Origin of the sequence: Streptomyces sp. NPDC101225 (genome assembly GCF_044767585.1) — a bacterium.
Lineage (GTDB): Bacteria > Actinomycetota > Actinomycetes > Streptomycetales > Streptomycetaceae > Streptomyces.
This window is the reverse complement of record NZ_JBIWOE010000020.1, coordinates 111956-167295: the sequence shown is the minus strand read 5'-3', so window position 1 is coordinate 167295 and position 55340 is coordinate 111956. Positions and strand designations below refer to the sequence as shown.

48 protein-coding genes (1 of these 48 cut by a window edge) are annotated in these 55340 nt (G+C 71.1%); 17 read left to right on the top strand and 31 right to left on the bottom strand.

The features are described 5' to 3' along the window. Positions 1 to 90: 90 nt before the first annotated feature. The 9 genes from ACIRPX_RS26615 to ACIRPX_RS26575 are packed head-to-tail and all read right to left on the bottom strand — an operon-like array spanning position 91 to position 7145. Complete coding sequence (locus ACIRPX_RS26615; protein WP_404199389.1) at positions 91 to 468, bottom strand: VOC family protein; 378 nt, start codon at positions 466 to 468, stop codon at positions 91 to 93. A 40-nt stretch (positions 469 to 508) separates the two neighbouring features. Next, the gene (locus tag ACIRPX_RS26610) at positions 509 to 841 is read right to left on the bottom strand and encodes a metal-sulfur cluster assembly factor (RefSeq protein ID WP_404199387.1); all 333 of its coding nucleotides are present in this window, start codon (positions 839 to 841) and stop codon (positions 509 to 511) included. Further along, complete coding sequence (gene sufU / locus ACIRPX_RS26605) at positions 838 to 1305, bottom strand: Fe-S cluster assembly sulfur transfer protein SufU (RefSeq protein ID WP_404199385.1); 468 nt, start codon at positions 1303 to 1305, stop codon at positions 838 to 840. The genes ACIRPX_RS26610 and sufU overlap by 4 nt, the downstream gene beginning before the upstream one ends. 21 nt (positions 1306 to 1326) lie before the next feature. Next, positions 1327 to 2598 carry a cysteine desulfurase gene (locus ACIRPX_RS26600; RefSeq protein ID WP_404199383.1) on the bottom strand — a complete coding sequence of 424 codons (1272 nt, stop codon included), beginning with the start codon at positions 2596 to 2598 and terminating at the stop codon, positions 1327 to 1329. Beyond that, positions 2595 to 3359 (bottom strand): Fe-S cluster assembly ATPase SufC, encoded by a 765-nt coding sequence (gene sufC, locus ACIRPX_RS26595; RefSeq protein WP_404199380.1) that lies wholly within the window; start codon positions 3357 to 3359, stop codon positions 2595 to 2597. The genes ACIRPX_RS26600 and sufC overlap by 4 nt, the downstream gene beginning before the upstream one ends. Before the next feature lie 7 nt (positions 3360 to 3366). Then, positions 3367 to 3696: a bifunctional 3-phenylpropionate/cinnamic acid dioxygenase ferredoxin subunit gene (locus ACIRPX_RS26590; RefSeq protein WP_404199378.1), complete on the bottom strand. Its 330-nt coding sequence runs from the start codon at positions 3694 to 3696 to the stop codon at positions 3367 to 3369. Next, positions 3693 to 4910: a Fe-S cluster assembly protein SufD gene (gene sufD, locus ACIRPX_RS26585; protein ID WP_404199409.1), complete on the bottom strand. Its 1218-nt coding sequence runs from the start codon at positions 4908 to 4910 to the stop codon at positions 3693 to 3695. Before sufD ends, ACIRPX_RS26590 begins: the two co-directional genes overlap by 4 nt. Positions 4911 to 4968: 58 nt before the next feature. After that, a complete protein-coding gene (gene sufB, locus ACIRPX_RS26580) occupies positions 4969 to 6393 on the bottom strand; it encodes a Fe-S cluster assembly protein SufB (RefSeq protein ID WP_404199375.1) in 1425 nt (474 codons plus the stop codon). Further along, a complete protein-coding gene (locus ACIRPX_RS26575; protein WP_404199373.1) occupies positions 6390 to 7145 on the bottom strand; it encodes a helix-turn-helix transcriptional regulator in 756 nt (251 codons plus the stop codon). The genes sufB and ACIRPX_RS26575 overlap by 4 nt, the downstream gene beginning before the upstream one ends. 336 nt (positions 7146 to 7481) lie before the next feature. On the opposite strand from ACIRPX_RS26575, the gene ACIRPX_RS26570 reads away from it, so the two are divergent. The 3 genes from ACIRPX_RS26570 to ACIRPX_RS26560 all read left to right on the top strand — a co-directional run bounded on the left by ACIRPX_RS26570 (position 7482) and on the right by ACIRPX_RS26560 (position 10327). Further along, positions 7482 to 8405, top strand: a complete 924-nt coding sequence (locus ACIRPX_RS26570) for an ABC transporter ATP-binding protein (RefSeq protein WP_404199371.1) — start codon at positions 7482 to 7484, stop codon at positions 8403 to 8405. 145 nt (positions 8406 to 8550) lie between these two features. After that, positions 8551 to 9267 (top strand): ABC transporter permease, encoded by a 717-nt coding sequence (locus tag ACIRPX_RS26565; protein ID WP_404199406.1) that lies wholly within the window; start codon positions 8551 to 8553, stop codon positions 9265 to 9267. 46 nt (positions 9268 to 9313) lie between these two features. Continuing rightward, positions 9314 to 10327, top strand: a complete 1014-nt coding sequence (locus ACIRPX_RS26560) for a heme A synthase (protein ID WP_404199368.1) — start codon at positions 9314 to 9316, stop codon at positions 10325 to 10327. Positions 10328 to 10448: 121 nt separating this feature from the next. On the opposite strand, the gene ACIRPX_RS26555 is transcribed toward ACIRPX_RS26560, so the two are convergent. The 3 genes from ACIRPX_RS26555 to ACIRPX_RS26545 all read right to left on the bottom strand — a co-directional run bounded on the left by ACIRPX_RS26555 (position 10449) and on the right by ACIRPX_RS26545 (position 13017). After that, the gene (locus tag ACIRPX_RS26555; protein WP_404199366.1) at positions 10449 to 11555 is read right to left on the bottom strand and encodes an amidohydrolase family protein; all 1107 of its coding nucleotides are present in this window, start codon (positions 11553 to 11555) and stop codon (positions 10449 to 10451) included. 58 nt (positions 11556 to 11613) lie between these two features. Next, positions 11614 to 11946 carry a hypothetical protein gene (locus ACIRPX_RS26550; protein ID WP_404199363.1) on the bottom strand — a complete coding sequence of 111 codons (333 nt, stop codon included), beginning with the start codon at positions 11944 to 11946 and terminating at the stop codon, positions 11614 to 11616. A gap of 117 nt (positions 11947 to 12063) precedes the next feature. Continuing rightward, positions 12064 to 13017: a heme o synthase gene (locus tag ACIRPX_RS26545; protein ID WP_404199361.1), complete on the bottom strand. Its 954-nt coding sequence runs from the start codon at positions 13015 to 13017 to the stop codon at positions 12064 to 12066. 380 nt (positions 13018 to 13397) lie between these two features. Here ACIRPX_RS26545 and tkt point away from each other — a divergent pair, with 380 nt between their 5' ends. Genes tkt through pgl form a run of 5 tightly spaced genes read left to right on the top strand, consistent with a single transcriptional unit; the run spans position 13398 to position 20059 of the window. Beyond that, positions 13398 to 15485, top strand: coding sequence for a transketolase (gene tkt, locus ACIRPX_RS26540; RefSeq protein WP_404199359.1), 2088 nt, complete (start codon positions 13398 to 13400; stop codon positions 15483 to 15485). A 33-nt stretch (positions 15486 to 15518) separates the two neighbouring features. Next, positions 15519 to 16661, top strand: a complete 1143-nt coding sequence (tal, locus tag ACIRPX_RS26535) for a transaldolase (protein WP_404199356.1) — start codon at positions 15519 to 15521, stop codon at positions 16659 to 16661. A 1-nt stretch (position 16662) separates the two neighbouring features. Further along, a complete protein-coding gene (gene zwf / locus ACIRPX_RS26530) occupies positions 16663 to 18189 on the top strand; it encodes a glucose-6-phosphate dehydrogenase (RefSeq protein ID WP_404199403.1) in 1527 nt (508 codons plus the stop codon). Continuing rightward, on the top strand, positions 18186 to 19280 hold the full coding sequence (gene opcA, locus ACIRPX_RS26525; protein ID WP_404199353.1) for a glucose-6-phosphate dehydrogenase assembly protein OpcA: 1095 nt from the start codon (positions 18186 to 18188) through the stop codon (positions 19278 to 19280). Before zwf ends, opcA begins: the two co-directional genes overlap by 4 nt. Then, entirely contained in the window at positions 19277 to 20059 is a 783-nt protein-coding gene (pgl, locus tag ACIRPX_RS26520) for a 6-phosphogluconolactonase (RefSeq protein ID WP_404199350.1), read from the top strand. Before opcA ends, pgl begins: the two co-directional genes overlap by 4 nt. A gap of 45 nt (positions 20060 to 20104) precedes the next feature. Here pgl and ACIRPX_RS26515 read toward each other — a convergent pair whose 3' ends face one another. The 5 genes from ACIRPX_RS26515 to ACIRPX_RS26495 all read right to left on the bottom strand — a co-directional run bounded on the left by ACIRPX_RS26515 (position 20105) and on the right by ACIRPX_RS26495 (position 26736). Further along, positions 20105 to 20944, bottom strand: a complete 840-nt coding sequence (locus ACIRPX_RS26515) for a carbohydrate ABC transporter permease (RefSeq protein ID WP_404199347.1) — start codon at positions 20942 to 20944, stop codon at positions 20105 to 20107. Further along, positions 20941 to 22302, bottom strand: a complete 1362-nt coding sequence (locus ACIRPX_RS26510; RefSeq protein ID WP_404199345.1) for a carbohydrate ABC transporter permease — start codon at positions 22300 to 22302, stop codon at positions 20941 to 20943. The genes ACIRPX_RS26515 and ACIRPX_RS26510 overlap by 4 nt, the downstream gene beginning before the upstream one ends. Before the next feature lie 6 nt (positions 22303 to 22308). Beyond that, a complete protein-coding gene (locus ACIRPX_RS26505) occupies positions 22309 to 23637 on the bottom strand; it encodes an ABC transporter substrate-binding protein (protein WP_404199342.1) in 1329 nt (442 codons plus the stop codon). A 68-nt stretch (positions 23638 to 23705) separates the two neighbouring features. Beyond that, positions 23706 to 25331: an alpha-amylase family glycosyl hydrolase gene (locus ACIRPX_RS26500; RefSeq protein ID WP_404199338.1), complete on the bottom strand. Its 1626-nt coding sequence runs from the start codon at positions 25329 to 25331 to the stop codon at positions 23706 to 23708. Positions 25332 to 25464: 133 nt separating this feature from the next. Beyond that, positions 25465 to 26736 carry an ABC transporter substrate-binding protein gene (locus tag ACIRPX_RS26495; RefSeq protein WP_404199335.1) on the bottom strand — a complete coding sequence of 424 codons (1272 nt, stop codon included), beginning with the start codon at positions 26734 to 26736 and terminating at the stop codon, positions 25465 to 25467. Positions 26737 to 26858: 122 nt separating this feature from the next. On the opposite strand from ACIRPX_RS26495, the gene ACIRPX_RS26490 reads away from it, so the two are divergent. From ACIRPX_RS26490 to ACIRPX_RS26480, 3 genes are read left to right on the top strand one after another with little or no spacing between them, the layout of a single operon-like run. After that, positions 26859 to 27374, top strand: coding sequence for a PadR family transcriptional regulator (locus tag ACIRPX_RS26490; RefSeq protein ID WP_404199333.1), 516 nt, complete (start codon positions 26859 to 26861; stop codon positions 27372 to 27374). Then, positions 27371 to 28120 (top strand): ABC transporter ATP-binding protein, encoded by a 750-nt coding sequence (locus ACIRPX_RS26485; RefSeq protein ID WP_404199330.1) that lies wholly within the window; start codon positions 27371 to 27373, stop codon positions 28118 to 28120. Before ACIRPX_RS26490 ends, ACIRPX_RS26485 begins: the two co-directional genes overlap by 4 nt. Positions 28121 to 28160: 40 nt before the next feature. Then, entirely contained in the window at positions 28161 to 30665 is a 2505-nt protein-coding gene (locus ACIRPX_RS26480) for an ABC transporter permease (RefSeq protein WP_404199328.1), read from the top strand. Positions 30666 to 30683: 18 nt separating this feature from the next. Here ACIRPX_RS26480 and ACIRPX_RS26475 read toward each other — a convergent pair whose 3' ends face one another. The 12 genes from ACIRPX_RS26475 to uvrC form a co-directional block, all read right to left on the bottom strand. Then, positions 30684 to 31568 (bottom strand): hypothetical protein, encoded by an 885-nt coding sequence (locus tag ACIRPX_RS26475; RefSeq protein WP_404199325.1) that lies wholly within the window; start codon positions 31566 to 31568, stop codon positions 30684 to 30686. 94 nt (positions 31569 to 31662) lie between these two features. Next, positions 31663 to 33318, bottom strand: coding sequence for a glucose-6-phosphate isomerase (gene pgi, locus ACIRPX_RS26470; RefSeq protein ID WP_404199322.1), 1656 nt, complete (start codon positions 33316 to 33318; stop codon positions 31663 to 31665). Between the two features lie 191 nt (positions 33319 to 33509). After that, positions 33510 to 33845, bottom strand: coding sequence for an RNA polymerase-binding protein RbpA (locus tag ACIRPX_RS26465; protein ID WP_003976875.1), 336 nt, complete (start codon positions 33843 to 33845; stop codon positions 33510 to 33512). Between the two features lie 213 nt (positions 33846 to 34058). After that, on the bottom strand, positions 34059 to 34289 hold the full coding sequence (secG, locus tag ACIRPX_RS26460) for a preprotein translocase subunit SecG (protein WP_404199401.1): 231 nt from the start codon (positions 34287 to 34289) through the stop codon (positions 34059 to 34061). 114 nt (positions 34290 to 34403) lie between these two features. Then, positions 34404 to 35180: a triose-phosphate isomerase gene (gene tpiA, locus ACIRPX_RS26455; RefSeq protein ID WP_404199319.1), complete on the bottom strand. Its 777-nt coding sequence runs from the start codon at positions 35178 to 35180 to the stop codon at positions 34404 to 34406. Between the two features lie 5 nt (positions 35181 to 35185). After that, the gene (locus ACIRPX_RS26450) at positions 35186 to 36397 is read right to left on the bottom strand and encodes a phosphoglycerate kinase (RefSeq protein WP_404199316.1); all 1212 of its coding nucleotides are present in this window, start codon (positions 36395 to 36397) and stop codon (positions 35186 to 35188) included. A gap of 128 nt (positions 36398 to 36525) precedes the next feature. Beyond that, entirely contained in the window at positions 36526 to 37533 is a 1008-nt protein-coding gene (gap, locus tag ACIRPX_RS26445; RefSeq protein WP_404199314.1) for a type I glyceraldehyde-3-phosphate dehydrogenase, read from the bottom strand. A 227-nt stretch (positions 37534 to 37760) separates the two neighbouring features. Further along, positions 37761 to 40715 (bottom strand): M14 family zinc carboxypeptidase, encoded by a 2955-nt coding sequence (locus tag ACIRPX_RS26440; protein ID WP_404199312.1) that lies wholly within the window; start codon positions 40713 to 40715, stop codon positions 37761 to 37763. A gap of 155 nt (positions 40716 to 40870) precedes the next feature. Next, positions 40871 to 41860 (bottom strand): DNA-binding protein WhiA, encoded by a 990-nt coding sequence (whiA, locus tag ACIRPX_RS26435; protein WP_404199309.1) that lies wholly within the window; start codon positions 41858 to 41860, stop codon positions 40871 to 40873. Further along, positions 41851 to 42927, bottom strand: coding sequence for a uridine diphosphate-N-acetylglucosamine-binding protein YvcK (yvcK, locus tag ACIRPX_RS26430; RefSeq protein WP_404199306.1), 1077 nt, complete (start codon positions 42925 to 42927; stop codon positions 41851 to 41853). Before yvcK ends, whiA begins: the two co-directional genes overlap by 10 nt. Then, on the bottom strand, positions 42924 to 43883 hold the full coding sequence (rapZ, locus tag ACIRPX_RS26425; RefSeq protein ID WP_404199303.1) for an RNase adapter RapZ: 960 nt from the start codon (positions 43881 to 43883) through the stop codon (positions 42924 to 42926). Before rapZ ends, yvcK begins: the two co-directional genes overlap by 4 nt. Then, the gene (gene uvrC / locus ACIRPX_RS26420) at positions 43880 to 45910 is read right to left on the bottom strand and encodes an excinuclease ABC subunit UvrC (protein WP_404199301.1); all 2031 of its coding nucleotides are present in this window, start codon (positions 45908 to 45910) and stop codon (positions 43880 to 43882) included. Before uvrC ends, rapZ begins: the two co-directional genes overlap by 4 nt. A 350-nt stretch (positions 45911 to 46260) precedes the next feature. Here uvrC and ACIRPX_RS26415 point away from each other — a divergent pair, with 350 nt between their 5' ends. From ACIRPX_RS26415 to ACIRPX_RS26405, 3 genes are all read left to right on the top strand, one after another. After that, positions 46261 to 47217 (top strand): hypothetical protein, encoded by a 957-nt coding sequence (locus tag ACIRPX_RS26415; RefSeq protein ID WP_404199299.1) that lies wholly within the window; start codon positions 46261 to 46263, stop codon positions 47215 to 47217. Positions 47218 to 47359: 142 nt separating this feature from the next. Further along, positions 47360 to 48727, top strand: a complete 1368-nt coding sequence (locus tag ACIRPX_RS26410) for a substrate-binding domain-containing protein (RefSeq protein WP_404199296.1) — start codon at positions 47360 to 47362, stop codon at positions 48725 to 48727. After that, entirely contained in the window at positions 48724 to 49635 is a 912-nt protein-coding gene (locus tag ACIRPX_RS26405) for a carbohydrate kinase (RefSeq protein WP_404199293.1), read from the top strand. The genes ACIRPX_RS26410 and ACIRPX_RS26405 overlap by 4 nt, the downstream gene beginning before the upstream one ends. 131 nt (positions 49636 to 49766) lie before the next feature. Here ACIRPX_RS26405 and uvrA read toward each other — a convergent pair whose 3' ends face one another. Then, positions 49767 to 52796, bottom strand: coding sequence for an excinuclease ABC subunit UvrA (uvrA, locus tag ACIRPX_RS26400; RefSeq protein WP_404199290.1), 3030 nt, complete (start codon positions 52794 to 52796; stop codon positions 49767 to 49769). Positions 52797 to 53019: 223 nt separating this feature from the next. Here uvrA and ACIRPX_RS26395 point away from each other — a divergent pair, with 223 nt between their 5' ends. After that, positions 53020 to 53706, top strand: a complete 687-nt coding sequence (locus ACIRPX_RS26395) for a maleylpyruvate isomerase family mycothiol-dependent enzyme (RefSeq protein ID WP_404199398.1) — start codon at positions 53020 to 53022, stop codon at positions 53704 to 53706. A 56-nt stretch (positions 53707 to 53762) separates the two neighbouring features. Then, complete coding sequence (locus tag ACIRPX_RS26390; protein ID WP_404199287.1) at positions 53763 to 54419, top strand: MBL fold metallo-hydrolase; 657 nt, start codon at positions 53763 to 53765, stop codon at positions 54417 to 54419. 251 nt (positions 54420 to 54670) lie between these two features. Here ACIRPX_RS26390 and aroQ read toward each other — a convergent pair whose 3' ends face one another. Further along, positions 54671 to 55144, bottom strand: a complete 474-nt coding sequence (aroQ, locus tag ACIRPX_RS26385) for a type II 3-dehydroquinate dehydratase (RefSeq protein WP_404199285.1) — start codon at positions 55142 to 55144, stop codon at positions 54671 to 54673. 101 nt (positions 55145 to 55245) lie between these two features. Between aroQ and ACIRPX_RS26380 the strand changes: the two genes are divergently transcribed. Further along, positions 55246 to 55340: the start of a S66 peptidase family protein gene (locus ACIRPX_RS26380; RefSeq protein WP_404199282.1), read on the top strand. Its footprint extends 952 nt past the window's final position; 95 of the gene's 1047 nt are visible here — the first part of the coding sequence; it begins with the start codon at positions 55246 to 55248; its stop codon lies off the right edge, out of view.

The window sequence follows — 55340 nt, the reverse complement described above, 5'->3', positions numbered from 1 at the left end:
CTCCCCGGCCCATTCCCCCATCACCACAAAACGAGTCTGGCCCCGCCGCTCACGCGGCGGGGCCAGAACCCCAAGATCTTCATGAGCCTTCTAGGCGTCGCGGAAGGCGATCAGGGACGCCTTCGGGCGCAGCACGCAGAACTCGTTGCCCTCCGGGTCGGCCAGCACCACCCAGCCGGCTCCGCTCCCCTGCCCGATGTCGACGCGCCGCGCCCCCAGGGCGAGGATGCGCTCCACCTCGGCGTCCTGGTCGTCGGGGGCGAGGTCGAAGTGCAGCCGGTTCTTGACGGTCTTCGGCTCGCTCACCGGCATGAAGCAGATGCCGGTCGCGGCGGACTCGTCCGGCCCGATGACGACTTCACGCGGCTTCTCCGAGAGGACCTGCCAGTCCAGCACCCGGCACCAGAAGCGGGCGAGCCCGGGCAGGTCGCGGGCGTCGACGACGAGGTGATGCAGCGAAACGGCCATACCCGTAAAGATATGGCCGTTCCCCTGCGTACAGCGGCACTCAGACGTTGAAGCCCAGCGCCCGGAGCTGCTCCCGACCGTCGTCGGTGATCTTGTCCGGGCCCCACGGGGGCATCCAGACCCAGTTGATGCGCAGCTCGTTGACGAGGCCGTCCGTGGCGGACTTGGCCTGGTCCTCGATGACGTCCGTGAGCGGGCAGGCCGCGGAGGTCAGGGTCATGTCGATCGTCGCGATGTTCGCGTCGTCGATGTGAATGCCGTAGATCAGCCCGAGGTTGACCACGTCGATGCCCAGCTCGGGGTCGACGACGTCGTACAGCGCCTCGCGGATCTCCTCCTCCGAGGCCGGCTTCAATTCAACGGTCTCGCTCATGCCGTCTTCCTTTCGGCGTCGGCTCCGCCCAGCACCTGGGCCGTCGCGTCCTTCCACGCCATCCAGCTCAGGAGGGCGCACTTGACCCGGGCCGGGTACTTGGAGACGCCGGCGAACGCGACCGCGTCCTCCAGCACCTCCTCCATCGCGTCGTCGGGCTCGATCTTTCCCTTGGACTGCATCAGCTCCAGGAAGGTCTCCTGGATCTTCTGCGCGTCCGTCAGGTCCTTGCCGACCAGCAGGTCGTTCAGCACCGAGGCGGAGGCCTGGCTGATGGAGCAGCCCTGGCCCTCGTACGAGACGTCCTCGATCCTCGTGCCGTCGTACTTCACGCGGAGGGTGATCTCGTCACCGCACGTCGGGTTCACGTGGTGCACCTCGGCGTCGCCGTCCCTGAGACCACGCCCGTGCGGGTTCTTGTAGTGGTCCAGGATGACTTCCTGGTACATCGAGTCCAGCTTCATGCGATCGCTCGTCCCGTCCCGTCAGCCGAAGAAGTTCCGTACGTGCTCCAGCCCGTCGACCAGCGCGTCGATCTCGGCAGGCGTGGAGTACAGATAGAACGACGCCCGGGTGGTCGCAGGAATTCCGTAGCGCAGGCAGACCGGCCGCGCGCAGTGGTGGCCGACGCGCACCGCGATGCCCTGCTCGTCCAGGACCTGGCCCACGTCGTGCGGATGGATGTCCCCGAGGGTGAAGGAGATCGCCGCGCCGCGGTCCTCGGCCGTGGCCGGCCCGATGATCCTCAGGTCGGGGACCTCGGCCAGCCGCTTCACCGCGTACTCGGTGATCGCGTGCTCATGGGCGAGGATCTTGTCCATGCCGATGGCGCTCAGGTAGTCGATCGCCGCGCCGAGGCCGACCGCCTGCGCGATCGGCGGGGTGCCCGCCTCGAACTTGTGCGGAGCCGGTGCGTACGTCGAGGAGTGCATCGACACGGTCTCGATCATCTCGCCGCCGCCGAGGAACGGAGGCAGGTCCTCCAGCAGCTCCTGGCGGCCCCACAGGACACCGATGCCGGTCGGGCCGCACATCTTGTGGCCGGTGAACGCCACGAAGTCGGCCTGCAGGGCCTGGACGTCCAGCGGCATGTGGGGCGCCGCCTGCGAGGCGTCGATGCAGACGAGGGCACCGACCTCCTGGGCGCGGCGGATTATCGTCTCGACCGGGTTGACCGTGCCCAGGATGTTGGACACCAGCACGAAGGAGACGATCTTCGTCTTCTCCGTGATGATCTCGTCGATGTTGGACAGGTCGAGGCGGCCGTCGTCGGTGAGGCCGAACCACTTCAGCTTCGCGCCCGTGCGCTGCGACAGCAGCTGCCACGGCACGATGTTGGAGTGGTGCTCCATCTCCGTGATGACGATCTCGGTCTCGGAGTCGACCCGGTAGGGCTCGTCGGCCCAGCCGAGCATGTTCGCCACGAGGTTGAGCGACTCGGAGGCGTTCTTGGTGAAGATCACCTCGTCGCGGCTCGGCGCGTTGATGAACGACGCGACCTTGTCGCGCGCGCCCTCGTACAGCGCCGTGGCCTCCTCGGCGAGCACATGCACACCGCGGTGGACGTTGGCGTTGTAGCGCTCGTAGTACTCGTTCAGGGCGTCGAGCACCTGGCGCGGCTTCTGCGAGGTCGCCGCGTTGTCCAGATACACGAGCTTCCGCCCGTCGTGGACCTGCCGGTCCAGAATGGGGAAGTCCTTGCGGATCGCCTCGCCCAGAAGACTGGACTCAGTGAGGAGGCCCGGCAGCTGTGTCACGCGGATACGCCACCCTTCGTGTATGCCTCGTAGCCCTCGGCCTCCAGCTTGTCGGCCAGCTCGGGGCCGCCGGACTCCACGATCCTGCCGCCCGCGAAGACGTGCACGTGGTCGGGCTTGATGTAGCGCAGGATGCGCGTGTAGTGCGTGATCAGCAGGGTGCCGACCTCGCCGGTCTCGCGGACGCGGTTGACGCCCTCGGAGACGACGCGCAGCGCGTCGACGTCGAGGCCGGAGTCGGTCTCGTCCAGGATCGCGATCTTCGGCTTGAGCAGCTCCAGCTGGAGGATCTCGTGGCGCTTCTTCTCACCGCCGGAGAACCCCTCGTTGACGTTGCGCTCGGCGAATGAGGAGTCCATGTTGAGGCGCTCCATGGCCTCCTTGACCTCCTTCACCCAGGTGCGCAGCTTGGGGGCCTCGCCGCGGACGGCGGTGGCGGACGTGCGCAGGAAGTTCGACACGGAGACACCCGGGACCTCGACCGGGTACTGCATCGCCAGGAACAGGCCCGCGCGGGCGCGCTCGTCGACGGACATCTCCAGGACGTCCTCGCCGTCGAGGGTGACGGTGCCGCCGGTGATCGTGTACTTCGGGTGCCCCGCGAGCGAGTAGGCGAGGGTCGACTTGCCGGAGCCGTTGGGGCCCATGATGGCGTGCGTCTCGCCCTGCTTCACGGTGAGGTCGACGCCCTTGAGGATCTCCTTCGTGGCGTTGTCGGCCTCGACGGTGACGCGCAGGTCTCGGATTTCAAGCGTTGCCATGGGTGCCTCAGGACTCCTGGTTGAGGGAGACGAGCACGTCGTCCCCTTCGATCTTTACGGGGTATACGGGGACGGGGCGCGTCGCGGGCAGGCCGGAGGGCTTGCCGGTGCGCAGGTCGAAGCTGGAGCCGTGCAGCCAGCACTCGATCTGGCAGTCCTCCACCTCGCCCTCGGAGAGCGAGACGTTCGCGTGCGAGCAGACGTCGTGGATGGCGAACACCTCCCCCTCGGTCTTCACGACCGAGACCGGCGTGCCGTCGAGTTCCACCCGCTTCGGGGTGTCCTCCTCCAGCTCGCTCAGCCCGCAGACGCGCAGGAACGTGGACGACGCTGTCATGCGACCGACGCCTCCAGCTCCTCTTCGATCTTGGCGATGAGGCGCTCCTCGATGTCCGGGACGCCGATCTGCTGGACCAGCTCGGCGAAGAAGCCGCGGACCACCAGGCGGCGGGCCTCGAACTCCGGGATGCCGCGGGCCATCAGGTAGAAGAGCTGCTCGTCGTCGAAGCGGCCGGTGGCGCTCGCGTGGCCGGCGCCGACGATCTCACCGGTCTCGATCTCCAGGTTGGGCACCGAGTCGACCCGGGCGCCGTCCGTGAGGACGAGGTTGCGGTTCATCTCGTAGGTGTCCGTGCCCTCGGCCTTGGCCTCGATGAGGACGTCGCCGATCCACACGGCGTGCGCGTCGTCGCCCTGGAGCGCGCCCTTGTAGACGACGTTCGACTTGCAGTGCGGGGTGTTGTGGTCGACCAGCAGGCGGTGCTCCTGGTGCTGGCCCCGGTCGGTGAAGTACAGGCCGAACAGCTCGGCCTCGCCGCCGGTGCCGGCGTAGGACACGCGCGGGTGCAGGCGGACGACGTCGCCGCCGAAGGTGACGACCACGGACTTGAAGCTCGCGTCCCGGCCGACGAGGGCGTTGTGCTGGGCCACGTGCACGGCCTTGTCGTCCCAGTCCTGGACCGAGACGACGGTCAGCTTGGCGCCGTCGCCGACGAGGTAGTCGACGTTGGCCGCGAGCACCGCGTCACCGGTGTGGTCGATGACGACGACGGCCTCGGCGAAGGCGCCCAGCTCGACGACCTGGTGGCCGTAGGCGGTCCCGCCCTCGCCGTGCACGGCGATACGGATGGGCTCGGTGAGGACCGTCTCCTTGGGGACGGTGACCACGCCGGCCTTCTCGAACGCGGAGTAGGCCTGGGCGGCGACGCGGTCGACCGGGGTGCCCGCCCTGCCGAGCCGCGCGTCGTCGCGCCCGACGGTCTCGACGATGACGCCCTCGGGAGCCTCCACCTCGACCTTCACGCCCTCGCCGGTGGCGGCGGTGCCGTCGTGCAGCCCGCGCAGACGCTCCAGCGGCGTGAACCGCCACTCCTCCTCACGACCGTGCGGGACCGGGAAGTCCGCCACGTCGAAGGACGGGGGCGCGCTCATGCGCGTGGCGACGGTCGACTCGGCGGCGACCGCGATCGAGCCCGCGGTGGTGGATCCCACGGGTGGCGGTCCCCCCGCGCGACCGGATGCGAGGGGGGAGGGGTTCTGGGCCTCGGCCATGGCTGTCGTCATGCTCGCTTTCTTGCGTAAGTGGCTTGATGGGAAGGGCGGTGGGCGGTCAGCCGACCGCGCCCTCCATCTGCAGCTCGATCAGCCGGTTGAGCTCCAGCGCGTACTCCATCGGCAGTTCCTTGGCGATCGGCTCGACGAAGCCGCGCACGATCATCGCCATGGCCTCGTCCTCGCTCAGACCACGGCTCATCAGATAGAAGAGCTGGTCCTCGGAGACCTTGGAGACGGTCGCCTCGTGGCCCATGGAGACGTCGTCCTCACGGACGTCGACGTACGGGTAGGTGTCCGAGCGGGAGATGGTGTCGACGAGCAGCGCGTCGCACAGCACGTTCGACTTCGAGCCCGGGGCGCCCTCGCCGATCTCGATGAGACCGCGGTAGGAGGTGCGGCCGCCGCCTCGCGCCACCGACTTGGAGACGATGTTGGAGGACGTGTTCGGGGCCATGTGGACCATCTTGGCGCCGGCGTCCTGGTGCTGGCCCTCGCCCGCGAAGGCGATGGAGAGGGTCTCGCCCTTGGCGTGCTCGCCCATCAGGTAGACGGCCGGGTACTTCATCGTCACCTTGGAGCCGATGTTGCCGTCGACCCACTCCATGGTCGCGCCCTCGTAGGCCACGGCGCGCTTGGTGACCAGGTTGTAGACGTTGTTCGACCAGTTCTGGATGGTCGTGTAGCGGCAGCGGGCGTTCTTCTTGACGATGATCTCGACGACCGCGGAGTGCAGCGAGTCCGACTTGTAGATCGGGGCGGTGCAGCCCTCGACGTAGTGCACGTAGGCACCCTCGTCGACGATGATCAGGGTCCGCTCGAACTGGCCCATGTTCTCCGTGTTGATGCGGAAGTAGGCCTGGAGCGGGATCTCGACGTGCACGCCCTTCGGCACGTAGATGAAGGAACCGCCGGACCACACGGCCGTGTTCAGCGCGGCGAACTTGTTGTCACCGGCCGGGATGACCGTGCCGAAGTACTCCTTGAAGAGCTCCGGGTGCTCCTTGAGCGCGGTGTCGGTGTCGAGGAAGATGACGCCCTGCTCCTCCAGGTCCTCGCGGATCTGGTGGTAGACGACCTCCGACTCGTACTGGGCCGCGACGCCCGCGACGAGGCGCTGCTTCTCCGCCTCCGGGATGCCGAGCTTGTCGTACGTGTTCTTGATGTCCTCGGGCAGGTCCTCCCAGGACTCCGCCTGCTTCTCCGTGGAGCGTACGAAGTACTTGATGTTGTCGAAGTCGATGCCCGACAGGTCCGAGCCCCAGTTCGGCATGGGCTTCTTCTCGAACAGCCGGAGGCCCTTGAGACGCAGCTTGGTCATCCACTCCGGCTCGGACTTCTTGCCGGAGATGTCGCGGACCACGTCCTCGTTCAGGCCGCGCTTCGCTGCGGCACCGGCCTCGTCGGAGTCCGCCCAGCCGTATTCGTACTTGCCCAGGCCTTCGAGCTCGGGGTGGGCGGTCTCCTCGATGGGGAGAGTCATGCGGGGTTCCTCCCGGCCGTGCTTGCGGATGCGTTGTGACTGTGCAGATCGGTCTGTGGGGAAATCTTGGGGATGAACGTCGTGCAGACGCCGTCACCGTGCGCGATGGTCGCCAGTCGCTGTACGTGGGTTCCCAGCAGCTGGGAGAAGATCTCGGTCTCCGCCTCGCAGAGCTGGGGGAACTTCTCCGCGACATGGGCGACGGGGCAGTGGTGCTGGCACAGCTGCTCGCCGACCGGTGCGCTGCGCGCCGTAGCAGCGTACCCGTCCGCGCTCAGCGCCTTGGCCAGGGCTTCCGTGCGCTCCTCGGGGTCGGCGGCCTCGATCGCCTCGCGGTAGGCGCCGGCCTGCTCGGCGATCCTCGCGCGCGCGAAGGCGACGATCGCCTCGTCCCCGCCGAAGCGCTCCTGGATCCAGCGCAGGGCGTCCGCGGCGAGCTTGTCGTACGACTGGTCGAAGGCGTCGCGGCCGCAGTCGGTGAGCGCGAAGACCTTCGCCGGGCGGCCTCGGCCGCGGGCTCCGTAGACCCGCTGCTCCCGGGCTTCCACGACGTCGTCGGCGACCAGTGCGTCGAGATGCCTGCGGACGGCGGCCTGGGTCAGGCCCAGCCGGCCGGCCAGCACGGCGGCGGTGGACGGCCCGTGGTCCAGGATGGAACGCGCGACCCGGTTGCGCGTCGAGCGCTCACCGGTCGCGAACTCCTCCTGAGGGGCCCCCGCGGGGGTCTCCCGAGCCTCGCCGACGTTTTTCACAACGCCATTGTTGCGTAATTCCTCAGGAGCGGGCAAGCGGCGTCCGTCCGGACGGGCGGTGCCCTACGTCACTTAGGTATACCTAATCTGACCTGCGGAAACGATCTTTGATCGATCGGGCAGGCCGTCCCGCGACGGCGCGCGCGGCGGCTCCCCGTCCCCTCCCGCACGCCCTCCGACCGGCGCTCCCGCCCCTCACGGCACAGCCGCCCCACCGCGCCGAAGCGGGGGGGCCGGGCCGGCGGAAACCCGCCGCCGGCCGCCGGTTCGCCCCGTCCGGTGGAGATCTTGCACCCACCCGACGGAACGGGGGACGCCCTCCCTAGACTCGGGCCCATGCGAAGTGAGCCCGTGGTCCAGGTTCAGGCCCTGGTGAAGCGGTACGGCACGAAAACCGCTGTGGACGGCCTCGACCTGGTGGCCCAGGCGGGCGTGACCGCCGTACTCGGCCCGAACGGCGCGGGCAAGTCGACCACCGTGGAGACCTGCGAGGGATACCGCAGGCCGGACTCCGGAACGGTGCGCGTGCTCGGCCTCGACCCGGTGCGCCAGGCCCGCCGGCTGCACCCCCGCATCGGCGTGATGCTGCAGTCCGGCGGCGTGTACTCGGGCGCGCGGGCGGACGAGATGCTGCGGCACGTGGCCAGGCTGCACGCGAGCCCGCTGGACGTCGACGCCCTGATCGAGCGGCTGGGGCTCGGCTCGTGCGGCCGTACGACCTACCGCCGGCTCTCCGGCGGGCAGCAGCAGCGGCTGGCACTCGCGATGGCCGTCGTGGGCCGCCCGGAACTGGTCTTCCTGGACGAGCCGACCGCCGGCCTCGACCCGCAGGCCCGCCGCGCGACCTGGGACCTGATCGGCGATCTGCGCGCCGACGGCGTCTCGGTCATCCTCACCACGCACTTCATGGACGAGGCCGAGCAGCTCGCCGACGACGTCGCGATCATCGACGCCGGCCGGGTCATCGCCCAGGGCTCCCCGGAGGCCCTGTGCCGCGGCGGCGCCGAGAACACGCTGCGCTTCGTCGGCCGCCCGGGGCTGGACGTCGGCTCCCTGCTCAAGGCGCTGCCCGCCGACTGCTCGGCGGCGGAACTGACGCCGGGCTCCTACCGGGTGAACGGCAAGGTCGACCCGCAGCTGCTCGCGACGGTGGCGTCCTGGTGCGCGCAGCACGGCGTGATGCCCGACAAGATCTCGGTCGAACGGCACACCCTCGAAGACGTGTTCCTGGAGCTCACGGGCAGGGAGCTGCGGTCATGACGCGGGCCCGTGCAGGCATCCGCCGGGAGTCCGGGGACCGTCCCCCGCAACGACACCGTCCCGAACCAACGGGCAAGGAGCTCCGCTCGTGACCACGGCCACCGGTACGTACACGCCGAAGCCCGGCGCCGCGCCCCTGACCCGCATGCTCGGCGCGCAGACGGCGCTCGAGACGAAGATGCTGCTGCGCAACGGCGAGCAGCTGCTGCTGACGGTCGTGATCCCGACGCTGCTGCTGGTCCTGTTCAGCTCGGTCGACATCGTGGACACCGGCGCGGGCAGCTCCGTCGACTTCCTCACCCCCGGCATCCTGGCGCTCGCGGTGATGTCGACGGCGTTCACAGGCCAGGCCATCGCCACCGGCTTCGAACGCCGCTACGCCGTCCTCAAGCGCCTCGCCTCCTCCCCCCTCCCCCGCTGGGGCCTGATGACCGCGAAGACGGCGTCGGTGCTGGTGACCGAGATCATGCAGGTGATCCTGCTGACGGTGATCGCCTTCGCGCTGGGCTGGTCGCCGCACGGCAACCCCGCGGCCGTGCTGCTCCTGCTGATCGCCGGCACGGCCGCCTTCTCCGGCCTCGGACTGCTGATGGCCGGGACCCTGAAGGCCGAGGCGACCCTGGCCGCCGCGAACCTGGTCTTCCTGCTGCTGCTCGTGGGCGGCGGCGTGATCGTCCCGATGGACAAGTTCCCGCAGGGCGCCCAGGACGTGCTCGGCCTGCTGCCCATCTCGGCGCTCTCCGACGGCCTGCGCGAGGTGCTCCAGCACGGGGCCGGCATGCCCTGGGGCGACCTGGGGATCCTGGCCGCGTGGGCCGTCGTGGGGCTGGCGGCGGCCGGAAGGTTCTTCCGCTGGGAGTAGGGGTGCCATGGACCCTCGTGAACGTGTGCACAAGCGGGCGCCTACGATGGGGCGCGTGCCAAACGTGACGCGCGCCGATGCCCTGGCGGCACTGCGCAACCCGCTCTCCTTCATCGCAGCCCGCTGGACCCCCACCCCCAGGACGGTCCGGCGCGCGGCACTCTCCGCGCTCGTCATGGCGGTGATCATCGTGGTCACCGGCGGGGCGGTGCGGCTGACCGGTTCCGGGCTCGGCTGCCCGACCTGGCCGACGTGCACGGACACCTCGCTCACCACCACCGGCGCCATGGGCATCCACGGAGCCATCGAGTTCGGCAACCGCATGCTGACCTACGTGCTGTGCGCGGCCGTCGGCTGGGCGATCGTCGCGGCCCGCTCCGAGAAGCCGCACCGGCGCGGTCTGACCCGGCTGGGCTGGGCCCAGTTCTGGATCGTGATGAGCAACGCGGTCCTGGGCGGGATCGTGGTGCTGGTCGGCCTGAACCCCTACACCGTCGCGGCGCACTTCCTGCTCTCCTCGGGCCTGATCGCGGTCGCGGCCGTGATGTGGCAGCGCACCCGCGAGGGCGACGGCGCGCCCCGTCCGCTGGTCGGCAAGCCCGTCCGGCAGCTGGTCTGGTTCCTGGTCCTCGCCTCGGTGCTGCTGATCGCGGTCGGCACGGTGGTCACCGGCGCCGGGCCGCACGCCGGCGACTCCAAGGAGGTCGACCGGATCCCGATCGACTGGGAGACGGTCGCCAAGCTGCACGCCGTGCTCGCCTGGATCGTGGTGACGCTGACCTTCGCCCTGTGGTTCATCCTCAAGGCGGTCGACGCGCCGAGGGGCCCGCTGGCCCGGACCCGTGAGCTGTTCCTGATCCTGCTGGCCCAGGGCGTCATCGGCTACGTCCAGTACTTCACGCACCTGCCCGAGGTCCTCGTCGGCCTGCACATGCTCGGCTCGGCACTGATCTGGATCTGGGTCCTGCGGGTGCTGCTGGCGCTGCGCGAGCGGCCGGAGACCACCCTGGAGATCCCGGGACCCGCGCAGTCCGGGTCCGCGGTCGGGGCCGGGGTCTGACCCGCCGTCCCGCCGCGGCGGCCAGGGCCGGCACGCGGGGCGGTCCGCAGGCAGAGGGGATGGCCCGGCCGGGCGTCCTGGGCGGGGCCGGGGCAGCCACCGGGGGGATACGCACCCCGGCTCACTCCAGTCCGTAGACCCTGCGCGCGTTGCCCGCGGCCACCAGCCCCGCCACCCGCTGGGCGTCCGACAGGGACCAGGCGCCGTCGGAGACCCAGCCGCCGAGCACGCGGCCGAGGGCCTCGCGGAAGAGGCGGGCGCCCACCACGTGCAGTTCGGGCAGGCCGTGGGCGCCGCTGGAGAAGAGGATCTTGCCGAACGGGGCGAGTTCGAGGATCTCCGCGAGGACCGTCGCCGCCCGGGCCCCGGTCCGTACGAGCGCGGCGCCCGAGTCGGCGTAGACGTGCGGGAAGACGCCGGCGAGGTGGGCGGCGTGACGGTGGTACGGGTAGCCGTGCAGCAGGATCAGATCGGTGCCGAGCCCCGCCGTCGCGCGGACGAAGTCGGTCAGCAGCACCGGATCCGTGCGGTCGATGCGCTGGCCCGGTTCGCCGAGTCCCGCGTGCAGCTGGAGCGGCAGACCGGAGGCGACCGCGATCCACAGCAGATGCCGCAGCAGGACGGGATCGGTCAGCTCGCCGCCCACGCCGCGGCCGCCCAGCCAGCGGGCCGCGGCACCGCGCACCTCCCCCGGACCGGGCGGCTCGGGCGCGAGCGCCAGCCCGTGGCGCAGACCCGCGACGGAGGTGAAGGCGACGGCGTGCACGGCGGCGCCGTGCACCGACTCGGCGAGGTTGGCGAGGAAGGACTCGACGGTGCCGGAGGTGTCGGCGACCTGTTCCGCGAGCAGTTCCAGGCGGACGATCTCGCGGGCCTCGGCGCCCCCCGAGGAGGCCATCTCGCACGGCCCGGTCAGATCGCCGGGCAGCCCGGTGTCGACCAGGTAGGTGGTGATGCCGCTGCCGCGCAGCAGTCTGCGGCCGGCCTCCGGCACGCCGAGCTCACGGCGCCGGGCGAGATAGCGGGCGGGCGGGCAGTGCGGTTCCAGGCCGAGTAACGGCGGGCACCAGCGCCGTACCGCGAACCCGGTCTGGGTGTCGAAGAGGGTGGTGCCGGGCGCGGGCGGGCCCTCGGTGCGGGCCAGCTGGGCCTCGAAGGTGCCGAGGCCCAGCTCCGTCTTCAGTACGCCGTGGCAGTACTGGTCCACGAGGGACGGCGTTTCGATCATCCGGGCTCCCCGTTCGGTGGACCTGTGCTCCTCACACGTCCTAACGGGTGAACCGGCGTCAGGTGTTGCTCGGACCGCCCAGCTGGATCCCGGCCATCCGCGTCCACTCGTACGGGCCGGTCCTCACCTTGGCCGCGAACTCGCCGTCGAAGGACTCGTGGACGGTGACGCCGGCCTTGTGCACGGCCTGCTCGGCCAGCTCGCAGGAGGGCGCCACCAGGTCGCCCCAGCCGCCGTCCTCCCCGACCAGGACGATGCGCGCGCCGCGCTCACCGATGTAGGCCACCTGGGCCTCCGCCCCGCCGTGCGCCCTGGAGAAGGCGCTGATCTGCCGGGCGAGGCGCGCCACCGTGCGCCCGGCCTTCGGGTCAACCTGCTCTGTCTCTGCCATGGCCAGGATGCTACCGACGGGTAGATCCAACGGCGACGGGCGGGGTGCGTGGCCTTGACCACGCACCCCGCCCGTCGGACGTCACGGACGCGCCGCTCCCGCGCGCGAGAGCGGCCGTCAGCGCAGGAAGGGGTCCACCGCGACCGCCACGAACAGCAGCGACACATAGGTGATGGACCAGTGGAACAGGCGCATCTCCTTCAGCTTCCCGCCGGTCACCTCGGACTTGGCGCGGTTCTGCAGCGCGTGCGCCTCCCAGAGCCACCAGCCGCCGGCCGCCAGGGCGACCGTCGTGTAGAACCAGCCGGTGTAGCCGAGGGGCGTCAGGAGCAGGGAGACCGCGACCATCACCCAGCTGTAGACGACGATCTGCTTGGCGACCACCTTGTTGGAGGCGATGACCGGGAGCATGGGCACGCCCACGCGCGCGTAGTCCTCCCTGACCTTCATGGACAGCGGCCAGTAGTGCGGCGGGGTCCAGAAGAACATGACGAGGAAGAGGACGACCGGCGCCCAGGACATCGAGTCGGTGACGGCCGACCAGCCGATGAGCACCGGCATGCAGCCCGCGATGCCGCCCCAGACGATGTTCTGCGAGGTGCGGCGCTTGAGGATCATCGTGTAGACGACCACGTAGAACAGGAGCGCTCCGAGCGACAGCCAGGCGGACAGCCAGTTGACGGTCAGCCCGAACAGCAGCGTGGAGACGACCGCCAGGGTGATGCCGAAGGCGAGGCACTCGCGCGGGCTGACCATCCCGGTGACCAGCGGACGCTGCGAGGTGCGGTCCATCAGCGCGTCGATGTCGCGGTCGATGTACATGTTGAGCGCGTTCGCGCCGCCCGCGGAGAGATAGCCGCCGAGGCAGGTGAGCAGGACCAGCGTCAGGTCCGGCACACCTCGCTGGGCGAGGAACATCACCGGCACGGTGGTGATGAGCAGGAGCTCGATGATCCGCGGCTTGGTCAGCGCCACGAACGCCTTGACACGGGCCCCGAACGGCCGGTGACTCGAGGTCCTGCTCTCGCCCAGCACTCCGGCTGGACGGGATTCGACGGCCGTCACGCACACCCCTACAGAGACATCCCAGCGAGCCCCCGCCCATGTGAAGTACCGGTAAAGGCTCGCGCGTACCACGCCACTTTAGACGTTGCCCGTACCCCGGCCTTCGCGGGGGTGGGGTCGTGTTGGCGGGGGGTCGTGCCCGGCGGGGCGCGGGCGCGCCCGGACGTCGTACTGAAGCTCGATTGAGCAGTCCGGGGAGCGGCTCCGTATTGAGTTGCCGACCACGGATCCAGGCGGTCGGGAGGCGGATCCCCGCCGGGCCCGGCAGTCTGGAATGACTCGAAAAAATGCACGTTCTCACGGGGGTAGGCTCGACAGCGGCCGGTGGGCGTCCAGTGCGCCGGCATTCGACATGCGTGACATGTGGAGAGGAGCCCTGACCCAGGGTGAGCACCAAGCCGACCACCACAGACCTCGAGTGGACCGAGTTGGACCAGCGGGCCGTGGACACCGCCCGCGTCCTGGCCGCCGACGCCGTACAGAAGGTCGGCAACGGCCATCCGGGTACGGCGATGAGCCTGGCGCCCGCCGCGTACACCCTCTTCCAGAAGGTGATGCGGCACGACCCCACCGATCCGGACTGGGTCGCCCGCGACCGCTTCGTCCTGTCCGCCGGCCACTCGTCCCTGACCCTCTACACACAGCTCTACCTGGCCGGCTTCGGCCTGGAGCTGGACGATCTGAAGGCCTTCCGCACCTGGGGCTCCAGGACCCCCGGCCACCCGGAGTACGGTCACACGACGGGCGTCGAGACCACCACCGGCCCGCTGGGCCAGGGCGTCGCCAACGCCGTGGGCATGGCGATGGCCGCCCGCTACGAGCGCGGCCTGTTCGACCCGGACACCCCGCAGGGCGAGTCCCCCTTCGACCACTTCGTCTTCTGCGTCGCCGGTGACGGCTGCCTGCAGGAGGGCATCTCCGCCGAGGCGTCCTCGATGGCCGGCCACCAGCGGCTCGGCAACCTGATCCTGCTGTGGGACGACAACCACATCTCGATCGAGGGCGACACCGAGACGGCCGTCTCCGAGGACACCGTCAAGCGGTACGAGGCCTACGGCTGGCACGTGCAGCGCATCGCCCCGAAGCCGGACGGGGACCTCGACCCGCACGCGATCTACAACGCGATCGAGGCCGCGAAGCAGGTGACGGACCGGCCGTCGTTCATCGCGATGCGCTCGATCATCGCCTGGCCCGCGCCGAACGCGCAGAACACCGAGGCCGCGCACGGCTCGGCGCTCGGCGACGACGAGGTGGCGGCCACCAAGCGCGTCCTCGGCTTCGACCCCGGCCAGACCTTCGAGGTCGCCGACGAGGTCCTCAAGCACACCCGGCAGGCGCAGGAGCGCGGCCGCGAGGCGAAGGCCGAGTGGGAGAAGTCGTTCCAGCTGTGGCGGCAGAACAACGCCGAACGCGCGGCCGACTTCGACCGCATCGCCAAGGGCGAGCTGCCGGCCGGCTGGGAGGAGAAGCTCCCGGTCTTCGAGCCGGGCAAGGGCATCGCCACCCGCGCCGCCTCCGGCAAGGTGCTGCAGGCCCTCGGTGCCGTGATCCCCGAGCTGTGGGGCGGCTCCGCCGACCTCGCGGGCTCCAACAACACCACCATCGACAAGACGAGTTCGTTCCTGCCGGCGGACAACCCGCTGCCCGGGGCGGACCCGTACGGCCGCACCATCCACTTCGGCATCCGCGAGCACTCCATGGCCGCGGAGATGAACGGCATCACCCTGCACGGCAACACCCGTGTCTACGGCGGTACGTTCCTGGTCTTCTCCGACTACATGCGCAACTCCGTGCGGCTGTCGGCCCTGATGCACCTGCCGGTGACGTACGTGTGGACGCACGACTCGATCGGTCTGGGCGAGGACGGCCCGACCCACCAGCCGGTCGAGCACCTCGCGTCGCTGCGCGCCATCCCCGGTCTCAACGTCGTGCGCCCCGCCGACGCCAACGAGACCGCGATCGCCTGGCGCGAGATCCTGCGCCGCTGGACCAAGGTCTTCGGCAAGGGCGCCCCGCACGGCCTGGCGCTCACCCGTCAGGGCGTGCCGGTGTACGAGCCCGACGAGAACGCGGTGAAGGGCGGCTACGTCCTCTTCGAGGCGTCGAACGGCAGCCCCGAGGTCGTCCTGATCGCGACCGGGTCCGAGGTGCACGTCGCCGTCGAGGCGCGCGAGCGGCTGGAGGCCGACGGGGTGCCCACCCGGGTCGTGTCCATGCCGTGCGTGGAGTGGTTCGAGGAGCAGGACCAGGGGTACCGGGACAGCGTCCTGCCGCCGAACGTGAAGGCGCGGGTCGCGGTCGAGGCCGGTATCGGACTGACCTGGCACAGGTACGTCGGGGACGCCGGCCGCATCGTTTCCCTGGAGCACTTCGGTGCTTCCGCCGACGGCAAGGTCCTCTTCCGCGAGTTCGGCTTCACTGCCGAGAACGTGGCCGCCAAGGCGCGGGAATCCATCGCCGCCGCCCAGCGCTGACGCCCATATACGACCCGTAGGAGATGTAATTCCATGACAGACGCACTGAAGCGCCTCTCCGAAGAAGGCGTCGCGATCTGGCTGGACGACCTGTCGCGCAAGCGGATCACGTCCGGCAACCTCGCCGAGCTGATCGACCAGCAGCACGTCGTGGGCGTCACCACCAACCCGACGATCTTCCAGAAGGCGATCAGCGGCGGCGACGGCTACGACCGTCAGCTGGCCGACCTCGCCGCCCGCAAGGTCACCGTCGAAGAGGCCGTCCGCATGATCACCACGGCGGACGTCCGGGACGCCGCCGACATCCTGCGCCCCGTGTTCGACGCCACCGACGGCCAGGACGGCCGGGTGTCGATCGAGGTCGACCCGCGCCTCGCGCACAACACCAGGGCCACCGTCGCCGAGGCCAAGCAGCTGGCCTGGCTGGTGGACCGGCCCAACACGCTCATCAAGATCCCGGCCACCCCGGCGGGTCTGCCGGCGATCACCGAGACGATCGGCCTCGGCATCAGTGTCAACGTCACGCTGATCTTCTCGCTGGAGCGCTACCGCGAGGTCATGGACGCCTACCTCTCCGGCCTGGAGAAGGCCAGGGAGCGCGGCCTGGACCTGTCGCAGATCCGCTCCGTGGCGTCCTTCTTCGTCTCCCGCGTGGACACCGAGATCGACAAGCGGATCGACGCGCTCGGCACCGACGAGGCCAAGGCGCTGCGCGGCAAGGCCGCCGTCGCCAACGCGCGCCTCGCCTACCAGGCGTACGAGGAGGTGTTCGGCGCCACCGACCGCTCGACGCCGCCCTCCGACCGCTGGAGCGCGCTGGAGAAGGCGGGCGCCCGCAAGCAGCGTCCGCTGTGGGCCTCCACCGGTGTGAAGGACACGGCCTACAAGCCGACCCTGTACGTCGACGACCTGGTCGCGCCGAACACGGTCAACACCATGCCGGAGGCCACCCTGGAGGCCACCGAGGAGCACGGCTCGATCACCGGCAACGCCATCGCCGGGACGTACGAGCAGGCCCGCGCCGACATCGACGCCGTCGAGAAGCTCGGGATCTCGTACAACGAGGTGGTTCAGCTCCTGGAGGACGAGGGCGTCGAGAAGTTCGCGGCGTCCTGGAACGACCTGCTCAAGTCGACCGAGGCGGAGCTGGAGCGCCTCGCCCCCTCGGAGGGCTGAGATCTTGTCGAGCAGCAACCCGCTGCGTGACCCCGCCGACCGACGGCTCCCGCGTATCGCGGGGCCGTCGGGCCTGGTCATCTTCGGCGTCACGGGCGACCTGTCACGGAAGAAGCTCATGCCCGCCGTGTACGACCTCGCCAACCGGGGTCTGCTGCCGCCGGGCTTCTCGCTGGTGGGCTTCGCCCGCCGTGAGTGGGCCCACGAGGACTTCGCCGCCGAGGTCCACGACGCCGTCAAGGAACACGCCCGCACGCCCTTCCGCGAGGAGGTCTGGCAGCAGCTCATCCAGGGGATGCGCTTCGTGCAGGGCACCTTCGACGACGACGACGCGTTCGAGCGCCTGCGTTCCACGATCGAGGAGCTCGACAAGGCACAGGGCACGGGCGGCAACTTCGCCTTCTACCTGTCCGTCCCGCCGCGCTCCTTCCCGGTGGTCATCCAGCAGCTGAAGAAGCACGGCCTGGCCGACCAGAGCTCCGGCTCCTGGCGGCGCGCGGTCATCGAGAAGCCCTTCGGCCACGACCTGAGGTCGGCCGAGGAGCTCAACAAGGTCGTGCACGAGGTCTTCGCCCCGGACCAGGTCTTCCGCATCGACCACTACCTGGGCAAGGAGACCGTCCAGAACATCCTGGCGCTGCGCTTCGCCAACACGATGTTCGAACCGATCTGGAACCGGTCCTTCGTGGACCATGTGCAGATCACCATGGCCGAGGACATCGGCATCGGCGGCCGGGCCGGCTACTACGACGGCATCGGCGCCGCCCGCGACGTCATCCAGAACCACCTCCTGCAGCTGATGGCCCTGACGGCCATGGAGGAGCCCGCCTCCTTCGACGCGGACGCGCTGGCCGCGGAGAAGACCAAGGTGCTGGGGGCCGTACGGCTGCCGAAGGACCTGGGCCGGGACACCGTGCGCGGGCAGTACGCGGCGGGCTGGCAGGGCGGCGAGAAGGCGGTCGGCTACCTCCAGGAGGAGGGCATCGACCCCAAGTCGAAGACCGACACCTACGCGGCCATCAAGGTCGAGATCGACAACCGGCGGTGGGCGGGCGTGCCGTTCTACCTGCGCACCGGCAAGCGCCTGGGCCGCCGGGTCACCGAGATCGCGGTCGTCTTCCAGCGGGCACCGCACTCCCCCTTCGACCACACCGCGACGGAGGAACTCGGCAAGAACGCGATCGTCATCCGCGTCCAGCCGGACGAGGGCGTCACGGTCCGCTTCGGCTCCAAGGTGCCGGGCACGTCGATGGAGATCCGGGACGTGTCGATGGACTTCGCCTACGGCGAGTCCTTCACCGAGTCCTCGCCCGAGGCGTACGAGCGCCTGATCCTCGACGTGCTGCTCGGCGACTCGAACCTCTTCCCGCGCACCGAGGAGGTCGAGCTGTCCTGGCAGATCCTCGACCCGATCGAGCAGTACTGGGACGCGAACGGCAGGCCCGCGCAGTACGCGTCCGGCACCTGGGGTCCCGTCGAGGCGGACGAAATGCTCGCACGAGAGGGACGGAGCTGGCGCCGGCCATGAAGATAGACCTCACGGACACCACGGCCAGCAAGATCAACAAGGCGCTGGTGCAGGGCCGGCGGGCCATCGGCACGCCGGCTGTGGGCATGGTGCTCACGCTGGTCATCGTGACGGACGAGGAGAACGCGTACGACGCCCTGAGGGCGGCGAACGACGCCTCGCGCGAGCACCCCTCGCGCACGCTCGTGGTCATCAAGCGCGTCTCGCGCACCCCCCGCGACCGCACGTCGTCCCGCCTGGACGCCGAGGTGCGGGTCGGCGCGGAGGCGGGCACGGGTGAGACGGTCGTGCTGCGCCTGTACGGCGAGGTGGTCGACCACGCCCAGTCGGTGGTCCTGCCGCTGCTGCTGCCGGACGCCCCGGTGGTGGTCTGGTGGCCGGTGAACGCGCCGCTCGACCCGGCGAACGACCCCCTCGGCGCCCTCGCCCAGCGCCGCGTCACCGACACCTACGCCGCGGAGCAGCCGGTGCGGGAGCTGACGGCCCGCGCCGACACGTACACCCCCGGCGACACCGACCTGTCCTGGACCCGCATCACGCCCTGGCGCTCGATGCTGGCCGCCGCGCTCGACCAGGTCACCTGCTCGGTGGAGGCCGTCGAGGTGGAGGGCGAGGAGTTCAACCCGAGCTGCGAGCTGCTGGCGATGTGGCTGGCGGACCGGCTGGCCGTGCCCGTCAAGCGGTCGCTGTCCAACGGCCCCGGTCTCACCGCGGTCCGCATGGCCACCGACACCGGCCGGATCGTCCTGGACCGGGCCGACGGCGCACTGGCCACGCTCTCCATCCAGGGCCAGCCGGACCGCGCGGTGGCGCTGAAGCGCCGGGAGACGGCCGAGCTGATCGCGGAGGAGCTGCGGCGGCTGGACCCGGACGACACGTACGCCTCGGCGCTGCGGTTCGGGGTGGAGCGGCTGAACGAGGCGCCGGCGCCGGTGCCCTCCCTTCCGGACCCCGCCGCCAAAGGAGAACCGGTCGCCGTCGGGACCCCTGTCGAGGACGCTGCGGAAACTCCCGCGCGGGAAGCGGCGGCGCAGGCGCCGGTGACCGTCCCGCAGGCGCCCGGCAAGGGGAGGAAGGCGGCGGCCGAGTGAGCACTCCGCAGCTGGTCGTGCACCGCGACAAGGAACTGATGGCGCAGGCCGCCGCGGCCCGTCTGATCACGAAGATCGTGGACGCGCAGGCCTCCCGGGGCCATGCCTCCGTGGTCCTCACGGGCGGCCGCAACGGCAACGGCCTGCTGGCCGCGCTGGCGGCCGCGCCGGCCCGGGACGCGATCGACTGGGGCCGGCTCGACCTGTGGTGGGGGGACGAGCGCTTCCTGCCGGAGGGCGACCCCGAGCGCAATGTGACACAGGCCCGCGAGGCCCTGCTGGACTCCGTCCCGCTGGACCCCGAGCGCGTGCACGCCATGCCCGCGTCGGACGGGCCCCACGGGGCGGACGTCGAGACGGCGGCTGCGGCGTACGCGGACGAACTGGCCCGGGCGGCCGGCCCCGAGAACCACGCCTCCGTCCCCGCCTTCGACGTCCTGATGCTGGGCGTGGGCCCGGACACGCACGTGGCCTCGCTCTTCCCCGAGCTCCCGGCGGTCCGGGAGACGGACCGCACGGTGGTCGGCGTGCACGGCGCGCCGAAGCCGCCGCCGACCCGGGTGACCCTGACCCTCCCGGCGATCCGCGCCGCCCGCGAGGTCTGGCTCCTCGCCGCCGGCGAGGACAAGGCCGAGGCCGCCGCGATCGCCCTCTCGGGCGCGGGTGAGGTCCAGGCCCCGGCGGCGGGCGCCCGGGGACGCGCGCGGACCCTGTGGCTGCTGGACGCCTCGGCCGCCTCGCAGCTGCCCCGGTCGCTCTACCCGCCGGCGTCTCCCTGAGGTCCGTGGCGGAACGCGGCGGGGGTGTGCGCCCCCGCCGCGTCCTCACTTGACCGACCCTGCCATGACCCCCTGCACGAAGTGCCGCTGGAAGGCGAAGAACACGGCCACCGGCACCACCAGTGACACGAACGCCCCGGGTGCCAGCACGTCGATGTTGCTGCCGAACTGGCGTATCTGGGACTGGAGCTGGACCGTCAGCGGCTGGGAGGAGCTGTCGGCGAACAGCAGGGCGACCAGCATGTCGTTCCACACCCACAGGAACTGGAAGATGGCCAGGGAGGCGATCGCGGGACGGCCCACCGGCAGGACCAGGCGGGTGAAGATGCGCCACTCGCTGCCGCCGTCCATCCGCGCGGCCTCCAGCATCTCCTTCGGCATCTCGGCGAAGTAGTTGCGCAGCAGGAAGACCGCGAAGGGCAGTCCGTAGGCCACGTGGAAGAGCACCACGCCCGGGATCGTGCCGAACAGGCCCAGTGCGCCGAAGAGTTTGGCCACCGGCAGCAGACCGATCTGCACGGGCACCACCAGCAGCGCCACCACGACCAGGAAGACGGCCTCCCGGCCGGGGAAGTCCAGCCAGGCGAAGGCGTATCCGGCCAGCGCCGCGAGGACGACGACCAGGGCGGTGGCCGGCACCGAGATCAGCACCGTGTTCCAGAAGGCCTGCGTCATCCCGGCGTTCTTCAGCAGGGCCGAGTAGTTGTCCAAGGACAGCTGCCCGGGACTGGAGAACACCTTCCACCAGCCGCTGCTCGCCGAGTCGCGGCTGGAGCGCAGCGAGGACAGGAACAGCCCCGCCAGCGGCGTCAGCCACACCAGGCCGATCAGGACGAGGAAGGCCTGCACCAGCCCGCTGCTCAGGCCGCGCCTGACCGCGTTCATCGCTGACTCCTTCGGAAACGGCGGACGTTGAAGACCATGGCGGGGACGACCAGCAGCAGGAGCAGCACCCCGAGCGCGCTGCCGAGCCCCTGGTTGTTGCCGCCGCCGAAGGACACCAGCCACATCTGGGTGGCCAGCACGGTGGCGTCCTCCTGCACCGGGCCCGGCGCGATGATGTAGACGAGGTCGAAGACCTTCATCACGTTGATCACGAGGGTCACGAAGACCACCGTCAGTACGGGCGCGAGCAGCGGCACCGTGATCCGCCGGAAGATCTGCCACTCGTTGGCGCCGTCCATCCGCGCCGCCTCCAGCGCGTCCCGCGGCAGCGTGGCGAGTCCCGCGCCGATCAGCACCATCGCGAAGCCCGTCCAGATCCACAGGTACGCGCCGATGATGGCCGGTGTGACGAGCGCGGGCCCGAGCCAGGAGACGCCGTCGTAGGGCTGCGCGAAGTTCGAGGCCGGCAAGGTCACGGTGTACGAGCCGGAGCCGAGGCCCTTGAACGCGAAGGAGCCGTCGGAGGCCGTCGTCGTGCTCCCGGCCGTCGTCCCGTCGGACCGCACGGCCTCGACCGTCATCCGCGGCAGCCCGCTCTCACGCCGGTCGACCTTGCCCTGCTCACCGCCCCCGCCGGGGGTGAAGTCCAGGTAGACCACCCCGCGCAGCTCGCCGGGGGCCGCCTTGCGGGCGGCGGCCGCGTAGGCCGGCCGGGCCCCCGACGGCAGGTCCTTCGGCGCCACCCCCACCAGCCCGAGGGCCACCGAGCTCCCCGGCGAGACGCTTGCGGTCGTCCGGTACGAGCCGTCCGGCCCCGCCTTGAGGCCCTGTCCCACCCGGGCCCGCGCGGTCGGATACTCCGAGGTGCCCTTGAAGGCGTCGTGCACGCCGACCACGGCCGCGTTCAGCACGCCCTTGTTCGGGTCCTGGTCGTAGGCGAGCCGGAAGATGATGCCCGCCGCGAGGAAGGACACCGCCATCGGCATGAACAGCAGCAGCTTGAAGGCGGTCGCCCAGCGGACCTTCTCCACCAGGACGGCGAGTATCAGGCCGAGTCCGGTCAGCAGCGCCGGTGCGACGACGACCCAGATGGCCGTGTTCCGCACCGCCTTGAGGGTCGCCGGGTCGCGGAACATCTCGGTGTAGTTGTCGCCGCCGACGAAGCGGGTGCCGGACGCGTCGAAGAAGCTGCGGCCGACCGAGAAGAGCACCGGGTACACCACGAGCGCGCCCAGCAGGAGCAGGGCCGGGAAGGCGAACAGCACGGCGATGACCCGGGCCCGCCGGCGCGAGCGGCGGGCCCGTTCAACGGCCCCGGTCCCGGGTGGACTTGTCTCTTTCACCAAAGTCGCGGTCATGGGACGTCAGCCCTTGTACGCCTTGGCCGCGGCGGTCTCCAGCTGCGCCGCGGTCCGCTTCGGGTCCGACGGGTCGCGCAGGAAGTCCTGGAGCAGCTTCCACTCGCCCGCGCCCTTCGTCCCGCCGAACGCCGCCGGTGCCTGGTCGGACATGTCGAAGCGGACAGAGTCCCCCGCTCCGACGAGGGACTTGGCGGTCGCGCGGGTGACGTCGTCGCCGTACGCGCCGAGGTCGAGCTTCTTGTTCGGGGACAGGAAGCCGCCGGCCTTCGCCCATACGGCCGCCGCCTCGGGCGTCGCCAGGTACTCCAGGAGCTTCATGCCGGCCTTGGAGTTCTTGCCGTCCTTCAGGACGACGGCCGCGTCACCGCCGCTGACCACCGGTGCCTTGCCCCCGTCGACCGCGGGGAAGGGGAAGAAGTCGGCGTCCTTGCCGATGGTCCGGCCGAACTGGTCGTGGGCGACCCCGGCGACGAAGTCGCCCTCGTAGACCATGCCGGCCTCGGGCTTGGGACCGAAGACCTTCTCCACCGAGCCGGGGAAGTCGGTGTTGAGGGCCTCCTTCTGCCCGCCGGCGATCAGCTGCTTGTCCTTGAAGAGCTTGCCGAGCGTGCCGAGCGCCTTGACCACCGACGCGTCGGTCCACTTCAGCTTATGGGCGGCCAGGGCGTCGTACTTCTCGGGGCCCGCCTGGGAGAGGTAGATGTTCTCGAACCAGTCGGTGAGCGTCCAGCCGTCCTGCCCGGCGACCGAGAAGGCGGCGAGTCCGGAGTCGGAGACGGTGTGCCCGGCCTTGAGCATCGCGTCGTACGTCGTCGGCGGCTTGACACCGGCCTGGTCGAGGGCGTCGGGGTTGTACCAGACGGTCGACTTGTGGGCGGCCTTGAAGTACAGCCCGTACAGCGTGCCGTCGACGCTGCCGTACTTCTTCCAGACGGACGCGAACCCGGCGTCCACCGACTTCTCGGCGGTCGCCGACAGCGGCGTCAGCCAGCCCTTCCGCGCGAACTGCTGCAACACGCCGACCTGCGGGACCATGACCACGTCGGGGGCGTTGCCGCCCTCGATCTTGCTGCCGACGACGGTGGAGACGTTGTCACCGGTGGACGTGAACTGCGTCTTGGCGCCGGTCTTCGCGGTGAAGGCGTCCAGCACCTTCTGGAAGTTCTTCTGCTCGCTGCCGGACCAGACGCCGGCCACGGTGACGGTCTGGCCGGTGAGCGCCTTGTCCCCGCCGCCGGCGGAGACCGGGTCGCTGCCTCCGCACGCGGTCGCGCCGAGCGCCAGGGCGAGGGCGGTGCAGCCGGTGAGCAGGGTCGTGCGTCGTCGCATCATCGTTGATGTCCCTTCGAGGGGTGAAAAGTTGACGAGAAATCAGGAACCGCCGCGGAGTGCGGCGGAGTTCAGAGGTCGCTGAGCCACCAGGCCGCCGTCGAACCGGGCAGCACCCCGGCCGGGCACGGGCCGCTGGACAGCAGCGGGGTGCCGGAGACGGGTGCGGGCGTGGGCGCCGTACCGAAGTTGACGGCGCAGACCAGGCCGTCGCCCCGGACGAAGCCGAGGACGCCGGGCGGGGTGTCCAGCCAGTCGAGGGTTCCCTCGCCCAACTGCGGCAGCGCGGAGCGCAGTTGGAGGCCGTCGCGGTACAGGTGCCAGAAGGAGTGGGTGTCCGCGAGGGCGCGGTCGGTGGCGTACTCGGCGAAGTACGAGGGCTGCGGCAGCCAGGGCCGCGCGCTCTCGGCGCCGGAGGTGAAGCCGAACGGCGAGGCCTGGCCCGACCAGGGCAGCGGCACCCGGCAGCCGTCGCGTATCCGGGCCCGGCTTCCGGTGCGGCGGAAGATCGGGTCGGTGAGGACGTCGTCGGGCAGGTCGACGACCTCGGGCAGCCCCAGCTCCTCGCCCTGGTAGATGTACGCGGCTCCGGGCAGCGCCAGCATCAGCAGCGCGGCGGCCCGGGCGCGGGCCGCGCCGAGACCGCTGCCCTCGGTGGCGGGTTCGCCGTAGCGGGTGACCGTGCGGACCTGGTCGTGGTTGTTGAGGACCCAGGTGACCGTGGAACCGGTGCCGGCGATGTCCTGCATGGCCTCGGAGATGACCTTGCGGAAGGCGTCGGCGTTCCAGGGGGCGCTGAGCAGGTCGAAGAAGAAGGCCTGGTGCAGCTCGTCCGGCCGTACGTAGCGGGCGTGTTCGCGGGCGCTCGGCACGGAGACCTCGCCGACCAGCAGCCGTTCGCGGCCGTCGCGCGCCGTGTACTCCTCGCACACCGCCCGCCAGCGGCGCCACACGTCGTGCACCTCGGGCTGGTTCCAGGCGAGCGGGTTGACCGAGTCGCGGGTCCGGGCGTCGGCCTCCGGGTCGTCCGAGTCGGGCAGGTCGGGGTGTTTGAACAGGCCGGCCGCGACGTCGATGCGGAAGCCGTCGATGCCCCGGTCCAGCCAGAAGCGCAGCACCCGGTCGAACTCGGCGCCGACCTCGGGGGTGCGCCAGTTCCAGTCGGGCTGCTCGGGCGCGAACATGTGCAGGTACCACTGGCCGGGGGTGCCGTCCGGCTCGGTGACCCGGCTCCAGGCCGGCCCGCCGAACATGGAGTGCCAGTTGTTGGGCGGCTCGGCGCCGTCCGGGCCGCGGCCGTCGGCGAAGTGGAAGCGGGCGCGGGCCGCGCTGCCGGGGGCCGCGGCGAGCGCCTCCCTGAACCACGGGTGCTCGCTGGAGCAGTGGTTGGGCACGACGTCCAGGAGGACCTTGACGCCGAGCCCCCCGGCGGCCGACATCAGCAGGTCGAACTCGGCGAGGTCGCCGAAGAGCGGGTCGACGCCGCAGTAGTCGGCCACGTCGTAGCCGTGGTCGTGCTGGGGCGAGGGGTAGAAGGGGCTCAGCCAGATCCCGTCCACGCCCAGCTTCTTCAGATACGGCAGTCCGGCGCGGACCCCGGCCAGATCGCCGATGCCGTCGCCGGTGCTGTCCAGGAAGCTGCGGACGTACACCTGGTAGATCACTGCGTCGCGCCACCAGCGGCACTTACTCAACATGCATGCATGTTAGGTACGCGTGTCGGAGAGGTGTCAACGAAAAGACGGAAGCTACTGAGTCGTTGGCCCTTTATATGCGCATTTAATGGCCCAGCGAGGGCGAAGAGAGACCCACGCGTTACCTAACATGTAACTAGCGACCAGGGATCGCGGCCAGCTCCCGCGCCAGTCGCCGTACGGCCGCCGCGGGCGTCTCGTGCCCGGTCATCGCATCGTGCACGACCGCCTGCACGACCAGGCTGACCTGGCCGTAGCGCGGGCTCTGCGGGCGTGGCGCGGCCGTGCGCACACTCGCGCGCAGGGTCGGCAGATAGGGGAACCGCCGTATCAGATCGGGGTCCTGGTACAGCGCGGCCCGCACGGGCGGCAGCGCGCCGCGGGTGAGGACCTGGCGCTGGACCGGCGCACTCGTCAGGTACGCGATCAGGCGCGCGGCCGAATCCGGGTGCCGGGCATGGGTGTTGACGGCCAGGTTGGAGCCGCCGAGGACGCTCCTGCCGGGTCCGTCGGGGCCCGGCAGCGGCACGGCGCCGATCTTTCCGGCGACCGGGGAGCCCTTGGCCGAGGAGACGGCGTAGGCGTAGGGCCAGTTGCGCAGGAAGAGCAGCTTTCCGTCCCGGAAGTCCTGCTTGGACTCCTCCTCCTTGAACGTCAGCGCCTTCTTCGGGATCCAGCCCTCGCGCACGCCCCGGGCGAGGAAGCCGATGCCCTCGCGGGCGGCGGCGGAGTTCACGGTGACCCGTGCGCCCTCGTCGCCGAGGATGCTGCCGCCGGCCGAGTAGACGGCCTCGGCCGCGTTGACGGTCAGTCCCTCGTACGGCAGGAACTGCCCCGCGTAGCCGTCGAGTCCGTACTTCGGCGCGATGGTCTTCGCGTCCCGTTCCAGCTCGGCCCAGGTGCGCGGCGGCGGGACGCCCTCCTTGGCGAGGACGTCCTTGCGGTAGAGGAGCAGGCCCGCGTTGGTGACGTACGGGACGGCGTACAGACGGCCGTCGTACTCCGCGGTCCGGACGACCGGCTTCAGGAACGTCCCCAGCGGGAATCGGCCGCGGGGCAGCGGGCGGATCCAGCCGGCCGCCGCGAACTCCGAGGTCCAGCTGACGTCGATGTTGAGGACGTCGAACCGGCTGCGGTCGCCGCCGCGCAGGTCGGTGGCCATCTGGGCGTGCGTCTCGTCGGCGGAGTCCGGCAGCTCGACGAGGGTGACCTTCTCGCCCGGGTGGGTGCGGTTCCAGCCTTCGAGCAGGGGGCCGAGGTAGTCGGTGAGGTCCCCGGCGGTGGCGAGCGTCAAGGGCCCGCGGCCGTCCCCCGGACCCTCGTCGGCATGGGCCCCGGAGGCGACATAACCGGTCATGACCACGACGAGAACGAGGAGGCCCCTACCGGCGGCGTGGATCCACCGCATAGGTTCCTCCTTGCACACCGGCCCCGGGCGCCTTCGCCCGGAGTCAGAGGCCATGTATACCTGTTAGGTATGGGCGATACTAGGGCCTGGAGCATATTGCGCGGACCAGGAGGAGGGGACGAGTGCGCCTGCCCCTCCTGGCACTGCTGGCCCGCGGTCCCGCGCACGGCTACGAGCTCAAGCAGGACCTTGAGCAAGTGCTGGGGTCCGCGTACCCTCAGCCCAACGTCGGCCAGATCTACGTGACCCTCGGCCGTCTCGAGAAGCAGGGGCTGATCGAGGGCGAGGACGTCGAGCAGTCGAGCCGGCCCAACAAAAAGGTCTACCACCTCACCGAAGCCGGGCGGGAAGCGCTGCGCGCCTGGTTCGAGGAGCCCGAGGACGAGCCGCGGGTGCGGGACGAGTTCTTCATGAAGCTGGCACTCGCTCCGCAGACCGGTCTCGCCGACCAGATCGCCCTCATCAACCAACAGCGGCGGCAGTACCTCAACACCATGCGCAACCTGTCGAAACTGGCCGCCGCCGAGAACCGGGACAACCGCGTCGCGCACCTGCTGATCGAGGGCGCGATGCTGCACCTCCAGGCCGACCTGGACTGGCTGGAGCGGTGCCAGGAAGAGCTGGAGGAGCTGGAGTGAGCGACGGTCCCGCTCCCGTGCTGCAGGCCGAGGGCCTGGTCAGGACGCACTACGGCGAGGGCGCGCCGGCCTACGCCGTGCGCGGCGTCGATCTCTGCGTACGGCAGGGCGAGTTCGTGGCCGTCACCGGCCCGTCCGGCGCCGGCAAGTCGACGCTGCTGCACCTGCTGGGCGGGCTCCAGCGGCCGGACGCCGGCAGCATCCGGCTGGACGGCGCGCGCACGGACGCGTGGAGCGAGGCCCGCTGGGCGGTGGAGCGCAGGAAGCGCATCGGGATCGTCTTCCAGTTCTTCAACCTGGTCTCGAACCTCTCGGTCGCCGACAACGTGGAGCTGCCCGCACTGCTGGCCGGGGCGGCGCCCCGGCAGGCACGCGCCGAGCGCGAGGACCTGCTGGCCGAACTTGGGCTCGCCGGCAAGGAGCGGAGCATGCCGGGCGAGCTGTCCGGCGGCGAGCAGCAGCGGGTCGCACTGGCCCGGGCCCTGGTCAACCATCCGCCGCTGCTGCTGGCCGACGAACCCGCGGGCAGCCTGGACAGCAAGGGCACCCGCGAGGTGATGCGGCTGCTGTCCCGCTTCCACCAGCGCGGCCAGACGATCGTGCTGGTCACCCATGACGCCCGGCTGGCGAGCGCCGCGGACCGGGTGATCAGCTTCTTCGACGGGCGCATAGCCGACGACGCCGCGCTGGACGGCAGGCCGGCCCGCGGGACCGGGATATCGGGCGTGCTGGAGCTCAGGGACTGACATGCGGGCGTACGACCACCCCGGGAAGGGCTGAGGCGCCGTGCGAGCGACGTTGCGCTGGGCGCACTCCGATCTGCGGACGCACCGCGGCGAGGCGCTGTTCCTGGTCCTCGCCACCGCCGGGATCGTGGCGTCGCTGCTGCTGGCGACCGCCCTGTTCGGATACGCCACCAACCCCTGGCAGCGGATCTTCACCCAGGAACGCGGCGCCCAGGACGTATGGATCCACACGTCCGTGTCCGCCCCGGTGAGCAAGCTGGCGGACCTGGACGGCGTGGACTCCGTCGCCGGCCCCTACGCCACCGTGTCGACCACGCTCGCCTCCCGCGGCACCCGCGCCTCGGTCGAACTGCGCGCCACGCCCGTGCGCCCCTCCGTCGGCCGCCCGCTGCTCACCTCCGGCCACTGGCTGGACTCCGCCACCCCCGACGGCGTGGTCCTGGAGACCCGCCTCGCGCGCGCCCTGCTGGCCGAGCCCGGCGACACGCTCACCCTGCCGGGCACGGCGCGGACGGTGACCGTCGTCGGCGTCGCCGACAGTGCCGAGCCGCGCTACCGGGCCGGCGAGCACCCGGGGCTCGTCTGGGCGCTGCCGTCGGCCGTGTCCCGTCCGAACGGGCAGGTCATCGGCCTGCGCCTGGCCAACCCCGACGACACCGGCTACGCCGTCCAGCGCGCCGTCACCGTCCTCGGCGCCGGCGCCATCGGCGAGGTCTCCACCTGGCAGCAGGCCCGGGCCGAGGCACAGGGCGACAACCGGCTGCTCGGCCAGGTGCTCGGCCTGTTCGGGCTGGGCGCCCTGGTCGCCGCCGGCCTCGCCGTGCACGGCGCGATCGCCACCCGCATCCGCGGCCACCTGCGGGACATCTCGGTCCTGAAGGCGATCGGCTTCACGCCGGGCCAGGTCGTCCGCGTCTTCCTCTTCCAGCACATCGCCTACGCCGTCCTGGGCGCGGTCGGGGCGGCGGCGCTCACCCAGGCGCTGGGCAGCCGCCTGCCCGGCCGCCTCGGCGACGCCCTCGGCGTCTGGCAGGGCCTGCCCGGCCACACGGTGGCCCTGTTCGCCGTCCCGGTCGGCGCGGTGCTGTTCATCGGCGCAACCACGGGGCTGGCGGCGTGGCGGGCGGGCCGGGTCCCACCGGTTCCGGTGACCCGGCCGGCGGTCGCGCGGGGCGGCGACGGGCTGCGGGGGAGGGTACGGCGGGCGTTCGGCGGGCGGCCCGCGGCGGCCGGCGCCACGGCCTCGGTCTCGGTCACCGCCGCACGGGCGGCACGCCGTCCGGCGGGGACGGCCCGGGCGGTGCCGGGAGCCGGGACCGCGGCGGCCGGCGCGCGGGGCACCGGTCCGGATCACCGCGGCGCCGCGGGCCTGCCCACCGCCGCGCCCTCCGCCGGCCGGCTCCCCGCGATGGCGCGGCGGGCACTGGGGCTCGGGGTGCCGCCCGCGCTCGTGCTGGGCTGGCACACGACCTTCGTACGGCGGCTGCGGTCGCTGGCGACCGTCGCGCGGCTGGCGCTGCCGCTGCTGCTGATCGTCGTGGCGATGAGCGCCTGGACGACCATCGACCGCTTCCACAGCAGTCCCGAGCGGATCGGCCTGCCGGCCGCGCTGAGCGCTCACCCCGACACCGGCCTGGGCGACCGCGCGGCCCACGCGCTGCTGGTACGTGATCCGCAGGTGGCCGCCGCCTACCCCGGCGTCGAGGTGGCCGCCCTGGTCCCCGGCCAGACGGCCACGATCGCGCTGCGCGGCCTCGGCACCCGCCGGAACCCGTACCCGTACACCCTGGCCGAGGGCCGCCCCGCGCGCGCCGGCGACGAGGCCGTGGCCGGGCAGGGGCTCCTCGACCTGCTGGACGTCCGGGTCGGCGACTGGGTGCGGATGACGGTCGGCGACCAGCCGCAGATCCTGCACATCGTGGGCCGCAGCATCGAGCCGGAGAACGCGGGCCGGGTCATCTCCACCTCGCTCGACACCCTGCGCGAGAACGACCCGCACCTCACCCCGACCCTCTACCTGCTCCGCCTGCGCCCGGGGGCCGACCCGCACGAGGTCGCCACCCGGCTGACGGCCGCCGGGCACGGGCACCTGGACGTGCACGCCGTGACCAACCCGGCCGACGGGCTCTCGCCCCTGCGCTCGGTGGTCGTCGGGCTGATCGTCGTCCTCGCCCTCATCGGGCTGATCGAACTGCTGACGGCGATCGGCGGCACCGTCCGCGAGGGCGAGCGCGACCTGCTCGCCCTCAAGGCCATCGGCCTGTCCCCGCGCCAGATCACCGGGATCACCGTCACGGCCACCGGCTGCACCGCCCTGGCCGCCGTCCTCGTCGGCACGGCGCTCGGCACACCTCTCGCGCGCTGGCTGATCGACGCCCAGGGCAGATCGAGCGGCATCGGGGCGGGGATCGCGCAGAGTCCCGCCCCGGTCCTGCTGGTGCTGTTCGGTGCGGCGGCGGTGCTGGGCGCGGCCGCCCTGGCGGCCCTGCCCGCGGCGCGCGCGGCCCGGCGTCGCCTTGCGGACACCCTCGGCGCGGTGGCCTGACCCGGGCGGCCGGCTCGGTCAACTGCCGTACGGATTAGCCGAGTTGCGCGGGCTGTAGGGCGGAGGCGGGCCGTAGGGATGGTGGCCGTACGGCGCCTGAGGCACGTGAGGCCCGTACGGATGGCTCCGCGGCGCGTACGGCGGTGGCGATGGCGCGACCGGCGGCAGCACGGCCGGATGGGCCGTGAGCCGGATGCCGTGGCGCCGGCTGAGCCTGCGCAGCTCCAGCAGCGCGATCGCCGTGACGGTCACGGGAGCGCCCAGGATGAACACGACCCCCATCGTGAGGCTCAGGCCGTGCAGGTCCCCCGTGACGAAGTCAGGAACGGCCATCAGCCAGGTCGTCACGGTGGCGAGCAGCGGCGGCAGCCCGCGGTGCACGGCGGCGGTGCCGAAGAAGTTCCCGGTGAGCCTGACCGCGCCCGCGATCACGAAGAGGGCGAGCCAGAGACCGGCGAGGCTCAGCACGAGCTTCGCCACGATGCCGAAGACGTCGCCCAGCCGGAAGATCAGCACCGTCGTCAGGACCGAGCCGATGAAGAGCAGCAGCAGCTTGAACGCGTTGACGAGGGGGACCTTCAGCTGCCGCACCGTGCCGCCGCGCCGCCAGACCCAGAGCATCACACCGACCGTGAGCGGGGTGATGAAGAACAGGACGGCGGAGGCGGTCGCCGCGTTGTCCAGCATCTCGTCGAAGGCGAACCCGCCCTGGACGAAGGTGTAGACGCCGAGCGCCGCGACCGCTCCGGCGATGACCCGTATCCGCTTGAGCTGCTCCACCGACGGGTCGACGGCCTCGGGGATCCACGCCGGGTGGAACACCGCCCGCGCCACGTGGTGGGGCTTCAGAAAGGTCCGGGCGGTCAGCCTTCGGCCGAGCCAACTCCCCTGCGCGCCAGTCACCTTGTGCTCCCCCGAGCGGTCGTTTTCGTGATCGCCCAGGGAGTCTACGGGAGACGGACGGCCGGGCGCCGTCCGCCTCTCCCGGGCCGCCGCGTCACGAACGGCCGCGCAGCTCCCGGTACTTGGCGACCAGCGCCTTGCTGGACTCGTCCAGCCCGGGCACCCGGGCGCCCTCGGTCAGCGCGGGCTCGACCCGCTTGGCCAGTACCTTGCCGAGCTCGACGCCCCACTGGTCGAAGGAGTCGATGTTCCACACCGCGCCCTGCACGAACACCTTGTGCTCGTACAGCGCGATCAGCTGGCCGAGCACGGACGGCGTCAGCTCGCGGGCGAGGACGGTGGTCGTCGGGTGGTCGCCCTGGAACGTCTTGTGCGGCACCAGCTCCTCCGGCACGCCCTCGGCCCGCACCTCCTCCGGCGTCTTGCCGAAGGCCAGCGCCTGCGTCTGGGCGAAGAAGTTGGCCATCAGCAGGTCGTGCTGCGCCTTCAGCGTCCCGCTCAGCTCGGCGACCGGCTCGGCGAACCCGATGAAGTCCGCCGGGATCAACTTCGTTCCCTGGTGGATGAGCTGGTAGTAGGCGTGCTGTCCGTTGGTGCCCGGCGTGCCCCACACCACCGGCCCGGTCTGCCAGTCGACCTCCCGCCCGTCACGGCCCACGTGCTTGCCGTTGGACTCCATGTCGAGCTGCTGCAGATACGCCGTGAACTTCGACAGATAGTGGCTGTACGGCAGCACCGCGTGCGACTGGGCGTCGTGGAAGTTGCCGTACCAGATGCCCAACAGGCCCAGCAGAAGCGGCACGTTGGACTCGGCGGGTGCGGTCCTGAAGTGCTCGTCGACGAGCCGGAACCCGTCGAGCATCTCGCGGAATCGGTCCGGGCCGACGGCGATCATCAGCGACAGGCCGATCGCCGAGTCGAAGGAGTACCGGCCGCCGACCCAGTCCCAGAACTCGAACATGTTGTCCGGGTCGATGCCGAACTCGGTGACCTTGCCGGCGTTGGTCGACAGCGCCACGAAGTGCTTGGCGACGGCCTCCTGGCCCGCCTTCAGCTCGTCGAGCAGCCACTCGCGCGCCGAGGTGGCGTTGGTGATCGTCTCGATGGTCGTGAAGGTCTTGGAGGCGATGATGAACAGCGTCTGGTCCGCGTCCAGGTCGCGCGTGGCCTCGTGCAGGTCGGCGCCGTCGACGTTCGACACGAAGCGGACCGTCAGACCGCGGTCGGTGTAGCCGCGCAGCACCTCGTGGGCCATGGCCGGGCCCAGGTCGGAGCCGCCGATGCCGATGTTGACGACGTTCTTGATGCGCTTGCCGGTGTGGCCCGTCCAGGCGCCGGAGCGGACCCGGTCGGCGAAGCCCGCCATCTTGTCGAGCACGGCGTGCACCGCCGGCACGACGTTCTCGCCGTCGACCTCGATCACCGCGTCGCGCGGGGCGCGCAGCGCGGTGTGCAGCACGGCACGGTCCTCGGTCGTGTTGATCTTCTCGCCGCGGAACATGGCGTCCCGCAGGCCGAAGACGTCCGTGGCGGCGGCCAGCTCGCGCAGCAGCCGCAGGGTCTCGCCGGTGGCGAGGTGCTTGGAGTAGTCGACGTACAGGTCGCCCACCTGCAGCGACCAGGCCGAGCCACGTCCCGGGTCGGCGGCGAAGAGCTCCCGCAGACCGGTGCCGGCGAGTTCCTCACGGTGCGCCGCCAGCGCGGTCCACTCGGGCGTCTGGTTGAGCCTGGTACGGCCGTCTGCGTTCATGTCCGACTTCAGCCTTCTCTCGTCCCTGTCCCAGCGGTTCCAACCTAATTGATCAGCGCGGACGTGAGCCGTCATGGCGTCGTCGTCCGGCACGACAACAGGTACGTTCCACCGGCGGCCGGGTATCGATGCGAAGGCGGACAGGACGGCTCCGGCCAGGCACCCCTCGGTACCCGGCCGGTTGTCAAGTCCTAGATCTCGCCCCGCAGTTTGGCGAGCGCCTCGGCGAGGATGGCCTCGCCGTCCGCATCGCTGCGCCGCTCCCTGACGTACGCGAGGTGCGTCTTGTAGGGCTCGGTGCGCGGCGGGTCCGGCGGGTTGTCCCGGTCCTGTCCGGCCGGGAAGCCGCAGCGCGGGCAGTCCCAGGTCTCGGGAACCTGCGCGTCGCTGGCGAAGCTGGGCTGCGTCTCGTGCCCGTTGGAGCACCAGAAGGAGATGCGCAGACGCGGCGCGGACTCGCCGCGCTCGGCCTCGCCCATCGGCCCCGCCCCGACCCGGCTTCCTCGGATCGCGTTGCCACTTGCCACGGTCGTAACTCCCTGCGTGATGGTGCCGCGAAGCGAGTCGGCGTTTCGCTCCGTTGCGAGCGCCTCAGTCTACGTAAGGCCCAACGCGCGTCCAGTGATTGGAGTTACAACCTCCGCACCCAGACGCAAGCCCCATGATAGGCCGCGCTCAGCTGCGCGTACCGAACATGGGGCCTTACGTGCGGAATGCGGGTGCTGTGTGTGTATTGCTGCTCAGCTGTTCGTCTTCATGAGGATGCCGAGCACGACAATGCACGCGAACCACATCAGACCGATCACCACGGTGATGCGGTCCAGGTTCCGCTCGGCGACCGAGGAGCCGCCGACGGACGACTGCATGCCGCCACCGAACATGTCGGAGAGACCGCCGCCCTTCCCCTTGTGCATCAGCACCAGCAGCATCAGCAGCAGGCTGAAGACGATCAGGGCGATCGAGAACCCCAAAACCACGGCTGGACCAACTCTCTCGGATTCGGATGAACGACGGGGGCACAGCCACACAACTGTGCCCCCGCAAGGGTACGACGTATCGCCGCTACCGCATACTCCCAGCTCGTGTCACTGGTCGCGGAAGCGCACGATCTTGACGAACTCGTCCGCGTCCAGCGAGGCACCGCCGACCAGGGCGCCGTCGATGTCGGCCTGGGCCATGATCTCGGCGACGTTGCCCGACTTCACGGAGCCGCCGTACTGGATGCGCACCTTGTCGGCCAGGTCCTGGTCGTACAGCTCGGCGATCTTGCCCCGGACCGCGGCGCAGACCTCCTGCGCGTCCTGGGCGCCGCAGACCTTGCCGGTGCCGATGGCCCACACGGGCTCGTAGGCGATCACGACCGACTCGGCCTGCTCGGCCGTGAGGTCCTTCAGACCGCCCTCGACCTGGGCGAGCGTGTGCGCCACGTGGTTGCCCGCGTCCCGCACCTCCAGCTCCTCGCCGACGCACAGGATCGGGGTCAGACCGTGCTTGTAGGCGGCCTTGACCTTGGCGTTCACCTGCTCGTCGGACTCGTTGTGGTACTGCCGGCGCTCGGAGTGACCGACCACCACGTAGGTGCACTTCAGCTTGGACAGCATCGGGCCGGAGATCTCGCCGGTGTAGGCCCCGGAGTCGTACGCCGAGATGTCCTGGGCGCCGTACTTGATCTTCAGCTTGTCGCCGTCGACCAGCGTCTGCACGGAGCGCAGGTCGGTGAAGGGCGGCAGGACGGCGACCTCGACGGCCTCGTAGTCCTTGTCCGCGAGGGCGAAGGCGAGCTTCTGGACGTGCGCGATGGCCTCGAGGTGGTTGAGGTTCATCTTCCAGTTGCCCGCCATGATCGGCGTGCGCGTGCTCATGCGGTTCAGTCCTCCAGTGCGGCGAGGCCGGGGAGCGTCTTGCCCTCGAGGTATTCGAGGGAGGCGCCGCCGCCGGTCGAGATGTGGCCGAATGCGGTCTCGTCGAAGCCCAGGAGGCGGACGGCCGCGGCGGAGTCGCCGCCGCCGACGACCGTGAAGGCCGGGGAGTCGAGGAGTGCCTGGGCGACCGCCTTGGTGCCCTCGGCGTAGTCGGGGTGCTCGAAGACGCCCATCGGGCCGTTCCAGAAGACGGTGGCAGCGTCGGCGATCTTCGAGGCGTACAGCTTGCGGGACTCCGGACCGATGTCCAGGCCCATCCGGCCGGCGGGTACGGAGTCCGCGGCGACGGTCGTGGGGTTCGCGGGGGCCTTCGTCTTCAGGTCCGGGAACTCGGCGCCGACCACCACGTCGACCGGCAGGACCAGCTCGACGCCGGTCTTGTCCGCGCGTTCGATGTACTCCTGGACCGCCGGGATCTGGTCCTCCTGGAGGAGGGACGTGCCGATCTCGAAGCCCTTGGCCTTGAGGAAGGTGTACGCCATGCCGCCGCCGATGAGGATGCGGTCGGCCCGGCCGAGCAGCTCGTCGATGACGGCGAGCTTGTCGGAGACCTTGGCGCCGCCGAGCGCGACCACGTAGGGCCGCCGGACCTCGTCGGTGAGCTTCTTCAGGACGGCGACCTCGTTCGCGATGAGGTAGCCGGCGTAGTGCGGCAGGCGCGCCGGCAGGTCGAACACGGAGGCGTGCTTGCGGTGCACCGCGCCGAAGCCGTCGCCGACGTAGACGTCCGCGAGGGCGGCGAGGCGGTCCGCGAACTCACCGCGTTCGGTGTCGTCCTTGGAGGTCTCCCCGGCGTTGAAGCGCAGGTTCTCGATGACCGCGACCTGGCCCGGCTGCAGGCCGTCCACGGCGTCGTGGGCGGCGGGGCCCACGGTGTCCTGGGCGAACGCCACGGGCGCGCCGAGGAGTTCGCCGAGCCGCTCCGCGGCGGGCAGCAGCGAGAAGGCCGGGTCCGGGGCCCCCTTGGGGCGGCCGAGGTGCGAGGCGACGACGACCTTGGCGTCCGCCTCCACGAGGGCCCTGACGGTGGGCAGCACGGCGCGGATGCGGCCGTCGTCGGTGATGGTGGTGCCGTCCAGCGGCACGTTGAGGTCGGCGCGGACGAAGACCCGCTTGCCGGCCACTCCTTCGGCGAGGAGTTCGTCGATCGTCTTCATAAGGGCTCCTGGTGAGGGTGCTCTGATCGTACGAGGGCTGTTCTGTACGTGAGTCAGGGCCCGGGCGGCGCGTCCCTGCGCCGCCCGAGCCCTGCGTTCACACCGAGTCGCCTGCTCCGTGGATCAGATCAGAGCTGGTTGCCGACGAAGACCGTGAGGTCGACCAGGCGGTTGGAGTAGCCCCACTCGTTGTCGTACCAGCCGAGGATCTTCACCGTCGTGCCCTCCTGGACCATGGTCAGGGAGGAGTCGAAGGTGCAGGACGCCGGGTCGCTGACGATGTCCGAGGAGACGATCTGGTCCTCGGTGTAGGACAGGTAGCCCTGCAGCTCGCCCTCGGACGCCTTCTTGAAGGCGGCGTTGACCTCGTCCTTGGTGACCTCGCGCGACAGCTCCACGACGAGGTCGGTGGCCGAGCCGGTCGGGACCGGGACGCGCATCGCGATGCCGTCCAGCTTGCCCTTGAGCTGCGGGAGGACCAGGGCGGTGGCCTTCGCGGCACCGGTCGTGGTGGGGATGATGTTCTCGGCGGCGGCACGGGCGCGGCGCAGGTCCTTGTGCGGGAAGTCCAGGATGCGCTGGTCGTTCGTGTACGCGTGCACCGTCGTCATCAGGCCCTTGACGATGCCGAAGTTCTCGTCGAGCACCTTCGCCATCGGCGCCACGCAGTTGGTGGTGCAGGAGGCGTTGGAGATGACGTGGTGCTGCGCCGGGTCGTACTTGTCCTGGTTGACGCCCATCACGATGGTGATGTCCTCGTCCTTGGCCGGAGCCGAGATGAGGACCTTCTTCGCGCCACCGGCGAGGTGCTTCGCGGCGTCTTCCTTCTTGGTGAAGATGCCGGTCGACTCGATGACGATGTCGACGCCCAGCTCGCCCCACGGGATGTCGGCGGGGTTGCGCTCGGACAGGACCTTGATGGTGTGCCCGTCGACGGTGATCGTGTCGGCTGTGTGCGACACCTCGGCCTTGAGGCGGCCCAGGATGGTGTCGTATTTCAGCAGATGAGCGGTGGTCGCGGTGTCACCCAGGTCGTTGACAGCCACGATCTCGATGTCTGCACCCTGCTCCAGCAGCGCGCGGAAGTAGTTGCGACCGATACGACCGAAGCCGTTGATGCCTACGCGGATCGTCACGAACCGATCTCCTCGTTGGTACGCCGGCCATGCGGTGCCGGCGAGCTCTGTTTGGGATGTCCCCGACCACCCCCGACCCTACCTCCCTGGGGCCTTCGCGGTGACATCGAGATGCCGCATACTCGGGCAGGCGGTCCGTACCCGCCAGTAGGGGTACGGACCGCCCGCCCGTCGGAACCGATCACTCGTTTTGACTATGGTGAGCCGGTCAGCGTTGACCGGGGAGTTCACCCTTCGAGGGCCGCGAGCGCCTTCCTCACGAAGGTGTCGCGGTCGGCCGCCGCCGTGAGGTGCTCGAGGCCGAAGCCCAGCAGCACGGTCCGGTCGGTGGTGACCGCGCCGTACGTCTGGAACAGCGTGCCGGTGCGCGCCCAGTCCTTGAGCGCGGCCGGGCTGCCGGGCGGCGGTCCGGGCACGCGCCAGGCGCCGAGCGAGGTCTCGAAGCCCTCGGTCTGCGTCGCCGTGCCGTTCAGGACGAGCGAGGCCTCGTCGGCCAGGACGCCGTGCCCGCCGCTGCCCGGGTCGGTGACGTAGGTGATCGACACCTCGACGGACCGGCCGGCGTAGGCGCTCAGGTCGTAGCCGACCTGCTGCCAGCCGTGGGAGGCGCCGGTGAGGCTGTTCCAGGTGCCGCTGGTGCCGGTCGGGGTGCAGCCGTCGGGGGCGAAGGTGAGGTAGTGCCCGAGCCACGGGTGCTCGTTCACCAGGAAGCCCGCCTCGCACTCCGTCGGGACCTTCTGGCTGCTCGCGCCGCCCTCCTCCGGGAGCGTCGTCCAGTCGTCGCCGCCCGTGCCGTGGGCCTCGACGATCACGTGGTCGTAGCCGGGCTCGGTGTCCCACAGCAGCCGGCTGCGCAGCGTGGGCCGCTCGGCGGCGGTGACACCGGTGAGGTCGACGGTGCGGGTGAGGCGCTTGTAGGAGTCGTCGGTGTGCACGGCCGCCGCCATGTAGGAGCCGGCGTACGGCCCGTACGGGTTGACGGTCCCGGCGAACCGGCCCGCGCCCGCGCTCGCGAACTGCGGGTGGCCGGCGGCGGGCAGTTCCTCGGAGGTGACGCCGTAGGTGCCCGCCTTGTCGAGCGGGTTGCCGGGCGCCGCGCCGAGCGGGCCGCCGGCCCCGGCGAGCGCGCCGGAGCCGGTGAAGCCGGTGGCTCCGGGCGTGGACGTACGCGAATAGGCGCCCAGGTAGTACTGGCTGAAGTCGTTGGACAGGGTGCCGTCGCCGAGGTCGACGTAGCCGCCGGCCTGTTCGCCCGCCTCGATCAGCTTGCCGCCCTCGTTGAGGTAGGCGCGCAGCTGGAGTTGGGTGGCGTTGCCCGGGACGCCCGCGCCCGTGTAGTGGACGACGGTCCTGAAGTGCCCGAGCACCCCGAGCGCGTCGGGCGCGCCCTGGGTCGCGACGTCCCAGACGATCGCCCTGGGGCCGTTCGCCCTCAGCGCGTCGACGTACGTCCGCGCCTGCGTGGCGGTCGCGCCCTCCTCGGCGACGACGAGCGTGTCGGCCTTGGGCCGGTGCGCGACGGTGTAGGTGAAGTGCCGGCCGGCCGCCCTCCTGCCGTGCCCGGCCTCGCCGGTGAACCACACCTCGACCGTGTCGCCCGGGTGGCCGCCCCTGACCTTCGCCCGGTACTCGTCGAAGTGCAGGTTGTCGTCACCGCCGTAGGTCTCGCCGCCCTGCCAGGCCCTGAGCGGCACGGCGTGCCTGCGGCCGCCGTTCACCCGGTAGATGAGCCTCTTGTGGCGGACGGCCTTGCGTGCGACGACGGAGACCTCCTGGTCCGCGCCGCGCGCGTACGACGTGGTGAACGCGGCCGGGGTAAAGTCCGCCGCGGTCAGGCCCAGCGACGAGGACGGCCTGTCGGGGTGCGCGGCGGTCTCGGCGACCGACAGCGCGAAGGGGATGTTCTTCGCGAACTCCTGCTGGATCAGGTGCTCGTCGTCCGGGAAGTTGAACACGGAGCGGCAGTCGGCCGCGTTCCACCGGTCGTTCGGGTCGGCGTTCGAGGCGGTCTGGCAGGTCGACATCTCGGGGGTGAACATCGACATGCCGTTGACGTTCGCCGCGTGGCCGTCCGCCTCGCCGTTGGTGGTGTACAGCTCCGAGGAGACCTGCGGGCGGTAGCCGGGGATCGCGGAGTCGTCCGGGCTGCCGGCCAGGGCCTGGTAGAGCACGTCGTCGGGCGTGGGCGTGGCCACCTGCCAGCCGACGCCGTAGAGCAGCAGTTCGGCGGCGGAGTGGTAGTTGATGCCGTAGGAGAAGCCGATGCGCTTCTGGAAGGCGTCGATCGCCCGGGTCTCGGGTTCGGAGCCGGGGCTCGCGCCGCGGTAGGTCTCGCTGGTGGGGTTCGGGGACGAACCCTCGTCGTCGTAGCCCCACTTGTAGGCGAAGTTGCGGTTGAGGTCGACGCCGTCGCCGGTGGAGATGACGCCGTCGCCGTTGACGTCCCGCAGGTTCTTGCGCCACAGGCGGGTGCCGGAGTCCTTGAAGGTGTAGTCGTAGCCGTCGGGGTTGGCCGAGATCACGAACCACAGCTCGGTGGAGTCGACGAGCCTCCTGACCCGCTTGTCCGTCCTGTAGTGGTCCAGGTAGTAGTGCATCAGCCGCCGGGTCATCTCGGGCGTGATCCACTCGCGCGCGTGCTGGTTGGACATGTAGAGCACGGAGGGCCTGGAGCCGTCCTTGGTCTTCTTCGCGTTCTTGGTCAGCTTCAGCGCGAGGATGTCCTGACCGCCCACGGTCCTGCCGATGGAGACGACCTTGGTGAGGCCGGGGTTGCGCTGCCCGGTGCGGACGATCTCCTCCTTCAGCCCGCCGCTTCCGCCGTACGGCCGGAACACGCCCTGGGCCGCCCCCTCGACCCGTGCCTCGGCCTTCGCCGACAGCGTGTGCTCGGTGAGGCCGACGCCCTGCTTGTCCAGCTTCCGGGCCTGCCGGCGGGTGAGGTAGACCTCGACCGGGGCGGTGCCCTTCTCCGGAACCTGCTCACCCAGTTCATGGCCGTCCTGTCCTGCCGCGAGCAGCAGAGGTACCTGCCGCGCGGTGACGTCGGCGCGGTAGACCCGGACCTCGTCGGGGTCGGAGGCCGGCGAACTTCCGTTCTGCGCCCGGGCGACGGGTGCGAGGCTCGCCCCGCCGATCAGGAGCGCGGCGACAGCGAGGATCGATCTCGCTCTGTGTCTCATGAACCCCCCTAGCAGTTGATCACCACAGCAGCGAACTGTTGCCAGGCTCATGACAGTTCATGATCGAGTCAAGAGCGCCTCAAGGACAGGGAAAAGCGGGTGCCGCCACCCAAGTGGGCGGCGGCACCCGCGTGTTGACCGGACGTCGGCCGGGATCAGCCGACGAGGTTGTCGGCCATCTCCTCGGTGATGCTGGACTCCGTGCCCGGGATGCCGAGGTCGGAGGCGCGCTTGTCGGCCATCGCCAGCAGCCGGCGGATACGGCCGGCGACCGCGTCCTTGGTCAGCGGCGGGTCGGCGAGCGCGCCCAGCTCCTCCAGCGAGGCCTGCTTGTGGTCCATGCGCAGCCGGCCGGCGGCCGCCAGGTGCTCGGGGACCTCGTCACCGAGGATCTCCAGGGCGCGCTGGACCCGGGCGCCCGCGGCGACGGCCGCACGCGCGGAGCGGCGGAGGTTGGCGTCGTCGAAGTTGGCGAGGCGGTTCGCCGTGGCCCGCACCTCGCGGCGCATCCGGCGCTCCTCCCAGGCCAGCACCGACTCGTGCGCGCCGAGGCGGGTGAGCAGGGCGCCGATCGCGTCGCCGTCGCGGACGACCACGCGGTCCACGCCGCGCACCTCGCGCGCCTTCGCGGCGATCGACAGCCTGCGGGCGGCGCCGACCAGCGCCAGAGCGGCCTCGGGGCCCGGGCAGGTCACCTCCAGGGAGGAGGAGCGGCCGGGCTCGGTGAGCGAGCCGTGGGCCAGGAAGGCACCGCGCCAGGCGGCCTCCGCGTCGCAGGTGGCCCCCGAGACCACCTGCGGGGGCAGACCGCGGATCGGGCGGCCCCGGCCGTCCACCAGGCCGGTCTGCCGGGCGAGCTGGTCGCCGCCGGCGACGACCCGGACGACGTAGCGCGAACCGCGGCGCAGTCCGCCCGGCGCCATCACGATCAGCTCCGAGCTGTGGCCGAAGATCTCCAGGATGTCCCGCTTCAGGCGCCGCGCCGCCATCGCGGTGTCCAGCTCCGCCTCGATCACGATGCGCCCGCTGACCAGGTGGAGGCCGCCGGCGAACCGCAGGATGGCGGAGACCTCCGCCTTTCTGCAGCAGGTCCGGGTGACGGGGAGCCGGGAGATCTCGTCCTTCACCGCTGCCGTCATCGCCATGGGCCGATCCTTCCATGCATCCGAAAAATACGGTCGTACGCGGCAGCCAGCAGCTCCGGATCGTGCCGCGGAGTTCCGTCCCTCCGGGCCACCGGCGCCAGCTCGACCGCGGCCCCGAGCCGCTTGGCGGCCTCGGTGAGCACCTCGCGGTCGGGAACGGCGGCCTCGTCGGCCAGCACCACGTCCAGGGCGAGTTTAGGGGCGTGTCGTCCCAAAACCTCCAAATGACGCTGCGGTGAGAAGCCTTCGGTTTCTCCGGGCTGCGGGGCGAGGTTCAGCGGGAGCACCCGGCGCGCCTTCGTCTCGGTCAGCGCGTCCAGGAGGTCCGGCACGAGCAGATGGGGGATGACGGAGGAGAACCAGGAGCCCGGGCCGAGGACCACCCAGTCGGCGTCCAGGACCGCCTCGACGGCCTCCGGGACGGCGGGCGGACCGTGCGGCACGAGGTGCACGGACTGCACCTCGCCGGGTGTCAGCGCCACGGTCGCCTGGCCGCGCACCAGGTCGACGTCCTCGGGCCGGTCCGGATCATGCCCCTTGACCAGGGCCTGGAGCTCCAGCGGCACGGCGGACATGGGCAGCACGCGTCCGTGCGCGCCCAGGAGCTTGCCGACCAGGTCGAGCGCCTGGACGTGGTCGCCGAGCTGCTCCCAGAGGGCGACGATCAGGAGGTTGCCGACCGCGTGCTCGTGCAGGTCGCCCTTGGACTGGAAGCGGTGCTGGATCACCCGGGCCCAGGTCTGGCCCCAGTCGTCGTCGCCGCACAGCGCCGCCAGCGCCTTGCGCAGGTCACCGGGCGGCAGCACGCCCAGCTCGTCGCGCAGGCGCCCGCTGGAGCCGCCGTCGTCGGCCACGGTGACGACGGCGGTGAGGTCGCCGGTGATCCGGCGCAGGGCGGCGAGCGAGGCGGACAGGCCCATGCCCCCGCCGAGGGCGACGACCTTGGGCTGGGTGCCCCGGCGGCGCGGCCGGGCGCCCCGGGCCTCGACCGGCCGGCCGGTGCGCGACGCGGGCACCGTGCGGCGCAGCCGGCCGAGCCGGCTCGGCCGCAGAGAACGTTCTGTCATTCGCGTCCCATGTCCCGGTGCACGACCACCGTCTCGACGCCCTCGGCCGCGAGGCGCGCGGCGAGCTTCTCCGACATGGCCACCGAGCGGTGCTTGCCGCCCGTACAGCCGATCGCGATGGTCACGTACCGCTTGCCCTCGCGGCGGTAGCCCGCCGCGATCAGCCGGAGCAGCTCGGCGTAGCGGTCGAGGAACTCCTTGGCGCCGGGCTGGTTGAAGACGTACGCGGACACCTCCTCGTTGAGACCGGTGAAGGGGCGCAGCTCCGGGACCCAGTGCGGGTTGGGCAGGAAGCGCATGTCCGCGACCAGGTCGGCGTCGACCGGCAGGCCGTACTTGAAGCCGAAGGACATGACCGTCGCCCGCAGCTCCGGCTCCTCCTCGCCGGCGAACTGGGCGTCCATCTTGGCGCGCAGCTCGTGCACGTTCAGGCTGGAGGTGTCGATCACCAGGTCGGCGTCGCCGCGCAGCTCGCGCAGCAGCTCGCGCTCGGCCGCGATGCCGTCGACGATGCGGCCGTCGCCCTGGAGCGGGTGCGGGCGGCGCACCGACTCGAAGCGGCGCACCAGGGCGTCGTCCGAGGACTCCAGGAAGACGATCCGCCGGGTGACGCCCCGCTGGTCGAGGTCGGCGAGGGACTCGCGGAGGTTGTCGAAGAAGCGGCGGCCGCGGACGTCGACCACGACCGCGATCCGCGCCACGTTGCCCTGCGAGCGGGCGCCGAGCTCGACCATGGTGGGGATCAGGGCGGGCGGCAGGTTGTCCACGACGAACCAGCCGAGGTCCTCCAGGCACTTGGCGGCCGTCGACCGGCCCGCTCCGGACATGCCCGAGATGATCACCAGTTCGGGGATGGCCGAGTCCGGCATCCCGGCCGGCTCGCTGGTCGCGCCCGTGCTCACCTGTACTCCGTCTCCGCCTTGGTCCTGTTGCTCGTCGTGCTTGTTCACATTCATGTCTCCTGCCCCCGTCGTTCGTCCGGGGCGCCCGTCGTGACGCGCTCCCCGCCGGAACCCATGGTGCCGGGTTCCTCCTCCATGATCTCTCCAGTCGCCGTGTTCACGGCGGGTGCGGCCGGTGCCGCCTGGGCCAGGGCCACGGCGATCGTCCCGGCCGTCTTGCGGCCGATGCCGGGCACCTCGCAGATCTGGTCGATGGTGGCGGATCGCAGTTTCCTCAACGAACCGAAGTGCTTGAGAAGTGCCTGCTTACGGGTGTCCCCGAGGCCGGGCACGTCGTCCAGGGGGCTCGAACGGAAGCGCTTGGCCCGCTTGGTGCGCTGGTAGGTGATCGCGAAGCGGTGCGCCTCGTCCCGGACCCGCTGGAGCAGGTAGAGGCCCTCGCTGGTGCGGGGCAGGACCACCGGGTCCTCCTCGTCCGGCAGCCAGACCTCCTCCAGGCGCTTGGCGAGGCCGCACACGGCGACGTCGTCGATGCCGAGCTCGTCGAGGGCCTTCTTCGCCGCCGCGACCTGCGGCCGGCCGCCGTCGACCACGACGAGCTGCGGCGGATAGGCGAACTTCTTGGGGCGGCCGTCCTCCTCGGTGAGCGCGTCCTCGCCGTCGGCCCACTCCCCCGTCCGCTCCTTCTCCGCGAGGTAGCGGCGGAAGCGGCGGTTGATCACCTCGTGCATCGAGCGGACGTCGTCCTGGCCCTCGAAGCCCTTGATCTGGAAGCGGCGGTACTCGCTCTTGCGCTGCAGGCCGTCCTCGAAGACGACCATGGAGGCCACGACGTCGTCGCCCTGGAGGTGCGAGATGTCGTAGCACTCGATCCTGAGGGGGGCGCTGTCCAGGTCGAGGGCCTCGGCGATCTCCTCCAGGGCGCGCGAGCGCGTGGTCAGGTCCGAGGCGCGCTTGGTCTTGTGCAGCACGAGCGCCTGCTGGGCGTTGCGCTCCACCGTCTCCATCAGGGCCTTCTTGTCGCCGCGCTGCGGGACGCGCAGCGAGACGCCCGCTCCGCGGCGCTCGGTGAGCCACTCCTGGACCGGCCCGGCCGGCTCGGGCAGGGCGGGGACGAGGACCTCCTTGGGGACGGAGTCCCCCTTCTCCTCGCCGTAGAGCTGCTGCAGGGCGTGCTCGACAAGGGCGCCGGTGGTGACGTCCTCGACCTTGTCGGTGACCCAGCCGCGCTGGCCGCGCACGCGGCCGCCGCGGACGTGGAAGATCTGGACGGCCGCCTCCAGCTCGTCCTCCGCGACCGCGATCAGGTCGGCGTCGGTCGCGTCGGCGAGCACCACCGCGCTCTTCTCCATGGCCTTCTTCAGGGCCTCGATGTCGTCGCGCAGCCGGGCCGCCCGCTCGTACTCCATCTCCTCGGCCGCCTCGGCCATCCGCTTCTCCAGGCGGCGGATGTAGGTGCCCGTGCGGCCGGCCATGAAGTCGCAGAACTCGTCGGCCAGTTCGCGGTGCTCCTCCTCCGAGACGCGGGCGACGCAGGGCGCGGAGCACTTGCCGATGTAGCCGAGCAGGCAGGGGCGGCCGGTGCGGGTGGCGTTCTTGAAGACGCCGGCCGAGCAGGTGCGCACCGGGAAGACGCGCAGGAGGAGGTCCACGGTGTCGCGGATGGCCCACGCGTGGCCGTACGGCCCGAAGTAGCGCACGCCCTTGCGCTTGTGGCCGCGCATCACCTGCACGCGCGGGAACTCCTCGTTCATCGTCACCGCGAGGTACGGGTAGCTCTTGTCGTCGCGGTACTTGACGTTGAACCGGGGGTCGAACTCCTTGATCCAGGAGTACTCCAGCTGAAGGGCCTCGACCTCCGTGGACACCACGGTCCACTCCACGGACGCGGCCGTGGTGACCATGGTGCGGGTGCGGGGATGGAGGTTCGTCAGATCCTGGAAGTAGTTCGCCAGGCGCTGGCGCAGGCTTTTTGCCTTTCCGACGTAGATCACCCTGCGGTGCTCGTCACGGAACCTGTACACCCCTGGGGTGTCCGGGATCTCACCCGGCCGGGGGCGGTAGCTGGAGGGATCGGCCATGTCACACACCCTACTGGCGGGGGCCGACAGTCGGCGGGCCTGTGGACGACGTCCGGGGCCTGTGGACGACGACGTCCGGGGCCCTGTGGACGATGTCCGGCGCGGCTCCGGCCGGGCCCGCACGCCGCATCCGCGCCGGGCCGCCGATCGTGTCTCGGCCAGGAGCACGTCGCTGTTGGGTTTCAGGTGTTGTCGGGACTAGGTCAACACGCTTCAATGCGGGGGAACTCGGGGCCGTGAAGGACGGCGTACGGATGTGAAGACGCCCCGGCGCCGACGGGGTGGTCCCGAGTACGAGCGCGAAACCCGGCCCGACCAGCCGTAGTGAGCATTCACAGAAAGGCCCCTGCATGCCGCACGCCACACAGCACGCGGACGTCGCCGCCGTCGCCACCGCGGAACTGGACTCGGCCCTGCGGGGCGGCCCCTTCCACGTGGCGCTGCGTGCCGCGATCGCCGCCCGCGGACTGCCGCTGCAGCGGGTGCAGCACCATCTGTCGCGCCACGGGGTCAAGGTCGGTGTCACCAGCCTGAGTTACTGGCAGCAGGGGGCCCGGCGCCCGCAGCGCCCCGAGTCCCTGCGGGCCGTGCGCGCGCTGGAGGAGATACTCCAGCTGCCGGAGGAGTCCCTGATACGGCTCCTCGCCGAGCCCGACGAGGGTACGTCCGTGCGCCGGCCCGCGGGCCGCTCCTACCGCTCCCTGGTGGAGGCGTCGGGCGTCCTGCAGCGGATGCTGGCCGAGCTGGGCTCGCCGCCCGACGGCGGGCTGCACACCCTGGGCCACCACGAACTGGTGCGGATCGGCCCGCGGCGTGAGCTGGCGGCGCGCGAGTCGCACCACATCGTGCGCGCCCACAAGGACGGCGTCGACCGCTTCCTGGCCGTCCACCACGGCGACCCGGGATGCGCGCCGGAGCGCATGGGCGTGCAGGCGCTGGAGAACTGCCGCACGGGACGCGTACGCGTGCACCAGGACACGGGCGTGCTCGTGGCCGAACTCCTCTTCGACACCCGGCTGCGGGCCGGCGACACCTTCCTGTTCCGCTACGGCATCGAGGACGGGACCGCCGGGGTGTCCCGCGAGTACGTCCGCGGCTTCGGGCCAGCCGGCGGGCAGTACGCGCTCCAGGTGCGCTTCGACGCGAGAGCCCTGCCCTCCCGCTGCCACCGTTTCGCCCAGCACTCCCCGGCGGCCCCGCGCAGCGGCCGCCAGGAACTGCGCCTGAGCGACCCCCATCACTCGGTCCACCTCGTCGAGCCCCGGGTGCGGACGGGGATCGTGGGGATCGGCTGGGACTGGGAGTGAGCCTCCGCCCCTGGCGGTCCGGGGCGCCCCGCGCCGGACGTAAACGTTTGCGCAAGCGTTTACGTCGGGCGCGGAATGGGATACGGTCCGGCCCGGAGGCCCGCGCCCACGGTGAGCGGCGCGGCCCGGGAAGGGGATACCGATGGCCACCATGGCCGACGTCGCTCGCAGCGCCGGGGTCTCCGTGGCGACCGTCTCGCACGTTCTCAACGACACCCGCCCGGTCCTCCCCCACACCCGCCAGGCGGTCCTCGACGCGATCGACCTGCTGGGCTACACCCCGAACACCCTTGCCCGCTCCCTGGTGACCTCGCGCACCCGGTCCATCGGGCTCGCGGTCTCGGCGATCAGCAACCCGTACTTCACGGAGATCCTGCAGGGCGTCGAGGCCGCCGCCCTGGCACAGGGGTACAGCCTGCTCATCGCCGATCCGCACGACGACCCGGTGCACGAGCGCAAGGTCGTCCAGCTGCTGCACGAGCGCCGGGTCGACGGCATGATCGTCGCGCCGTCCGCGGACCCCCGGGAACTCGTCGCCTATCTCGGCCGGCACGAGGTCCCCGCCGTCTTCCTCGACCGGCTGGTCGACATCCCGGCCGAGGGGGCGCGGACGAACGGCGCAACGAGCGAAGACACGCACGCCGAGGGCGCACCAGAGGGCGGCACACCCGCCGAAGACGCACACGCCGGCAGCGCACCGCACGGCCGCACTCCGGCCGAGGGCACAGGCGCCGGCACCACACCGCACGGCAGCACACCCGGCGAAGACGCACACGCCGGTACCACACCCCACAGCGGCACACCCGCCGAAGACACACACGCCGGCACCCGGCCACACGGCCGTACCCCAGCCGAAGACACACGCGCCGGCAGCGCACCGCACGGCCGTACTCCGGCCGAGGGCGGCGCGCTCGTCGGCGGTGCGGCGCGCTACGACCAGGTCTGTGCCGAGAGTGCCGAACCGACCGCCCGCCTCGTCGCGCACCTCGCCGAGCTGGGCCATCACCGGATCGGGCTGGTCGCCGGGCTGCCCGGCCTCAGCACCACCGGCGAGCGCATCGCCGGCTACCGCCAGGGCCTGGCCGGCTCCGGGCTCCCCTACCAGGAGCGCCTGGTGGCGCACGGCGACTCCGAGTCCACCGGCGCCGAACGCGCCACCGCGGAGCTCCTCTCCCTGACCGCCCCGCCCACCGCGCTGGTCACCGCCAACAACACGATGACCATCGGGGCCCTGCGTGCCCTGCGGAACCGCGGGCTGTCCGTGCCGCGCGACCTGGCCCTGTGCTGCTTCGACGACTTCGCCTGGGCGGATCTGTTCTCGCCCCGGCTCACCGCCGTCGCCCAGCCCAGCAAGGAGATCGGCGCCCTGGCGGTGCGGGTCCTGCTGGAGCGGCTCGCCTCGCCCGGCCGCCCCGTCCGCACCCTGCGGCTGCCCTGCACCTTCGTCCATCGCAGCTCGTGCGGGTGCCCCGAACCGCTCCCGCAGCCCGAGAAAGGAACCGCCCCGTGATCGTCGTCGCCGGTGAGGCCCTGATCGACCTGGTACCGCAGGGCACGGGTGCCCTCGCGGGTCTGACGCCGGCGCGTGGCGGCGGCCCGTACAACACGGCCGTCGCGCTCGGCCGCCTCGGCTCCCCCACCGCCTTCTGCTCCCGCACCTCGCACGACGCCTTCGGCGAGGCGCTGCTCGACGGGCTGCGCGCGGCGGGCGTCGACGTCTCGGGCGTACAGCGCGGTGCGGAACCGACCACGCTCGCGGTGGCCACCATCGACGCGAACGGCTCGGCCTCCTACTCCTTCTACGTCGAGGGCACCGCCGACCGGCTGTTCTCCGCCGCGGCCGCGCTCCCGGCGGAGGCGCGCGCCGTGTCCTTCGGGACCTGCTCGCTCGTCCTGGAGCCCGGTGCGACCGCCTACGAGACGCTGATGCGCAAGGCCGCAGCCCAGGGCGTGCTCACCGCCCTCGACCCCAACATCCGGGCGGGCCTGATCCCCGACGCCGACGCCTACCGGGCCCGGTTCACGAGCTGGCTGCCCTCGGTGACGCTGCTCAAGCTCTCCGAGGAGGACGCCCTCTGGCTGGGTGGTTCCCCGCGCGAGTGGCTGGCCGCCGGGCCCGCGGCGGTCGTGATCACGCACGGCGGCGACGGGCTCTCCGTGGTCACCCGGGACGGTGCCGAGTACTCCGTGCCGGGCGAGAAGGTCGACGTCGTCGACACCATCGGTGCCGGTGACACCGTGAACGCGGCCCTGCTGCACGGTTTGTCCGAACGGGACGCGCTGTCCGCGGACGGTCTCGCCGCGCTCGGCGCCGACGGCTGGACCCGGCTGCTGGGGTTCGCGGCCCGGGCGGCCGCGATCACCTGCTCGCGCGCGGGCGCGGAGCCGCCGTACGCCGACGAAGTGGGCGCGGTTTAGGGGGCGGTTGCAGGGACGTGGTTCAGGGGCGCGGTTGCAGGGACTTCGCCCGCGTCACTGGCCCCGGTGCCTTGACTGGCGGCGCCCCACGGGGAGTTGTCCCGCGGGGCGCCGCCCGTCTCCGGCGGTGGTCAGGCCTTGCGTGCCCGCGTCGTCTTCTTCGCGGGAGCCGCCTTCTTCGTGGTCCCGGCCGCCTTCCCGGCGGCCGTGGTACCGGCGGTCCTGGCCGTCGCCGTCTTCTTCGGCGCCGACTTGGCCGCGACGGTCTTCCTGGCCGCCGGCTTGCGCGGGGCCTTCACCGAGGTCCCGTCGCTGATGCGGTCGGCGCCGAGGATCTCCCGCAGGAACTTGCCCGTGTGGCTCGCCGGGACCCCCGCGACCTCCTCCGGTGTGCCCTCGGCGACGACGAGTCCGCCGCCCGCGCCGCCCTCGGGGCCCATGTCGACGACCCAGTCGGCGGTCTTGATCACGTCGAGGTTGTGCTCGATGACGATGACGGTGTTGCCCTTGTCGACCAGGCCGGACAGCACCTTCAGCAGCTTGCTGATGTCCTCGAAGTGCAGACCGGTGGTCGGCTCGTCCAGGACGTAGACCGTGCGGCCGGTGGAGCGCTTCTGCAGCTCGCTGGCGAGCTTCACGCGCTGGGCCTCGCCGCCGGACAGGGTGGTCGCGGCCTGGCCGAGCCTGACGTAGCCGAGACCGACGTCGTTCAGCGTCTTGAGGTGGCGGTTGATCGCCGGGACGGCCTCGAAGAAGTCCATGGCCTCCTCGATCGGCATGTTCAGGACCTCGGAGATGGACTTGCCCTTGTAGTGGACCTCCAGGGTCTCCCGGTTGTACCGGGCGCCGTGGCAGACCTCGCACGGGACGTAGACGTCCGGGAGGAAGTTCATCTCGATCTTGATCGTGCCGTCGCCCGCGCAGTTCTCGCAGCGGCCGCCCTTGACGTTGAAGGAGAAGCGGCCGGGCAGGTAGCCGCGGACCTTCGCCTCCGTCGTCTCCGCGAACAGCTTGCGGATGTGGTCGAACACGCCGGTGTACGTCGCCGGGTTGGAACGCGGGGTGCGGCCGATCGGCGACTGGTCGACGTGCACGACCTTGTCGACGAGGTCGTCGCCGTCCACGCGTGTGTGCCGCCCGGGGACGCTGCGGGCGCCGTTGAGCTCGCGTGCCAGGTGGGTGTAGAGGATGTCGTTGACCAGCGTCGACTTGCCCGAACCGGACACGCCCGTGACCGCGGTGAACACGCCCAGCGGGAACGAGACGTCGATGTCCTGGAGGTTGTTCTCGCGGGCGCCGTGCACCGTGAGCAGCCGGGACGGGTCGTGCGGGCGCCGGATGCCGGGCAGCGGGATGGCCTTTCTGCCGGCCAGGTACTGGCCCGTCTGCGACTCGGTGTTGGCGAGCAGCTCCTTCAGGGAACCGCTGTGCACGACCTTGCCGCCGTGCTCACCGGCACCGGGGCCGATGTCGACGATCCAGTCGGCGACCTTGATGGTGTCCTCGTCGTGCTCGACGACGATGAGCGTGTTGCCCATGTCGCGCAGCCGGACCAGGGTCTCGATCAGCCGGTGGTTGTCGCGCTGGTGCAGGCCGATCGACGGCTCGTCGAGGACGTAGAGCACGCCGACGAGGCCGGAGCCGATCTGGGTGGCCAGGCGGATGCGCTGCGCCTCGCCGCCGGAGAGGGTGCCCGCGGCGCGGTTGAGCGAGAGGTAGTCCAGGCCGACGTCGACCAGGAACCGCAGCCGTTCGTTGACCTCCTTCAGCACGCGCTCGGCGATCTTCTTGTCACGCGCGCTCAGCTTCAGCTCGCCCAGGAAGTCCGCGCAGTCGCTGATGGACATCGCGGAGACCTCGGCGATCGACCTTCCCATGATCGTGACCGCGAGGACGATCGGCTTCAGGCGCGTGCCCTCACAGGTGGGACAGGGCACCTCGCGCATGTAGCCCTCGAAGCGCTCGCGGCTGGCGTCGCTCTCGGCCTCGCTGTGCCGGCGCTTCACGAACGGGACGGCGCCCTCGAAGGGCGTCGTGTACACGCGCTCGCGCCCGTACCGGTTGCGGTAGCGGACCTCGATCTGCGTCTTGTGGCCGTGCAGGAGCGCCTTCTTCGCCCGCTGCGGCAGGCCCGCGAAGGGGATGTCCGTCCGGAATCCCAGCGCGTCCGCGAGGGCACCGACGAGGCGGCCGAAGTAGTCCTTGGTGTGCCCGTGCGACCAGGGGTGGATGGCGCCCTCGTCGAGTGACTTGTCCTCGTCCGGGACGATCAGCTCCGGGTCGACCTCCATGCGCGTGCCGATGCCGGTGCAGTCCGGGCAGGCGCCGAAGGGGGAGTTGAAGGAGAAGGAGCGCGGCTCCAGCTCCTCGAAGGACAGGTCGTCGTACGGGCAGTAGAGGTGCTCCGAGTACATGCGCTCGCGCTCGGGGTCGTCCTCGGGGAGGTCGACGAAGTCGAGCACGACCATGCCGCCGGACAGGCCGAGCGCGGTCTCCACGGAGTCGGTGAGGCGGCGCTTGGCGGAGTCCTTCACCGTCAGGCGGTCGACGACCACCTCGATGGTGTGCTTCTCCTGCTTCTTCAGCGTGGGCGGGCTGGAGAGCTGGATCGTCTCGCCGTCCACCCGCGCGCGGGAGTAGCCCTTGGTCTGCAGATCGGAGAAGAGGTCGACGAACTCGCCCTTGCGCTCGCGCACCAGGGGCGACAGCACCTGGAAGCGGCTCCCCTCCGGCAGCTCCAGGACCCGGTCGACGATGGCCTGCGGCGACTGGCGCGAGATCGGGCGGCCGCACTCGGGGCAGTGCGGCTTGCCGATGCGCGCGAAGAGCAGGCGGAGGTAGTCGTAGACCTCGGTGATGGTGCCGACCGTCGAGCGCGGGTTGCGCGAGGTCGACTTCTGGTCGATGGAGACGGCCGGCGACAGACCCTCGATGAAGTCGACGTCGGGCTTGTCCATCTGGCCGAGGAACTGGCGGGCGTACGAGGAGAGCGACTCCACGTAGCGCCGCTGGCCCTCGGCGAAGATCGTGTCGAAGGCCAGGGAGGACTTGCCCGACCCGGACAGGCCCGTGAAGACGATGAGCGAGTCACGAGGCAGGTCGAGCGACACGTTCTTCAGGTTGTGCTCACGCGCGCCACGGACGATGAGACGGTCGGCCACAGCCGGTCCGCACCTTTCTTGAGAGAAGTGACAGGGGCAGGGCCCCGTGCTTCTTCAGACTAGGGGGAGCCACTGACAACGCCGGTCGGATTCCGCGATGCATAACAATCCGCGGCTCTCCAGCATGCCCGGCGCCACCGCCGACCATATAGCACGCGCATTCGATTTACGGCACTGCTTCACCACCTTCACCCAAAGGTGTGGCGGAGCTAGGGTCATGACCATGATTGATCACGGTCATGACCTGGCCTCCGTACGTGACGCGACCGACCGGCTGCTCACCGCAGCCGCCGCACTGGACAACGCGGCCGTGGCCGAGCCGTCACGGCTCCCGGGGTGGAGCCGCGGCCATGTCCTCGCCCACCTCGCCCGTAACGCGGACGCTCTGGTGAACGTCCTCGACGGCCGTCCCATGTACGTCTCCGGGCAGGCCCGGGACGCCGACATCGAGCGTGACGCCCCGCGCCCGCTGGACGTCCAGCTCACGGACGTGCGCGAGAGCGACGCGCGCTTCCGCAGGACGGCGGCCGTGCCCGCGGACTGGTCGCGCACGGTGGAGCTGCGCAACGGTGTCACCGACTCGGCGTCCAGGGTGCCGTTCCGGCGCTGGGTCGAGGTGGAGCTGCACCACGTCGACCTCGGCATCGGGTACGAGCTGGAGGATCTGCCGGCGGAGTTCACCGAGCGGGAGATCGACTTCCTGGCGCGGCGCTTCTCGGGGCACCCCGATGTGCCCGCCACGCGTCTGACGGACGGCACGCGCGCGTGGCGGACGGGCCGCGAGGCGACGGAGCCGGAGGTCACCGTGACGGGTCCGGGGCCCGAGCTGCTCGGCTGGCTCGCCGGGCGCCGCGACGGTTCCGGGCTCGCCGTGCGGGACGGCTCGCTCCCGGCGCTTCCCCCGTTGTGACCGCGCGGCCTGTGGCCGGGGACACGCGCGCGCTCCCCGGCGATAGGCTGACCGCCATGACGTACAGCGGACAGGTGACGGTCGGCGGCCCGGCGGACGTGCACGAGCTCAAGGACCTGATGATCACCAAGATCGCGGTCGGCCCGATGGACAACAACGCCTATCTGCTGCGCTGCCGGGCCACCGACGAGCAGTTGCTGATCGACGCGGCGAACGACGCGGACACCCTGCTCGGCATGATCGGCGACGACGGCATCGCCTCCGTCGTCACCACGCATCAGCACGGCGACCACTGGCAGGCCCTCGCCCGGGTCGTCTCGGCCACCGGCGCGCGCACCTTCGCCGGCCGCAAGGACGCCACCGGCATTCCGGTGCCGACCGACGTCCTCGTCGACGACGGCGACACCGTCCGGGTGGGGCGCGTGGAGCTCACCGCGCGCCATCTGGTCGGGCACACGCCGGGCTCGATCGCCCTCGTCTACGACGATCCGCACGGCCATCCCCACGCGTTCACCGGGGACTGCCTCTTCCCGGGCGGTGTCGGCAACACCCGGAAGGATCCGGAGGCGTTCGCCAGCCTCATCCACGACGTGGAGACGAAGATCTTCGGCACGCTGCCCGACGAGACCTGGGTCTACCCGGGCCACGGCAACGACACGACCCTGGGCGCGGAGCGGCCGCATCTGCCGGAGTGGCACGCGCGCGGGTGGTGAACGCGCGGGACTCCATCCGCAGGGGTGTGCGCACACAGCGCACGCGCCCCGTGTGAAGCGTTCACACGCGCCGGGGTCATGTGCGCGCTCCCGGCACACCGGGAGGAGCAGTCCACTGGAACCAGCCCCGCACAGGATGACGGCTCCTGCGCGGCATGGGCCGCCGGTCTTTCGATCCCCGCCCTCGACCGGCGGCCCCGGCGTTGCCCGAGCAGGGCAGCCGTAAGGGGCGCCCGCCCGGACGACGGGACTTACGCGTCCGCCTGTGCCGCCCCCGCCAGAGCGGCGACGCGCTCCACGCCGAACACGTACCCCTGCACCCCGCACCCGGCGATCACGCCGTCCGCGCGCAGTGAGACGTACGAGTGGTGCCGGAAGGACTCGCGCTGATGGATGTTGGAGATGTGCACCTCCAGCACCGGCATACCGTCACAGGTGTTGAGCGCGTCCAGGATCGCGACCGACGTGTGGGAGTAGGCGCCGGGGTTGATCACGATCCCGCAGTGGTTCAGCCGCGCCTCGTGGATCCAGTCGACGAGCTGCCCCTCGTGGTTGGACTGCCGGAGGTCCACCGTGCCGCCGTGCGCGGCCGCCGCCCTGGCGCACAGGGCCTCGACGTCGGCGAGGGTGTCCTTGCCGTAGATCTCCGGCTGTCGCTGGCCGAGCAGGTTCAGGTTGGGCCCGTTCAGAATCATGATCGGGGCGTTGGCCAGGGTGCGGGGCACGGTTCCTCCGGTCCTGTGGGTTGCGGCGATCCGTCGGGACCGCTGTCCGGACCCGGTTTATCACGGTGCATCCGCGCCACCGCGGCCCGTACCCTCCCGGCATGACGGCGATCTCGTACCCTCCCAAGCCCTCGCCCGGCGACCGTGTGGCCGTGGTCTCGCCCTCCGCGGGCCTGCCGGGACTTCTCCCGCGCCC

Bases quoted from the DNA above. Each gene is read 5' to 3' on its own strand.
- opcA (WP_404199353.1), top strand. From the start codon at position 18,186: ATGAAGATAGACCTCACGGACACCACGGCCAGCAAGATCAACAAGGCG.
- pgi (WP_404199322.1), bottom strand. From the start codon at position 33,318: ATGAACGCAGACGGCCGTACCAGGCTCAACCAGACGCCCGAGTGGACC.
- ACIRPX_RS26615 (WP_404199389.1), bottom strand. From the start codon at position 468: ATGGCCGTTTCGCTGCATCACCTCGTCGTCGACGCCCGCGACCTGCCC.
- ACIRPX_RS26515 (WP_404199347.1), bottom strand. From the start codon at position 20,944: ATGAACGCGGTCAGGCGCGGCCTGAGCAGCGGGCTGGTGCAGGCCTTC.
- sufB (WP_404199375.1), bottom strand. From the start codon at position 6,393: ATGACTCTCCCCATCGAGGAGACCGCCCACCCCGAGCTCGAAGGCCTG.
- ACIRPX_RS26410 (WP_404199296.1), top strand. From the start codon at position 47,360: ATGGCCACCATGGCCGACGTCGCTCGCAGCGCCGGGGTCTCCGTGGCG.
- ACIRPX_RS26495 (WP_404199335.1), bottom strand. From the start codon at position 26,736: ATGCGGTGGATCCACGCCGCCGGTAGGGGCCTCCTCGTTCTCGTCGTG.
- sufD (WP_404199409.1), bottom strand. From the start codon at position 4,910: ATGGCCGAGGCCCAGAACCCCTCCCCCCTCGCATCCGGTCGCGCGGGG.
- sufU (WP_404199385.1), bottom strand. From the start codon at position 1,305: ATGAAGCTGGACTCGATGTACCAGGAAGTCATCCTGGACCACTACAAG.
- ACIRPX_RS26565 (WP_404199406.1), top strand. From the start codon at position 8,551: ATGCTCGGCGCGCAGACGGCGCTCGAGACGAAGATGCTGCTGCGCAAC.
- tpiA (WP_404199319.1), bottom strand. From the start codon at position 35,180: ATGAGCACGCGCACGCCGATCATGGCGGGCAACTGGAAGATGAACCTC.
- whiA (WP_404199309.1), bottom strand. From the start codon at position 41,860: ATGGCGATGACGGCAGCGGTGAAGGACGAGATCTCCCGGCTCCCCGTC.
- ACIRPX_RS26450 (WP_404199316.1), bottom strand. From the start codon at position 36,397: ATGAAGACGATCGACGAACTCCTCGCCGAAGGAGTGGCCGGCAAGCGG.
- ACIRPX_RS26590 (WP_404199378.1), bottom strand. From the start codon at position 3,696: ATGACAGCGTCGTCCACGTTCCTGCGCGTCTGCGGGCTGAGCGAGCTG.
- ACIRPX_RS26395 (WP_404199398.1), top strand. From the start codon at position 53,020: ATGATTGATCACGGTCATGACCTGGCCTCCGTACGTGACGCGACCGAC.
- ACIRPX_RS26570 (WP_404199371.1), top strand. From the start codon at position 7,482: ATGCGAAGTGAGCCCGTGGTCCAGGTTCAGGCCCTGGTGAAGCGGTAC.
- uvrC (WP_404199301.1), bottom strand. From the start codon at position 45,910: ATGGCCGATCCCTCCAGCTACCGCCCCCGGCCGGGTGAGATCCCGGAC.
- sufC (WP_404199380.1), bottom strand. From the start codon at position 3,359: ATGGCAACGCTTGAAATCCGAGACCTGCGCGTCACCGTCGAGGCCGAC.
- ACIRPX_RS26505 (WP_404199342.1), bottom strand. From the start codon at position 23,637: ATGATGCGACGACGCACGACCCTGCTCACCGGCTGCACCGCCCTCGCC.
- ACIRPX_RS26555 (WP_404199366.1), bottom strand. From the start codon at position 11,555: ATGATCGAAACGCCGTCCCTCGTGGACCAGTACTGCCACGGCGTACTG.
- ACIRPX_RS26610 (WP_404199387.1), bottom strand. From the start codon at position 841: ATGAGCGAGACCGTTGAATTGAAGCCGGCCTCGGAGGAGGAGATCCGC.
- ACIRPX_RS26440 (WP_404199312.1), bottom strand. From the start codon at position 40,715: ATGAGACACAGAGCGAGATCGATCCTCGCTGTCGCCGCGCTCCTGATC.
- ACIRPX_RS26415 (WP_404199299.1), top strand. From the start codon at position 46,261: ATGCCGCACGCCACACAGCACGCGGACGTCGCCGCCGTCGCCACCGCG.
- ACIRPX_RS26560 (WP_404199368.1), top strand. From the start codon at position 9,314: ATGGGGCGCGTGCCAAACGTGACGCGCGCCGATGCCCTGGCGGCACTG.
- ACIRPX_RS26390 (WP_404199287.1), top strand. From the start codon at position 53,763: ATGACGTACAGCGGACAGGTGACGGTCGGCGGCCCGGCGGACGTGCAC.
- ACIRPX_RS26500 (WP_404199338.1), bottom strand. From the start codon at position 25,331: ATGTTGAGTAAGTGCCGCTGGTGGCGCGACGCAGTGATCTACCAGGTG.
- ACIRPX_RS26510 (WP_404199345.1), bottom strand. From the start codon at position 22,302: ATGACCGCGACTTTGGTGAAAGAGACAAGTCCACCCGGGACCGGGGCC.
- tal (WP_404199356.1), top strand. From the start codon at position 15,519: ATGACAGACGCACTGAAGCGCCTCTCCGAAGAAGGCGTCGCGATCTGG.
- yvcK (WP_404199306.1), bottom strand. From the start codon at position 42,927: ATGACAGAACGTTCTCTGCGGCCGAGCCGGCTCGGCCGGCTGCGCCGC.
- ACIRPX_RS26550 (WP_404199363.1), bottom strand. From the start codon at position 11,946: ATGGCAGAGACAGAGCAGGTTGACCCGAAGGCCGGGCGCACGGTGGCG.
- rapZ (WP_404199303.1), bottom strand. From the start codon at position 43,883: ATGAATGTGAACAAGCACGACGAGCAACAGGACCAAGGCGGAGACGGA.